This window comes from Marinomonas rhizomae (assembly GCF_003315485.1).
Taxonomy (GTDB): domain Bacteria; phylum Pseudomonadota; class Gammaproteobacteria; order Pseudomonadales; family Marinomonadaceae; genus Marinomonas; species Marinomonas rhizomae.
Genome location: NZ_QNSE01000005.1, coordinates 1 through 57671, shown reverse-complemented (window position 1 = coordinate 57671; position 57671 = coordinate 1). Strand labels below are relative to the sequence as shown.

At 42.7% G+C, this 57671-nt stretch carries 58 protein-coding genes and 1 pseudogene (1 of these 59 running past the window's edge); 36 read left to right on the top strand and 23 right to left on the bottom strand.

The genetic code is table 11. From position 1 onward, the window contains the following. From DFP80_RS07090 to DFP80_RS20980, 9 genes and pseudogenes are all read left to right on the top strand, one after another. Positions 1 to 1535 carry the 3' portion of a TonB-dependent receptor gene (locus DFP80_RS07090; RefSeq protein ID WP_113916109.1) on the top strand. Its footprint begins 478 nt before the window's first position, so only the last 1535 of its 2013 coding nucleotides appear in the window; the start codon falls outside the window, past its left edge; its stop codon occupies positions 1533 to 1535. Between the two features lie 13 nt (positions 1536 to 1548). Further along, on the top strand, positions 1549 to 2577 hold the full coding sequence (locus DFP80_RS07085; RefSeq protein ID WP_113916108.1) for a class I SAM-dependent methyltransferase: 1029 nt from the start codon (positions 1549 to 1551) through the stop codon (positions 2575 to 2577). Continuing rightward, a complete protein-coding gene (locus DFP80_RS07080; RefSeq protein ID WP_113916107.1) occupies positions 2574 to 3821 on the top strand; it encodes an MFS transporter in 1248 nt (415 codons plus the stop codon). Before DFP80_RS07085 ends, DFP80_RS07080 begins: the two co-directional genes overlap by 4 nt. Continuing rightward, positions 3808 to 4080 (top strand): putative antibiotic biosynthesis monooxygenase, encoded by a 273-nt coding sequence (locus DFP80_RS07075; RefSeq protein WP_113916106.1) that lies wholly within the window; start codon positions 3808 to 3810, stop codon positions 4078 to 4080. Before DFP80_RS07080 ends, DFP80_RS07075 begins: the two co-directional genes overlap by 14 nt. Before the next feature lie 172 nt (positions 4081 to 4252). Then, positions 4253 to 5020, top strand: a pseudogene (locus tag DFP80_RS21055) (PAS domain-containing protein); the annotation flags it as partial. A 6-nt stretch (positions 5021 to 5026) separates the two neighbouring features. Further along, positions 5027 to 5566: a methyl-accepting chemotaxis protein gene (locus DFP80_RS21050; protein WP_373962364.1), complete on the top strand. Its 540-nt coding sequence runs from the start codon at positions 5027 to 5029 to the stop codon at positions 5564 to 5566. Between the two features lie 301 nt (positions 5567 to 5867). After that, entirely contained in the window at positions 5868 to 6179 is a 312-nt protein-coding gene (locus DFP80_RS07065) for a helix-turn-helix domain-containing protein (protein ID WP_113916104.1), read from the top strand. A 120-nt stretch (positions 6180 to 6299) separates the two neighbouring features. Continuing rightward, positions 6300 to 8876 (top strand): EAL domain-containing protein, encoded by a 2577-nt coding sequence (locus tag DFP80_RS07060; protein ID WP_113916103.1) that lies wholly within the window; start codon positions 6300 to 6302, stop codon positions 8874 to 8876. Continuing rightward, positions 8866 to 10179, top strand: a complete 1314-nt coding sequence (locus tag DFP80_RS20980) for a methyl-accepting chemotaxis protein (protein ID WP_113916102.1) — start codon at positions 8866 to 8868, stop codon at positions 10177 to 10179. The genes DFP80_RS07060 and DFP80_RS20980 overlap by 11 nt, the downstream gene beginning before the upstream one ends. Before the next feature lie 92 nt (positions 10180 to 10271). Here the strand turns inward: DFP80_RS20980 and DFP80_RS07050 are convergent, their stop codons facing one another. From DFP80_RS07050 to pspF, 5 genes are all read right to left on the bottom strand, one after another. Next, a complete protein-coding gene (locus DFP80_RS07050; RefSeq protein ID WP_113916101.1) occupies positions 10272 to 11390 on the bottom strand; it encodes a PA0069 family radical SAM protein in 1119 nt (372 codons plus the stop codon). Between the two features lie 81 nt (positions 11391 to 11471). Beyond that, positions 11472 to 12467, bottom strand: a complete 996-nt coding sequence (locus tag DFP80_RS07045) for a FecCD family ABC transporter permease (protein WP_258546978.1) — start codon at positions 12465 to 12467, stop codon at positions 11472 to 11474. Positions 12468 to 12526: 59 nt separating this feature from the next. Then, on the bottom strand, positions 12527 to 13510 hold the full coding sequence (locus DFP80_RS07040) for an ABC transporter substrate-binding protein (RefSeq protein WP_113916099.1): 984 nt from the start codon (positions 13508 to 13510) through the stop codon (positions 12527 to 12529). 24 nt (positions 13511 to 13534) lie between these two features. Further along, positions 13535 to 14386 carry an ABC transporter ATP-binding protein gene (locus DFP80_RS07035; protein ID WP_113916098.1) on the bottom strand — a complete coding sequence of 284 codons (852 nt, stop codon included), beginning with the start codon at positions 14384 to 14386 and terminating at the stop codon, positions 13535 to 13537. Positions 14387 to 14578: 192 nt separating this feature from the next. Beyond that, positions 14579 to 15580, bottom strand: a complete 1002-nt coding sequence (pspF, locus tag DFP80_RS07030) for a phage shock protein operon transcriptional activator (protein ID WP_113916097.1) — start codon at positions 15578 to 15580, stop codon at positions 14579 to 14581. Positions 15581 to 15795: 215 nt separating this feature from the next. Here pspF and pspA point away from each other — a divergent pair, with 215 nt between their 5' ends. The 3 genes from pspA to pspC are packed head-to-tail and all read left to right on the top strand — an operon-like array spanning position 15796 to position 17253. Then, a complete protein-coding gene (pspA, locus tag DFP80_RS07025; protein WP_113916096.1) occupies positions 15796 to 16467 on the top strand; it encodes a phage shock protein PspA in 672 nt (223 codons plus the stop codon). A gap of 39 nt (positions 16468 to 16506) precedes the next feature. After that, on the top strand, positions 16507 to 16755 hold the full coding sequence (pspB, locus tag DFP80_RS07020; RefSeq protein ID WP_113916095.1) for an envelope stress response membrane protein PspB: 249 nt from the start codon (positions 16507 to 16509) through the stop codon (positions 16753 to 16755). Between the two features lie 51 nt (positions 16756 to 16806). Further along, positions 16807 to 17253: an envelope stress response membrane protein PspC gene (gene pspC, locus DFP80_RS07015; protein WP_258546976.1), complete on the top strand. Its 447-nt coding sequence runs from the start codon at positions 16807 to 16809 to the stop codon at positions 17251 to 17253. 339 nt (positions 17254 to 17592) lie between these two features. Here the strand turns inward: pspC and DFP80_RS07005 are convergent, their stop codons facing one another. After that, a complete protein-coding gene (locus DFP80_RS07005) occupies positions 17593 to 19209 on the bottom strand; it encodes a methyl-accepting chemotaxis protein (protein WP_113916092.1) in 1617 nt (538 codons plus the stop codon). Positions 19210 to 19916: 707 nt separating this feature from the next. Here DFP80_RS07005 and DFP80_RS07000 point away from each other — a divergent pair. Then, positions 19917 to 20387: a Dps family protein gene (locus DFP80_RS07000; protein ID WP_113916091.1), complete on the top strand. Its 471-nt coding sequence runs from the start codon at positions 19917 to 19919 to the stop codon at positions 20385 to 20387. A gap of 95 nt (positions 20388 to 20482) precedes the next feature. Here DFP80_RS07000 and DFP80_RS06995 read toward each other — a convergent pair whose 3' ends face one another. Next, positions 20483 to 20773 carry a putative quinol monooxygenase gene (locus DFP80_RS06995; RefSeq protein ID WP_113916090.1) on the bottom strand — a complete coding sequence of 97 codons (291 nt, stop codon included), beginning with the start codon at positions 20771 to 20773 and terminating at the stop codon, positions 20483 to 20485. 926 nt (positions 20774 to 21699) lie between these two features. On the opposite strand from DFP80_RS06995, the gene DFP80_RS06990 reads away from it, so the two are divergent. The 3 genes from DFP80_RS06990 (at position 21700) to DFP80_RS06980 (ending at position 23134) form a co-directional block, all read left to right on the top strand. Continuing rightward, positions 21700 to 22134, top strand: coding sequence for a MarR family winged helix-turn-helix transcriptional regulator (locus tag DFP80_RS06990; protein WP_113916089.1), 435 nt, complete (start codon positions 21700 to 21702; stop codon positions 22132 to 22134). 131 nt (positions 22135 to 22265) lie between these two features. Next, a complete protein-coding gene (locus DFP80_RS06985; protein ID WP_113916088.1) occupies positions 22266 to 22688 on the top strand; it encodes an organic hydroperoxide resistance protein in 423 nt (140 codons plus the stop codon). Positions 22689 to 22825: 137 nt separating this feature from the next. After that, positions 22826 to 23134, top strand: coding sequence for a 4a-hydroxytetrahydrobiopterin dehydratase (locus tag DFP80_RS06980; protein ID WP_113916087.1), 309 nt, complete (start codon positions 22826 to 22828; stop codon positions 23132 to 23134). Positions 23135 to 23183: 49 nt separating this feature from the next. On the opposite strand, the gene DFP80_RS06975 is transcribed toward DFP80_RS06980, so the two are convergent. The 7 genes from DFP80_RS06975 to DFP80_RS06945 form a co-directional block, all read right to left on the bottom strand. Further along, complete coding sequence (locus DFP80_RS06975; protein ID WP_113916086.1) at positions 23184 to 23816, bottom strand: helix-turn-helix transcriptional regulator; 633 nt, start codon at positions 23814 to 23816, stop codon at positions 23184 to 23186. Between the two features lie 170 nt (positions 23817 to 23986). Then, positions 23987 to 25264: a TRAP transporter large permease gene (locus DFP80_RS06970; RefSeq protein ID WP_113916085.1), complete on the bottom strand. Its 1278-nt coding sequence runs from the start codon at positions 25262 to 25264 to the stop codon at positions 23987 to 23989. Positions 25265 to 25279: 15 nt separating this feature from the next. Further along, positions 25280 to 25852, bottom strand: coding sequence for a TRAP transporter small permease (locus tag DFP80_RS06965; protein WP_113916084.1), 573 nt, complete (start codon positions 25850 to 25852; stop codon positions 25280 to 25282). 20 nt (positions 25853 to 25872) lie between these two features. Continuing rightward, on the bottom strand, positions 25873 to 26937 hold the full coding sequence (locus DFP80_RS06960) for a sialic acid TRAP transporter substrate-binding protein SiaP (protein ID WP_206610631.1): 1065 nt from the start codon (positions 26935 to 26937) through the stop codon (positions 25873 to 25875). Between the two features lie 84 nt (positions 26938 to 27021). Next, positions 27022 to 28662, bottom strand: a complete 1641-nt coding sequence (locus DFP80_RS06955) for a UxaA family hydrolase (protein ID WP_113916083.1) — start codon at positions 28660 to 28662, stop codon at positions 27022 to 27024. Next, positions 28659 to 29843 (bottom strand): mannitol dehydrogenase family protein, encoded by a 1185-nt coding sequence (locus DFP80_RS06950; protein WP_113916082.1) that lies wholly within the window; start codon positions 29841 to 29843, stop codon positions 28659 to 28661. The genes DFP80_RS06955 and DFP80_RS06950 overlap by 4 nt, the downstream gene beginning before the upstream one ends. Positions 29844 to 29846: 3 nt before the next feature. Further along, on the bottom strand, positions 29847 to 30857 hold the full coding sequence (locus DFP80_RS06945) for a zinc-binding alcohol dehydrogenase family protein (RefSeq protein ID WP_113916081.1): 1011 nt from the start codon (positions 30855 to 30857) through the stop codon (positions 29847 to 29849). Positions 30858 to 31259: 402 nt separating this feature from the next. Here DFP80_RS06945 and DFP80_RS06940 point away from each other — a divergent pair, with 402 nt between their 5' ends. Continuing rightward, a complete protein-coding gene (locus tag DFP80_RS06940; RefSeq protein ID WP_158601385.1) occupies positions 31260 to 32156 on the top strand; it encodes a GntR family transcriptional regulator in 897 nt (298 codons plus the stop codon). Here the strand turns inward: DFP80_RS06940 and DFP80_RS06935 are convergent. From DFP80_RS06935 to DFP80_RS06925, 3 genes are all read right to left on the bottom strand, one after another. Then, positions 32151 to 32972 carry an amidohydrolase family protein gene (locus DFP80_RS06935; RefSeq protein ID WP_113916079.1) on the bottom strand — a complete coding sequence of 274 codons (822 nt, stop codon included), beginning with the start codon at positions 32970 to 32972 and terminating at the stop codon, positions 32151 to 32153. The genes DFP80_RS06940 and DFP80_RS06935 overlap by 6 nt on opposite strands. Further along, a complete protein-coding gene (locus DFP80_RS06930; RefSeq protein WP_113916078.1) occupies positions 32962 to 33399 on the bottom strand; it encodes an RbsD/FucU family protein in 438 nt (145 codons plus the stop codon). Before DFP80_RS06930 ends, DFP80_RS06935 begins: the two co-directional genes overlap by 11 nt. A 67-nt stretch (positions 33400 to 33466) precedes the next feature. Next, a complete protein-coding gene (locus tag DFP80_RS06925) occupies positions 33467 to 34159 on the bottom strand; it encodes a GntR family transcriptional regulator (RefSeq protein WP_113916077.1) in 693 nt (230 codons plus the stop codon). A gap of 110 nt (positions 34160 to 34269) precedes the next feature. On the opposite strand from DFP80_RS06925, the gene DFP80_RS06920 reads away from it, so the two are divergent. From DFP80_RS06920 to DFP80_RS06890, 7 genes are all read left to right on the top strand, one after another. Then, on the top strand, positions 34270 to 35790 hold the full coding sequence (locus DFP80_RS06920) for a UxaA family hydrolase (RefSeq protein WP_113916076.1): 1521 nt from the start codon (positions 34270 to 34272) through the stop codon (positions 35788 to 35790). Positions 35791 to 35822: 32 nt separating this feature from the next. Further along, complete coding sequence (locus DFP80_RS06915) at positions 35823 to 36572, top strand: SDR family oxidoreductase (RefSeq protein WP_113916075.1); 750 nt, start codon at positions 35823 to 35825, stop codon at positions 36570 to 36572. Positions 36573 to 36626: 54 nt separating this feature from the next. Further along, a complete protein-coding gene (locus DFP80_RS06910) occupies positions 36627 to 38120 on the top strand; it encodes a sugar ABC transporter ATP-binding protein (protein ID WP_241560324.1) in 1494 nt (497 codons plus the stop codon). Between the two features lie 22 nt (positions 38121 to 38142). Further along, complete coding sequence (locus DFP80_RS06905) at positions 38143 to 39150, top strand: ABC transporter permease (RefSeq protein ID WP_175020648.1); 1008 nt, start codon at positions 38143 to 38145, stop codon at positions 39148 to 39150. A 91-nt stretch (positions 39151 to 39241) separates the two neighbouring features. Further along, positions 39242 to 40189 (top strand): ABC transporter substrate-binding protein, encoded by a 948-nt coding sequence (locus tag DFP80_RS06900; RefSeq protein WP_113916074.1) that lies wholly within the window; start codon positions 39242 to 39244, stop codon positions 40187 to 40189. 61 nt (positions 40190 to 40250) lie between these two features. After that, positions 40251 to 41105, top strand: a complete 855-nt coding sequence (locus DFP80_RS06895) for a fumarylacetoacetate hydrolase family protein (protein ID WP_113916073.1) — start codon at positions 40251 to 40253, stop codon at positions 41103 to 41105. Positions 41106 to 41188: 83 nt separating this feature from the next. Next, complete coding sequence (locus DFP80_RS06890) at positions 41189 to 42178, top strand: aldo/keto reductase (RefSeq protein ID WP_241560323.1); 990 nt, start codon at positions 41189 to 41191, stop codon at positions 42176 to 42178. Positions 42179 to 42352: 174 nt separating this feature from the next. Here DFP80_RS06890 and DFP80_RS06885 read toward each other — a convergent pair whose 3' ends face one another. Both DFP80_RS06885 and DFP80_RS06880 read right to left on the bottom strand, forming a co-directional pair. Beyond that, positions 42353 to 43159 (bottom strand): amino acid ABC transporter permease, encoded by an 807-nt coding sequence (locus DFP80_RS06885; protein WP_113916072.1) that lies wholly within the window; start codon positions 43157 to 43159, stop codon positions 42353 to 42355. A gap of 91 nt (positions 43160 to 43250) precedes the next feature. Then, the gene (locus DFP80_RS06880; protein WP_113916071.1) at positions 43251 to 44039 is read right to left on the bottom strand and encodes a transporter substrate-binding domain-containing protein; all 789 of its coding nucleotides are present in this window, start codon (positions 44037 to 44039) and stop codon (positions 43251 to 43253) included. A 178-nt stretch (positions 44040 to 44217) separates the two neighbouring features. Here DFP80_RS06880 and DFP80_RS06875 point away from each other — a divergent pair, with 178 nt between their 5' ends. The 7 genes from DFP80_RS06875 (at position 44218) to lplA (ending at position 52432) form a co-directional block, all read left to right on the top strand. After that, entirely contained in the window at positions 44218 to 45063 is an 846-nt protein-coding gene (locus DFP80_RS06875) for a hypothetical protein (protein WP_113916070.1), read from the top strand. Positions 45064 to 45094: 31 nt separating this feature from the next. Continuing rightward, entirely contained in the window at positions 45095 to 45580 is a 486-nt protein-coding gene (gene rimI / locus DFP80_RS06870) for a ribosomal protein S18-alanine N-acetyltransferase (RefSeq protein ID WP_113916069.1), read from the top strand. A 55-nt stretch (positions 45581 to 45635) separates the two neighbouring features. Continuing rightward, entirely contained in the window at positions 45636 to 46187 is a 552-nt protein-coding gene (locus DFP80_RS06865) for a DJ-1 family glyoxalase III (RefSeq protein WP_113916068.1), read from the top strand. A gap of 262 nt (positions 46188 to 46449) precedes the next feature. Next, positions 46450 to 47580 (top strand): glutamine-hydrolyzing carbamoyl-phosphate synthase small subunit, encoded by a 1131-nt coding sequence (gene carA, locus DFP80_RS06860; RefSeq protein WP_113916067.1) that lies wholly within the window; start codon positions 46450 to 46452, stop codon positions 47578 to 47580. Between the two features lie 23 nt (positions 47581 to 47603). Then, positions 47604 to 50819 carry a carbamoyl-phosphate synthase large subunit gene (carB, locus tag DFP80_RS06855; protein ID WP_113916066.1) on the top strand — a complete coding sequence of 1072 codons (3216 nt, stop codon included), beginning with the start codon at positions 47604 to 47606 and terminating at the stop codon, positions 50817 to 50819. Further along, the gene (gene greA, locus DFP80_RS06850; RefSeq protein WP_113916065.1) at positions 50819 to 51295 is read left to right on the top strand and encodes a transcription elongation factor GreA; all 477 of its coding nucleotides are present in this window, start codon (positions 50819 to 50821) and stop codon (positions 51293 to 51295) included. Before carB ends, greA begins: the two co-directional genes overlap by 1 nt. 123 nt (positions 51296 to 51418) lie before the next feature. Then, positions 51419 to 52432, top strand: a complete 1014-nt coding sequence (gene lplA / locus DFP80_RS06845; RefSeq protein WP_113916064.1) for a lipoate--protein ligase — start codon at positions 51419 to 51421, stop codon at positions 52430 to 52432. 105 nt (positions 52433 to 52537) lie between these two features. On the opposite strand, the gene DFP80_RS06840 is transcribed toward lplA, so the two are convergent. Beyond that, complete coding sequence (locus DFP80_RS06840) at positions 52538 to 52804, bottom strand: DUF7709 family protein (protein ID WP_113916063.1); 267 nt, start codon at positions 52802 to 52804, stop codon at positions 52538 to 52540. Positions 52805 to 52902: 98 nt separating this feature from the next. On the opposite strand from DFP80_RS06840, the gene DFP80_RS06835 reads away from it, so the two are divergent. The 3 genes from DFP80_RS06835 to DFP80_RS06825 all read left to right on the top strand — a co-directional run bounded on the left by DFP80_RS06835 (position 52903) and on the right by DFP80_RS06825 (position 54598). Next, positions 52903 to 53697, top strand: coding sequence for an AraC family transcriptional regulator (locus tag DFP80_RS06835; protein ID WP_113916062.1), 795 nt, complete (start codon positions 52903 to 52905; stop codon positions 53695 to 53697). A gap of 398 nt (positions 53698 to 54095) precedes the next feature. Next, positions 54096 to 54347, top strand: coding sequence for a type II toxin-antitoxin system Phd/YefM family antitoxin (locus DFP80_RS06830; protein ID WP_113916061.1), 252 nt, complete (start codon positions 54096 to 54098; stop codon positions 54345 to 54347). Then, positions 54344 to 54598, top strand: coding sequence for a Txe/YoeB family addiction module toxin (locus DFP80_RS06825; protein WP_113916060.1), 255 nt, complete (start codon positions 54344 to 54346; stop codon positions 54596 to 54598). The genes DFP80_RS06830 and DFP80_RS06825 overlap by 4 nt, the downstream gene beginning before the upstream one ends. A 105-nt stretch (positions 54599 to 54703) precedes the next feature. Here the strand turns inward: DFP80_RS06825 and DFP80_RS06820 are convergent, their stop codons facing one another. Continuing rightward, on the bottom strand, positions 54704 to 55000 hold the full coding sequence (locus DFP80_RS06820) for a type II toxin-antitoxin system RelE/ParE family toxin (protein WP_113916059.1): 297 nt from the start codon (positions 54998 to 55000) through the stop codon (positions 54704 to 54706). Further along, positions 54997 to 55212, bottom strand: coding sequence for an addiction module protein (locus DFP80_RS06815; protein ID WP_113916058.1), 216 nt, complete (start codon positions 55210 to 55212; stop codon positions 54997 to 54999). The genes DFP80_RS06820 and DFP80_RS06815 overlap by 4 nt, the downstream gene beginning before the upstream one ends. Positions 55213 to 55381: 169 nt before the next feature. On the opposite strand from DFP80_RS06815, the gene DFP80_RS06810 reads away from it, so the two are divergent. After that, positions 55382 to 56524, top strand: a complete 1143-nt coding sequence (locus DFP80_RS06810; RefSeq protein WP_113916057.1) for a Fic family protein — start codon at positions 55382 to 55384, stop codon at positions 56522 to 56524. Here DFP80_RS06810 and DFP80_RS20790 read toward each other — a convergent pair. Beyond that, a complete protein-coding gene (locus DFP80_RS20790; RefSeq protein ID WP_206610630.1) occupies positions 56519 to 56872 on the bottom strand; it encodes a hypothetical protein in 354 nt (117 codons plus the stop codon). The genes DFP80_RS06810 and DFP80_RS20790 overlap by 6 nt on opposite strands. A 508-nt stretch (positions 56873 to 57380) precedes the next feature. Between DFP80_RS20790 and DFP80_RS20630 the strand changes: the two genes are divergently transcribed. Next, positions 57381 to 57542: a hypothetical protein gene (locus DFP80_RS20630; protein WP_158601384.1), complete on the top strand. Its 162-nt coding sequence runs from the start codon at positions 57381 to 57383 to the stop codon at positions 57540 to 57542. Positions 57543 to 57671: the final 129 nt, after the last annotated feature.

Sequence of the window (57671 nt, the reverse complement as noted above, 5' to 3'; positions counted from 1 at the left end):
TCTTTAGCAAAGATTTGACTGGCGACGACAAAACGATATTGGGAATGGAAGTTGGCAGCAGGGACAAAGAAAGAGCACAGTTTTCCACTAGTCAAACGTTGTTAGAAGATAAAGTTTTTGTCAGCCTGTCGGGCGAGTTATTCGAGCAAGATGGTTTTATTGATAACACAACAACAGGCAATAAGGCCGATGATAAAGAGCGGCAGAATATAAATGCTGGGCTGCGTTGGTTAGTCTCTGATAAAACCGATGTGGTGGCGCGTTATCGCCGACAAACCTATGACGATGGTGCGATGTTATGGGGAGCACCGAATGGAAAAAGAGCCATTGTGGCATCAGGAACGGACAGTTGGAATCATTCGTTAGGGCAAACATTTTCAGTCAATGCGAGCCATGAATTGCCTTCAGGTCTGCGTTTAAATTCGGTGACAGCGTACAATGATTATAAAGACAAAGTGCAGCAGGATACGGATTTCCAGCCAACGGAAAACAGTTATATAGGTCGAGATCACCACCTTCGGACCTTATCCCAAGAGTTTCGTTTAGAAGGGCATCTAGATCAATCGGATTGGTTGCTTGGAGCCTATCTAGAATATCAAGATCATGACTTACGTACACTTTCAAAAACCTTTTTCGGTTTAAGTGATTTACAGGCCGAACAAACAGGTAATTCATACGCGCTTTTCACTAATTGGACTATGCCTATTAGCCACGATTTTTCGATGATTACTGGTATTCGTGCTTCTCGAGATAAAGTGAAACTTAAGCCTTCCACCGAGCCAGAAAAGTCTGAGAGCTGGACAGAGCTGACGCCCCAGTTGACCTTGCAGTACAAGATTAATCCACATCATATGTTATACGCCAGCTACGCCGAAGGGACTCGCACTGGTGGTTTTAACACTGTTTCTCCTTCGGTTAATTATTCGACATATGATCCAGAAAAGAACCAAAGTGTTGAGTTTGGTTTGAAGGGGGATTTATCAAGTAAAGCGCTGCGTTACACCTTGGCCGCTTATCATATGGACGTAAAAAACATGCAAGTGATGCAGATGCCAACCGTTGGTTTGATCTATTTGACGAACGCAGCAGAGGCCACTTCTGATGGCTTGGAAATGTCTCTTGAATATTACTTTAATGAAAATTGGAGTGCAGAAATGGGCATGGCGTGGAATAAAACCCGCTTTGATCATTTTATGGATGGTAGCAAGGATTATTCTGGTAATCGAAATCCTTTTGCTCCTGAAATGAATGGTCACTTCTCGCTGCGCTATGAAAGTATTAACGGTTGGTCTGTCGCGGCGAGTGTTGTTGGCAGTGGTTCCGTTTATTTGGATGCGGCGAATAAGTATCAACAAGATGGATATGAGCTAATTCATGTTTCCGCGAGTTATCCATTAACCGAAAAAGCGTCTTTATCTGCCTATGTGAATAATCTGCAAGATCGACAATTCGATGCGGTGGGTTATCAAAATGGTTATGTGACTGTTTACAGTCCACCAAGAGAATATGGCGTGAAGTTCACGTTGGAGCTTTAGCGGAGATAAGGGTATGACTAAGTTAGATAATCATGAGTTACAAGCATTCTGGGATTTAGCTGGCTCTCAAGTAAAGATGAAAGCGCTTGAGATTGCCTTGTCTCGGTCTTTGTTTGATGTATTACGAGAGCCTTGTTCGGCAGAAGAAGTCGCGGATAAATTGGCGCTCCCATCAACAAATATCAATGGATGGCTAGACCTCTTATGGAGTATAGGCTGTGTCGATAAAGCCACAGAGAACAAATATGTAGCGAGTGCATTAGCAAAACGTTATATGACTAGTACTTCATCACTGGATTGCTCGCAAGCTTTGCAATTTCGCTTTCAAACGTTAAGACATTTTACTGAACAGTTTGAAGCCTTGTTGCATGAGCCAAAGAATGGTGTGGTTTTATCTTCGTCTATGGGGCCATTGTGGGCAAAAGCGGCGAAAGCGCAGATTTTTCAGGAGCAACGCGCGGTGACTGTGCCTGCGCTTAATCGTATTTTTGCTACGCTGCTGAAAGTAACTATTGCTGAAGAAACACCGCTTAATTTTTTAGATCTAGGTGGTGGCCCCGGACTGGTTTCTTTGTCACTTGCACAACGTTTTCCTAATGCGACAGGCGTGCTATTTGATTTCCCTGAAACGGCGCAAGTAGCACGGGAAAATGTCCTGGCAGAGAGCTTGGAGCACCGTATCGACGTGCAGTCGGGAGATCTGAATCAGCAATTACCAAACGGTCAATTCGATTTGATTTGGTGTTCCTCTGTATTACATTTTTTAGACGATGCTAATGCGGTGATACAAGGGCTTGCGACGTTGCTTAAACCGAATGGCATTTTGTTGATTTTGCATGCTGAACAGACGCTAGAAAAGACACAATGTGAAGGCGTTTTACCCTTTTACTTACCCATGATGATGAAGGGGAACTATTTACCAAAGCAGGGTGAGATTATCGAATTATTAACTAAAAATGGGCTAGATATTTTGCAGTCAGAAGAAATAAAAGACTTTCCGATGGCCCCTGTTTGGCTTCACTGTGGGAGAAAGAAAGCATGATAAAAGCTTCCTATTTTTACCTTCATTGTATTATTGGATGGTGTAATTTTACTCTGACAGCCTCGTCGATTTACCTTTATCTTGGGGTGCCCTTGATGATGAGGGAATATGGTTGGAGTGGCACAGAAATTGGCTTGTTTCAAATGTCAGGTTTGCCAGTGGTTGTTAAATTTTTATTGGCATCGCCGATTGACCGCTTTCGTTTTCGACAATCTAATTATCTTATGTGGAGCGCATTGCTTGGTGGTGGTTTTATCTGCTGCTTGGTGGCCTTGTCGCTCGCGAATATTGAAAGCACAAGCTTTAAGGTGTTGTTTGTCATTGCTGTATGTACAAGCTTGATAACATCTTGGCTAGATGTGCCTGTGAATGCCTTTGCTATTCAACGCTTTCCAGAAAATGAACGTCCTAAAACGGGGGCGATACGTTCGGCAGTGACTGCATTGGCTTCGGTTGTCGGAGGCGGTGTGATGCTATTAGTGTATACGAATTTGGGGTGGGCATGGCCTTTTTATATTTTTGGCGTCATGGCGTTGTTGGGGGGGATTTTTTTGTATGCCGCTCAGGGGCATTACCCAGTATTTAAAAGGCAAGGCGCAGATCTAGCATTGCCTTTATCGGGAACAACGAAAATATCTTTTTTTGTAATGTGGAAAGGCTATTTTCAACGATCAGATATGCTGATGTGGAACGTGATTCTCGTGCTCTATTTTCCTTTTATTGGGGCGGCCTGGCTGTATCTTAAACCCGTTATGTTAGACCTTGGGCTGAGCATAGACAGCATTGCATGGATCGCCAGTGGCAGTGGTGTATTAGCTGCATTAGCGAGTTTTGGTTACAGCCTTTTTATTGCAAGAGTATCGCCCTATCGAGCTTTGTTTATTTTTTCTCTGGTGAATGTGATCGCGTTAGGAGGGATGTGTCTTACGGTTGCCATAGCGTACTCTGACTGGCGTCTTATCAGTGCGGTGTTAGGTGTGGCGATTGCCTTGGGGTTGTCATCTGGTGTGTTGTTTGGACTGATTATGGTTTATAGCCGCCCGCATCTATCTGCCAGTGATTATGGCTTACAGAGTAGTTTGTTTTCTTTATCTCGCATTCTGGTGTCTATTTCTGCGGGAATTATTCTCGATAGGACTGGGTATGTTGGTATGTTTTTTGGGCTTATCACGGGGTCATTGGTGGTCTGTGTATTGTCGTTTTTCTGGCTGTGTAAAAAAGAGGTGGCTAATGTCGAATTATAAAAGGGGTCAAGTCGAAACAAGAGGGGAGTTTGAATTGGTAGAGGTAACCAAACTACCGCCGAAAAAATGGAAGATGATGCTTCTCGTTTGGGTATCTATTTACCCACTATTGAATATATTTTTTCCTTTGCTCACTCCTTATATTGGCGATTTTTCTTTGCCTATTCGGTTATTGATTATGACTATTATCATTGTGCCTATTATGAGCTTTGTTTTAGGATGCTTACAAAAGAGGTGCTTTTTTTGGTTGCGTAAATAGCGTGAAGGGTTTGTTAGAAGCTTAGCCAGCAGGCTGACATAATATTTTAATAAAAAAACGCTCAGTGGTTGCTGTGTGTTGTAAAAATATCATCGTTTTTTTGGGAAACATCCGCTACTCTTTTATAAATGCCTCTATAAATGTCGAATTGTGATCCTTAAGGAAGAAGCAAATGCTGTTTGGTAACAACAAATTATTGACCAAAATAACTGAGTTGGAAGCAGAGCTTGCTTCTTTTCAAGAGACCCAAGCCGATCTTAGGCAAGAAATGTTGTATTTATCAATGACGCCAGAGGGAAAAATAGTAGACACAAATACGCTTTTTACAAAGTCTTCTGGCTTTGAGAAAACTGAGTTAATTGGCAAAAACATTAATGAATTGATACTGAGTAAGTCATTAGAGAAAGATCATTGCAAAAAAATGTTGTCAGCTATTCAGGAGAAAAAGCATTGGCATGGCGCTTTGCAAATTGAAGATAGGAATGGCAAAGAAGTCTGGTATAGAGCAACTATTCAGCCGAAAAGCGTCGCAGGAGGTATGGTTTTTTTAGAGGTTTATGCCGCTGAGCTCACCCGAACAATTTCCCAATCTAAAGAAGTTGAAGACATGTTGGCGGCATTGAATCGTTCGTCTGCGGTGATTGAATTTAGCTTAGATGGCATCATCTTAAATGCCAACGACAACTTTCTTAAAGGTATGGGCTATTCGAAAGATCAGATCATTGGCAAGCATCATAAAATGTTCTGTGATCAGAAAGAAGTCGAATCTCAAGACTATCGCGACTTCTGGCAAAGTTTGCGTTCAGGAGCGTTTGTTTCCAATCGATTTAAGCGTTTTGATAGCAATGGCAATGTTGTTTGGTTAGAAGCGTCTTACAACCCTGTCCATGATGACAGCGGCACACTCTACAAGGTGATAAAGCTGGCGACAGTCATCACTGATCAAATGGAGAGAGAGTTTGCAATTTCTGAAACCTCTGAAATTGCCTACGATATCTCAAAGAAAACAGATGAAAATACACTCAAAGGTATTAGTGTTATTGAATCGACTACTCAGACAATGAATGAGCTGTCAGAGCAAATGAGTGACGCAAGTAAGGGAATCATTGAGCTGAATACTCAATCATTGAAAGTGGCAGATTTGGTGGAAAGCATCCGAGGTATTGCAGACCAAACTAACTTACTGGCTCTAAATGCCGCTATAGAAGCAGCACGAGCAGGCGAGCAAGGTCGAGGTTTTGCCGTGGTGGCTGACGAAGTTAGACAGCTGGCTTCTAGAACCAGTTCGGCCACGGAAGAAATCATCAAGGTAGTTGGAGAAAACAAAAACCTTACAGAAAGAGCGGTATCCCTTATTGAAGAAAGTATGGATAAAGCCCATAAAGCACTAGACCTTTCTACTGAAGCTGGCCATGTGATGAATGACATTCAAGTTGGTGCAAGACAAGTGGTTGATGCAGTGAGCCAGTTTAATACTAAGCTGTAAACGGTACTCAATTTAAGCACTTCTACCTCAAGACCTTTTAAGCCTAATGATGTTTAAGAGGTCTTTTTATAAAACGGCCGATTGTTCCTATAAATTTTATTGATGTGTTCTTTGGTCATTCAGTTTATTCAGTAAAGCGCAACCCTCCCTCTTTTCGAGTTATAAAGTGCTAGATCGAAGGCGTTAGCTCTTCTAATAGCGATGTAATAACAATAGAATTCAAGAAGCTTAGGATTGCTAAGTATACAAAAATAAGTAAAACTTAGACAATCTAAGTGTCTGAGGCCTGAAAAATGAGCGAATGTTGCAATATAACCCAATACCAGAGCGACTTAATAAAGCTCGAAAAAAACTCGGTGTATCTCAAAAACAATTAGGGATAAGAATCGGCATGGATGAAAGCTCAGCAAGCGGTCGTATGAATCACTATGAAAAAGGCCGACATGTTCCCGATATTGATACGCTTCGAAAGTTAGCTAAGGAGCTTGATGTCCCGCTAAATTACTTCTTTTGTGAAGATAACTTGAGTGCTGAACTCGCTTGTCTCATATCTAATTTGGACGAAGCTATGAAGAAAAAACTTATTGGTATGATCAAAGATAATGAAAAATAAAAGTAGTAATAGATTATGGTAATAAATTGAAAGAAATCATATAGAACTAGTTCTAATTATTATTTCTATATAATAAAAAATTGTCCTTTTCTAAGGATGTCGTTTGTATAAAGAGGACTTATGCCAGCTAAAAAATTGTTGTCAGATATATTTGTGGAAACACTTGAGCAAGCTATGGATAGTGTTGTAGTTATAGATGCAAAAAACGACATCATTTTTTATAATCGTGCAGCGGAGAATTTGTGGGGTTATACAAAAACAGAGGTCATTGGACAAAATGTCAAAATCCTCGTCCCTGATCATATAAAACCAAATCATGACCGATACGTTAACGCTAACCGTGATACCGGTAAGAATAAAATTGTAGGCACTAATCGTGATGTGGAAATAGTATGTAAAGATGGCTCTACAAAATGGGGTTCCATGTCTATTTCAAAAGTAACCGTAGATGGAGAAAATTTATACACGGCTTTTGTTCAAGATGTGACCGCTGCGGTCATTGAAAGAAAACGCGTAGAGATGCTCTCTTTGGTGACAGACAAAACGGATAATGCCATTCTTATTACAGATGCGTCTTGGCGTGTTGTTTATGTTAATAAAGGCTTCTCGAGTATTTTAGGGTTTGAGAGTGATGATGTTTTAGGTCGTACTCCGATATCGATTATTGCCCCTCATTTTAGCGACAATCAGATAGCTAAAGTACATACCACGTTAAAAAATGGCACGGCAATCAAGGTGGATGAGCTTATTCAAACGAAGAGTGGCCAGAAGCTTTGGTGCTCTGTCATGAGCAATCCCGTTTTTAATGAGATAGGTGAGCTGACTCATACTGTCACTATATTTTCTGAAATAACAAAAACTAAACTACATGAAGTTCTCCATGCCCGAATTCTTGGTGCTATAGCAAGAGATGAGCCACTAGAGATTATTATGGAATCTGCTTGTCATGAAGTAAGCAGGATCATTGGTGATATCACGCCAGCTATACTGAAAGTAGATGATAATAATTGTTTGCAGTTATTATCATCTTCTAATTTACCGAATGAGTATGGAAAGCTTTTACAGGATATTCGAATTGGTGAATCCGTTGCTTCTTCAGGTACCGCCGCATATCGCGGGAAACCTGTGTTGGTTACTGATATTGAAAATGACCCGCTATGGCAAGAATATCGAGAAAAAATTTTACCGTTTGGTTATAAAGGTTGTTGGTCATTCCCTATTCAAGGAAATAAGAAGGACTCGATTGGTGTGATTGCTTTTTATCGGAAAGACAATAAACCACCTTCATTGTTAGAAATCCAGTTGGTTAATATTCTTGCACCCTTATGTGCTTTAGCGATAGAAAGAGATAAGCAGCAAGAAAATATTAGACATCTTGCTTACTACGATAGTTTAACAACATTACCGAATCGTAGCATGCTTCATGCTAAGGCCGAGCAGGCTTTGAGGGAGGCTAATCAGAATAAAGAGCATTTGGCTGTTCTTTTTTTAGATTTAGACCGTTTCAAGCAAGTTAATGACTCTTTGGGGCATCCTGCTGGAGATAAGTTACTAATAGAGGTTGCCGGAAGAATAAAGCAAAAATGCGTAAATTTAGATATTTGTGGCCGTTTGTCTGGTGATGAATTTCTTCTGATTATTTTAGGTAAAGGAGCAGATGAACTTAATCATTTCATTGAAGAGCTAAGGCTTTTTATTTCTCAACCCATAGATGTAGATGAAACCAAATTGACACCTTCTGCGAGTATCGGTGTCAGTATTTTTCCTGAAGATGGTCACGATATAGGTACTCTTATTCATCGGGCTGATATGGCAATGTATCAAGCAAAAATAGCTGGTAAAGGACGCTTTTCATTTTTTAGCCATGAATTAAACCAATTAGCTCTGGAACGACAGGAGCTGGAAGTTGAGCTTCAGAAAGCTATTTTGAATGAGGAATTGGAGTTAAATTATCAGCCTCAAATTCATATGAAATCAGGCAAATTGTATGGTGTTGAGGCATTGGCTAGATGGAATCACCCTAAGTTTGGTGCTGTCTCGCCTGGTAAATTTATACCTTTGGCCGAAGAGTGTGGCCTTATTGGTGACCTAAGCAGATGGGCTCTAAAAACAGCCTGTAGACAAATGTCTGTTTGGCGCAATAAAGGGATAGCTATTCCTACGATATCAGTGAATTTATCACCTCTTAATTTCCATAACATTGATCTTTGTAATCTTATTGTGAGTGAGTTAGAACATTATAATCTTCAGTCATCAGACCTTACATTAGAGTTAACAGAAAGTGTTTTACTTGATACGAACCCAAGCACCATGCAAGTTCTTCATGATATTCATAGTCAAGGGATTGGCTTTTCCATTGATGATTTTGGAACCGGCTATTCAAGCTTGAGTTATCTAAGAAAAATCCCTATTAAAGAACTCAAATTAGATAGCAGCTTTGTATCAGAAATTGAGGTGGATGGCACTAGTCAGGCATTAAGCCGAGCGGTTTTGCAAATAGGTGAAAGCCTGAAGCTTGATGTTGTCGCAGAAGGTATTGAAAGTAATGGACAGTTTAATATTTTAAAAGGTCAAGGCTATCACGTTGCGCAAGGCTTTTTATTTTCTAAGCCACTCAATTCTATCGAGATAGAGGCTTGGTTGAAAAACTCTCAGACAGAAATTATGACTCCCAAGGAAGAAGAATATGTTGTTTAGCAATAAAAAGTTCTTAACTCAAATTGATGAATTGGAAAAAGAGCTTTTCTCTTTCCAAGAGACTCAGGATGATCTGAGAAAAGAAATGCTATATTTCTCTATCGACTCGGATGGAAAAATAGTCGACGCAAATACGCTTTTCATAAAGTCCTGTGGTTTTGAAAAAACTGAATTAACAGGTAGAAACATTAAAGACTTCATTCTTGGCAAGTCTTTAAACAAAGATCATTGCCAAAAGATGTTGTCTGCTATTAGTGGAAAAAAACACTGGCATGGTGCGTTACAGCTTGAGACTAAGCAGGGTAAGGAAGCGTGGTATCGTTCGATAATTCAGCCGAGAAAGCAAGTGGAGGGTAAGATTCTGTTAGAGGTTTATTCTGCGGAACTTACACGAACAATCTCTCGATCTAAAGAAGATGAAGACATGCTGGCGGCATTGAATCGTTCTACTGCCGTGATAGAGTTTAATTTAGATGGCATCATTTTAAATGCCAATGATAACTTTCTTAAAAGTATGGGCTATACAAAAAGTCAGATCATTGGAAAACATCACAAAATGTTTTGTGATAGCAAAGAAGTTGAGTCGCAAGAATATCAAGATTTTTGGTGTCAACTTCGATCAGGCCAGTTTGTTTCTGAACGTTTTAAACGTTTCGATAGCTATGGGAATGCAGTGTGGTTAGAAGCATCTTATAATCCAATACACGATGAGAGTGGCGAGTTATATAAAGTCGCTAAGTTTGCTACGGTTATCACAGAGCAGATGAATCGTGAATTTGCAGTGTCTGAAACCTCTGAAATCGCTTATGACATTTCTAAGAAAAGTGATGCAGATGCAGTTACAGGTAAGCAAGTCATCGAATCTACGATTCAAACAATGGATGAGTTGTCTAAGCAAATGGGCGATGCGAGTAAAGGTATTATTGAGCTGAATACTCAATCATTGAAAGTGGCAAATTTGGTGGAAAGTATTCGAGGTATTGCAGACCAAACTAACTTACTGGCTCTAAATGCCGCTATAGAAGCAGCAAGAGCAGGCGAGCAAGGTCGAGGTTTTGCCGTGGTGGCTGACGAAGTTAGACAGCTTGCTTCTAGAACCAGTTCGGCCACGGAAGAAATCATCAAGGTAGTTGGAGAAAACAAAAACCTTACAGAAAAAGCGGTATCCCTTATTGAAGAAAGCATGGATAAAGCCCATAAAGCACTAGACCTTTCTACTGAAGCTGGCCATGTGATGAATGACATTCAAGTTGGCGCAAGACGAGTTGTTGATGCTGTAGGCCAATTTAATAACAATTTATAGTTATTCAATAAGTACTCTTTAATATCTGTCCCACCCCTATAAGTATTTGTTTTTATAGGGTTTTCCTTGTTATTATATCGTTTTTTTAACAACTAAAACAACGCCATCTGATCACCTTCTTTTGGCGGAACGGCGAAATGGCGACAATCGAGATAGCTTGGGCGGTTGTCATCCAATCCATATTTGCGTCGCGCTACGTGAAAGCGTTGGTTAATTAAATCCGCAAAAATACCTTCCCCTGTCATGCGTTTTCCAAATTGGCCGTTGTAGAATTTGCCACCGTGCATGTCCATGATGCGCTGCAGAACATGCTCGGCTCGATCTGGGTAATGCTGGTGGAGCCAATCACTAAACAAAGGCGCAACTTCGTGAGGTAAACGCAACATTATGTAGTTGATGGATTGCGCGCCAACTTCTGCACAAGCAGCGACGATTTCTTCTAATTCATTATCGTTGATAAAAGGAATCACCGGTGCGACCAAAACGGATACAGGAACTCCAGCTTCGCGTAAGGTTTTAATCACTTGTAAACGCGTTTTCCCCGATGCTGTTCTAGGTTCCAAAATACGCTTTAAATCGTTATTCAGTGTTGTCACGCTGATCGCCACATGAATGAGCTTTTTTGCTGCCATTTGAGTGAGCAAGTCTATGTCTCTGAGTATCAAGGTGCTTTTAGTGATCAGGGAAATGGGTTGATTGTGCGCCAAGGCGATTTCCAATAATTTCCGCGTGATCTTGAGCTGTTTTTCAATAGGCTGATAGGCATCGGTATTGATGCCTAATGCAATGGGTTCGCATCGGTAGTTTGGGTGAGCCAGTTCTTCTTCAAACAAAAATGCCGCATTAGTTTTGGCAACCAGCTTGGTTTCAAAATCTAGCCCAGGTGACAAATCCAAATACGCATGGGTAGGGCGAGCAAAGCAATACACGCAGCCATGTTCACAGCCTTTATAAGGGTTTACTGACAGGCGAAAAGGAATATCAGGAGATGAATTGCGACTGATGATGCTTTTCGCTCGTTCGTAGCGAACTTCTGTCTTGGGCGACGAGGTTTCCAGCAAAGCAATCGCTTCGTCGTTTTCATCGACTTCAATCAGTGTGATCGCAAAGCGTCCAGCCATATTATTGGCTGTACCGCGCCCCTTGATTGGATTATTTAGAGGGGATTTCTCACCTTTTTGATCGCTGTTATCGGTAAAAGAAGTAGACATAAAAACACCCAATGCACTGTATATATAACCAGTATTTTGGGCGCTGGATTTTAATAAAGCAAGTTTTCTTTTGCTTGTAACCTACAAAGAGGCATTACGTTTTTGTCGCATCAAAAAGACAAAAGCAATACCGCCGACAAGACCAGTGAGAATACCGATAGGCATGTCTTCAGGTGGCATGATGATTCTGGAAGCAATGTCCGCTGCGACGAGGAACAGAGCGCCGAATAGCGCCGATAAAGGTAAGACTTTGCGATAATCGCCGCCAACTAACAGGCGAACGATATGCGGCACCATCAAGCCGACAAAGCCGATGACACCAGAAAAAGCCACTGCCGCGCCAGTCAGCAGCGCGCAGACAACAATCACGATCAGGCGGAAGCGTTCGACTGGAACGCCCAAGGTGCTGGCGCTTTCATCGCCAAGTGTCATGGCGTTTAGATAACGGGCGTTGTAAATCAGATAGCCGGAACCTAATAAAAGCGTGACCAGTGGAAACCAAAGTTGTCCCCACTGAGCCAGCCCTAAGCCGCCGAGCATCCAGAATATCACCGTATGAGATGAGCGATGATCGCCCATAAAAATGAACAGATTTCCCAAGGCTGTCAGTACAAAGGCGACGGCGACACCGGCGAGAATCAAACGTCCCGCGCTGTGTGCCGAGGAAAAGTTCGCGACGGCCAAGACTAAAAACATCGCGCCTAAGGCGCCAAGAAAAGCAAACACGGGAACCGTAACCACGCCTAGAATCATGCCAGTGTGGAGCAAGGCGATAATCGCGCCTAACGCCGCACCAGAAGACACACCCAATAAATGCGGATCAGCCAAAGGATTGCGAGTCACGGATTGCAGTGCTGCACCGACAATCGCCAAGGCGGCCCCGACCATGGCGGCAAGCAGTGTGCGCGGCAAGCGAACGGCCCAGATGATGTTCTCGCGCCCCATCGACCAGTTAGGAAGCGTGTTGGTGATCGACAGTTTATGGCCGATCACGCTCCACACAGTGGACTGGCTAATGGACACGGAACCCACACCAATTGCCACTCCCATTAACAGCAGTAGTAAGATGCTCAGCATGATTAGCAAAGTAGGCAAGGGAACGCGTCCCATGATGGTTAGCTTTTTCTGGCCTGCTTTCATAACGCGGTTCTAAAAGCCTCAGCTAAGCGTTTAATTGCATTAATATTACGCGGCCCAGGCGTTGCCTCGACGTACTCCAGTACCACAAAGTGGTTGTTTTTTACTGCCGGAATATTTTCAAAGGCAGGGTTGCTGCGTAAGAAATTGATCTTTTGCTCTGCGGTCACGTCACCATAGTTAACGATGACAATTACTTCTGGAGATCGGTCAATAACCGCTTCCCAACCAATTTGTGTCCAGCTCTTCTGTACGTCATCGACGATGTTTCTGCCCCCCGCCGCTTCGATTAAAGCGGTTGGCATGCCGAAGCGACCAGAGGTAAAAGGCTGTTCTTCACCGGAGTCGTAAACAAAGACTTTCGGTGCTGTTTTTAGTGGCTTGAGATTGTCTTGGAAATTCGCAAGGTCTTGTTGATAACCTTTTACTAAGGCTTGGGCTTTTTCTTCTTTGTCAAAAATACGACCTAGGTTGAGTAAATCCACATAAAGGTCATCCATGGAAACTTTTGGTTTGTCCATGATGTGAATGCAGCTTTCGGTTAGCTCGTAAACCTTGATGCCAAGCGGTGCCAAGGTGTCAGGTGTGACGCCACCGCCGACACGCATGCCGTAGTTCCAACCCGCAAAATAAAAGTCCGCATCGGCGCTTAATAGGACTTCTTTGCTTGGGTATTTGGGGGATAATTCTTTTAATTCACCTATGCCATTTCGTAGCGTTGGGTCTAGGGTTTTCCAGCCAGAAACACCGGTAAAGCCGACCATGTGATCCTGTAGACCAAGGGCCAACATCATCTCGGTTAGATTCACATCATTTGATACCGCGGCTTTTGGCGCTTGCTCAAACGTGACCTCTCGGTCGCAGCTTTGTACCGTAACAGGGTAGCCAGAAGCATTGGCCAAACCTGTCTGTAAAGGCATGAGTAATGCTCCGCCAACGAATAGCAATGTGCGTTTGGTGCGTGTATTGACGTTCGTTGTCATGTGTTTGTCCTGTTAATCATTTCGTTAATCGTTAATAAAAAAAGAAAATCTGGGTCGTTGCGTGATGGGATGTTCATCAATAATGGTGTCCACATCAAATACTTGTTTTATACGTTGCTTGGTAAAGACATCATTGGGTGGCGCGCAATCCTGCATTTCACCGTTTTGCATTACTAAAACACGATCAGCGTAAGCGGAGGCGAGGGCCAAATCGTGCAATGACACAATAAGCGTACAAGGCAGTTTTGCTAATAAGGCCAACACATCAAGCTGGTGGCGAATGTCGAGATGATTGGTTGGTTCATCGAGAATAAGTACATCAGGGCGCTGCGCCAACGCTCTGGCGATCATCACTCGTTGGCGTTCGCCGCCAGACAAAGAGTCAAAAGAGCGATCGGCTAAATGTGCCACATCAAGTAAGGCGAGTGCACTATCGACGATTTGGGAGTCTTCGTCGGAGCGTCCCCAAACAAGGGATTTTGGCGTCAGACCGATTTCTACCATTTCAAAAACGCTTAGGCCAAATTCACTGCCAGTGTCTTGTAACACGGTAGCGATGCGTTGGGCGCATTGGCGCGGTGACAAGGACCATAAATCTTGGCCATCAAGTAAAACCGTGCCCTTAGTTGGTTTATTGGTACGATAAAGACAGCGTAATAAGCTGGTTTTTCCGGAACCGTTCGGCCCAACAATCGCCAGAAACTCGCCAGGGTGAATCGTGACGGTTATTGGCTTGAGCAAGGTTTTGTCACGATAAGGCGACCAAGCGACGTCGTTTAACTGTATGCCTGCGGGCTGGCAGCCAGAAAAAAACGCGTAAGAAGTATCGTCTTGTTGGCCGTTATTGGTCGGAGTATTAATGGTTTGGTTGGTCAAGGCGATAGGGTTCCGTAATACTTAAGTGTTATAATATAACACAAATGGGTATGGACACAATCTGCCCTTAAAAAAGCTGACTATACGGAAGGACGTTTGGCGTAACAAGGCTTGTTGACTGGTGAATTTTCATCTTCACATGTGAAAATTCAATGTGATGGAATAAGAAGGTTTGCTCAAATAGCTAAAAAATTATTTGAGCTTCTTGAGCAAACCTCTAAATTGATCGTAAGTGAGCCCCAAAGATTGAGCGGCGAGTCGTTGGTTATGTTGATTTTCATTAAGAGCTTGCTGAATTAAATGTTGTTGTAGTTGAAAAACCTGTTCTTTCAAGTTCAAAGATGAATTAAGGGAAAAGCCAGACGGTTTTGATTCTATTGTGTCTGCTTGTGTATTGATGAGGTTGTTGCTTGCTTCTTCATTTGCTCGAGTAAAAGGGTTGATTACGATTTTTTCAACGGGTTCGTCTTGGAAACCACAGCGATAAACCGAGCGTTCAATAACGTTTTTAAGCTCTCGAATGTTGCCAGGCCAATCATAATTTTTTAATGATGTTAGAGCTTTAGGGGTAAACCCTTGGAAATACTCCCAGCCTAGCTCAGTGCTAAGTTTTACGGCAAAGAAACTCGCTAATTCTTCAATGTCTTCTTTTCTCTCTCGCAAGGGGGGGACTTGAATGACATCAAAGGCAAGGCGGTCGAGTAAGTCTGCACGAAAGGCGCCTTGTTTACTAAGGCTCGGTAAATTTTCGTTGGTGGCTGCGACAATTCTAACGTCAACTCGTTGGGTTTTTGCGCTGCCGAGCCGTTCGAACTCACCATATTCAATGAGTCGTAATAGCTTTTCTTGGACTTTTAATGACATGGTTCCAAGTTCGTCGAGGAATAAGGTGCCACCATCAGCACGTTCGAATCGACCTTGATATACCTTGGTTGCGCCAGTAAAAGCACCTGCTTCATGACCAAATAATTCACTTTCCATCAAGCTGTCACTAATGGCTGCGCAGTTGATGCTAATAAAAGGCTTATCCCATCGCGGTGATAGATAATGCAATCGCTCTGCGATGAGTTCTTTGCCACTGCCTCGTTCACCACAGATCAAAATAGGCCGATTAATCTCAGCTAGAATCGAAGCATGATCAAGTGCATCTGCCAGAGCTTGAGAGCTGCCAATGACTCTTTGATTATTTTTCATAAGATTATCGGTTGTTTTTAATATGGTTGGTTTAATTTGCCAAATTTATATGGTTAAAGATACTAAATAGTGGTTTTTTCAACCATTAAAAATTAAGAAAATAGCACTGTTAAAAAATAAATTCATAATAATCATAGGGTTAATGATTTTGGCATGGATGCTGTAACAGTAAGAGAAGATGTTTACTAATTGCATATGAAATAGGAGATAAAACCATGGGTATTTTTTCAAGAATGACGGACATTATTAATAGCAACTTAACCTCGTTGCTGGATAAAGCCGAAGACCCCAAAAAAATGATCCGAATGATGATTCAAGAGATGGAAGAAACATTGGTCGAAGTGCGCTCTAGTTCTGCTCGTGTGATTGCCGATCGTAAAACCACAGGGCGTCGTTTGGAACGTATGCGTAGCGAAGCCGCAGAGTGGGAAAGCAAAGCTATGCTGGCAATCCATAAAGGGCGTGAAGATCTAGCCCGAGCAGCACTATCAGAAAAGCAACAGATAGAAAAAGAAATAGAAGTCATAGATCAAGAGTTATCAGCTTTGGATGAACATCTTGAGCACTTGAATGAAGAAGTCGGGCAGTTACAAATTAAATTGAATGATGCCAAAGCGAAGCAAAAAGCCATGTTGTTGCGTCAATCGAGTGTAGAAAGCCGTATGCGTGTGAAGCGCCAGAATCATAAAGAAGCATTGGATGATGCTTTTGAGAAATTTGAACGCTTTGAACGTCGTGTTGATAGCTTAGAAGGCCAACTTGAATCTATGGATATCGGCATGCAACCAAAAGCAGACTTAAAATCACAAATTGACGCTTTGGCGGAAGATGACGGTATCAATGATGAGTTGGCTCGTTTGAAAGAGAAAATGACTAAGACCAACTAAGCTGAATCTGTATCCGTTGATAGGAAAAGGAATTGCACTATGAGTATGGCTGTATTTTTGTTTGTTCCCACCATCATTTTTATGTCGGTAGTAGCGCCTATTTGGTTGATATTGCATTACCGAAGTAAGAACCGTGCTGTGAAAGGGTTAGATGATGGTGATAAGCGCGAATTAGAGTCTCTATTAATGCAGGCTGATAAATTGACTGACCGCGTGCAAGCATTAGAGAAAATCTTAGATGTGGAGAGCCCAGACTGGCGAAGTCGAGATAATGATGAGTTTCGATAATCTTCGGGTAGCTGAGTGATAGAAGATTAGCCAGTTAAGAGGAGTAAAATGATGAATGATAAAATAAAAGAAAGTATCAAAGCCAAAAAGTCTCATGGGTGGAATTTGAACTTATATCGTAATAAGAAAAAAGGTTACTTGGGTGGAGTATGTGCGGGCTTAGCAGACCATTTTGATGTTGATACATGGGTTGTGAGGCTTTTCACCTTTGGTGGCTTTTTGTTCCTTGGCAGTTTTGTAGTTATTGCATACATGGCGCTTTGGTGGTTTTTGGATGTTCGCCCAAAAGGAGAAGATGGGTACGAATACGAATACGATGAACGTCAACAAAGCTATCGACCAAAGAAGATGTTCAAGTACGCTGATAGTGCAAATTCCAGATTACGTCGCGCGAAAGAAAAGTTGGATGATGTGGCGGGGCGCGTTACTGAGATGGAGCGTCATGTTACATCCAAAAAATTTGATCTAGACCGTGAATTCTCAAAAATTAGGGACTAATCTTTAGTAGATGAAAATAAGGAGGGTTGGTAAATGCAGATGAGAACGTCTTTTTTCCTTTTATTGCTGGGAAACACTTGCCTATATCTGGATGCCGTATTCGCCTTTATTTTGGCCGTGACGATGGATTGTTTACTGGTATTGTTATTGAATATTCCCATTGCCTTTATTTTATACAGCCTAGGACGTTTACTTTCAAAACGGTTTTATATTTGAAATAAAAGGTTTTATGGTTGAAAGGTGCCAATTGATTGCTTTTTTTGAATATAAAAAACCATCGAAACAGTGACTTTTATTGTTATATTTCGATGATCTTTATGGCCTCAATAGAAGCAAATACTACACCGTAAAGCGTTTAACCTGATTGGCGAGCTCATCAGAATTACTTAAGGTTTGATGAACCGAATGGCTAATACGCTTGGATATTTCCATGACATCTTTCGACATGTTAGCAAGATTCGATAGATTTTCATTTATCTCGTCAGTAACCTTGCTTTGCTCTTCGGTGGCGCTGGCGGTTTGCGCGGTAAAGTCATAGATTCGCCCTGCGGATGTTTTTACTACGGCAATAGATTCCATGGTTTTACGGGAAAGAGAAACGCTGGAACCGGCCATATCGACACTTTGTGTGATCGAACTTACCGCATTACTGACACCAGACTGTAAATCATTGATCATCTCCTGGATGTCTTCGGTAGAGGCTTGGGTTTTGCTGGCCAGTTCACGTACTTCGTCAGCAACCACCGCAAAACCTCGACCTTGCTCCCCTGCTCGTGCGGCTTCTATTGCAGCGTTCAAAGCAAGTAAATTGGTTTGCTCAGAAATACCAAGAATGACATCCAGAACGGAAGCGATCTTATCGGATCGTTCAGATAGCTGATGGATGACGCCTGCAGCACCTTGTATTTGCTCAGCAAGACCATCTAATTGAGAAATAGCATTGTCTAATTGTTTAACACCATCATCTGCAGAGCTACTTAATGCTTCCACTTCTGCCACGGTATCGGCGGCATTTTGTGCGACCTCACGAGTTGCGCCGCCCATTTCTTCTACTGCAGTCACCACAAACTCCAGTGATTGATTTTGTCGCTCACTTAAGTCTGCCGATTCTGAGGCTGATTCGCCTAAATTAAACATTTCTTGGCGAATATGCTCGCAGCCATTACGCACTTGTCCAATTAAGCTGCCTAGACGCGCGACAAAGCTGTCTAATTCTCGACTTAATACACCCGTTTCATCTGGTTTTGTGCTGTTTATACGACGTGTTAAATCGCCATCACCAGAACTAATTTGTCGAACACCAAAGGTGACTTGTTTGATTGCTTTTGAAATGTTTCGTGGGGCAAACCAAGCGAGTATGACACTCAAAAATAAGGTGAAAACTGCGAAGATGCCGACAGTCAGTTTGAATATGTCGGTGAACTTATTTATGGCTTTGTTCTCAAGCGCAGAATATTTGCTGATCAGTTCTTCTGAATGATCATATAAACGACGAAGTTTGATGAAGTTTGTTTGGTTTTTTCCAATAAAAAGTATCATTGCAGCATCAGGGTTGCTTTTCATTGATTGAATAATATCGAGGTTGTTGGCTGACCAATCTTTATAGAGGCTATCAAAGTTTGCTAACAGGCTAGATATTTCATCTATATCTTCTGTGAGCCTCCGAAATTCCTGCATGCGATCTAGTGCTTGCGTAGCATTAGATCGCGTGGTTTCTTCTAATTCGTGAGTATTTTTGGAGTTGCGTTCGAACACTAACGTGGCTAATGCGAGACGAGACTGATACAAGTCTCTGTCTGCGTTTTGAATGAGTGAAGTGCCAGAAGCATACTTGCCGATACTATTTTGTAAGTAACTGATCAATGTCTCGGTGGAGATTATAACCAGTAGAAAAGCTAACGCTAAACCGCCAAAGATTAACGTATAGCGACCTCTTATCGTCTGTAGTTTCTTCATGAGTTTATCCCTGTGTTTGAAGTCTTCAGAAAATCAATGAATGATTAACTCTTCCTTGCTATACAGCTGCCTTTTTCCAAGAAACTACAGTAATGAGACAATAGCGCTATATTAAAAATGGCACTTGAGAGGAATGTTAGCAAGTAGTGGATAGGTTGTTTTTTGAACATTTTGTAATTTTTTGCAAAGAGCTGTGTTGTTGCAAAAAATTGGTTTTTTATTCGATTTAATCAGGTGATGTGGCTGAAAATCCGTGTTCAGAGGCATTAAAAGAATGCCATCACTCATCTGTTTTGTTGCTAGCTCGGAATTAACCGAAGTTCCAGTGGATGAGGTTCTTTGTGTTTTATCTATGAGTCAAGATTCTGATGAATGATCTAAACTATCTTGTGACTGCCAATCTTACATAGATTGAAAGTCTTCCGGTATCTGATCAAGTCATTTTCGCCATTGTCAGTGGAATGACTCACCGGAAGCCACTTAGAGCGGTTGGAGGTGAGTATGAATGCTAAAGGCTTTAACATGCTATTTTACTTTTCCCCACATTAGCTCCATATTTCTTGAATGCATTGTGGTTTCAGTCCACCTTATTTTATTGTAATAATATAAATAGAGAAAACGCAATACGACTGTTGCTTTTGGTTTGCAGACTTTTACAAAGTATTTGCTAAAAAAGCGTTATCACAATCTAACTATGAGGTAATAACATGACAGATATTGATATTGGTATAAACAAAGAAAATAGATCCGAAATTTCGGAGGGCCTAAAACATCTTTTGGCCGATACCTATACTTTATATTTACAGACGCACAATTTTCATTGGAATGTGACAGGCCCTCAATTTCGTGAATTGCATTTAATGTTTGAGGAGCAATATCAAGAGTTAGCACTGGCGGTAGATGATGTCGCAGAGCGTATTCGTACTTTGGACGTAGCCGCTCCAGGAACATATAAGGCTTTTGCGGAACTGAGCTCGGTGAAAGAAGTAGATGGAGTACCAAGTTCGACTGACATGGTTAAGTACTTAACCAAGGGGCACGAACAGGTTGTAAAAACGGCACGTAAAGTATTAAAAGTAGCGCAAGAGGCCGACGATGAGTCTTCTGCTTCCCTAGTATCGGATCGTATGCGAGTTCACGAAAAAACCGCATGGATGCTAAGAGCGACTCAAGCTTAGTCGCAATTATGTGATTGAGCTGGCATCGCACAGCTCAATGGAATTGGATCATTGATTACTTCTAAAACCAGCTATCGTTATCGGTCGCTGGTTTTTTATTGAGTACATGAATGGTCTGTAATCGTATAAAATCGTTCAACATTTTTCGTTACTTCACCCCAATGAGACGCTTTCACTCTGGCTTGATGCTTCTCAAATGTCGCTTGGTTGGTGAACTCTTCATACACTTCAAAGTATTGTGGTTTTTCTGGATTTCTTGTCACTGTAAAGGTAATACAACCTGCTTCTTGCTGAGTCAGTGCTATGTGGTTTGGTAATTCTGCCAATACTGCGCCTAGATCTTCTGCTGGTACTTCAATATGACCGCTTAGGGTGACTTTTGACATGCTAAAGCCTTCTCTTTTAGTTCAGAAGATCAATAGCATACATCATAAGGGTGACGGCATTGGAATTATTTCAGGGAAGTCAAAGCCTCCATAAAACGTTATCTTAACCATTTATTTAGAAGGATAAGACATCATGACTCGAGCTATTTTTATATAGCGTATTGAAAATATATAAATGGTAGATGCACCCTACATTTATAGGATTGTGCTAAGAATGAACAATATATAATATTCATTTTTAAAAATGTTGTTAATGTGTTTTTTTTGATTTTAATGAGATGAGTTTATTAGATAGACTGGTTAAATTTGAATTTTCTAGTGTTGTTTTTAATAAGAAAATTGATTTTTTAACCTCTATTTTTCTGCCTTTTTCATTTTTTACTATTTTCCTTGATATTGAAAATAAAGATGCAATTTTATACTTTCTGGGATGCTTTTATTTTTGGAAAGATGTTTGTTAAAGAAAATAAAGAATTTAACAGATTGATTTTTAATCTTGAGGTGATCGTGAGAATTTTAGATATAAAACAACTTGAATTAGTTTATGGTGGTATTTATGAAAATGTTAGTAATGAATGTCTTGTTGCATCCGTTTTTTTAGCTGTACTCCTTTGGGAGGGCCTTGGACTGTAGCCGGTGCTGCAATTTCAGCAGTCAGTGCTTGCTCTGATGGAAGTGATTATTGTAGTCGAAATTAATTTTTTGCTTTTACCCTTCTTTAGAACACCCAGCTTAACTCTATAGATTGAGCTAGAAACTGGCCACACTGGAGTACTATCGAAACCCATGCAGAGTAAGAGCTCAGAAGAATATTATAGTAGCTAAGGCATTAAAGCAGACCGCTATTTTGATGTTGTAGAGAGAGTTAATGTGTAAAATACTCAATCATTATCGCTATAACAGTTTGTGCCACATTTTGAGAGCCCATGAAATCAAATAATCCCTTATTACTCGACAACCAATTGTGTTTTGCCTTGTACTCGACTTCGCTTGCGATGACGCAGTTCTACAAAGAACCACTTTCTGCCATAGGTCTGACGTATCCGCAATATACGGTGATGTTGATTTTATGGGAGCAAGATGGCGTCAGTTTGAAGCATATTAGTGATGCGCTTGGACAAAAATCTGGAGCGCTTACACCAGTGATAAAGCGAATGGAAGCCGATGGTTTAGTTCAGCGTTTACGGGGTGTGGACGATGATCGTAGTTTAAGTATCTCCTTGACTGAAAAAGGTAAAAAGCTGCGCGAACAAGGTCTAGAAGTAAACCGTTGTGTTGCTGAAGCGTGCGGCATTAATATGGATGACGTCGTGGCTCTACGTGAGCAATTAGTCTCCCTTAGGAAAAAACTCGTAAAATAGGGCTTGTGTAGTAATAGTTATTGCAATAACATAATATCATCAGCTCAGGTAACTGAGCTTTTATTTACCACGATAGTTATCGCAATAACTATCGTTTAAGTAACTTAATTTCTCATTTTAGGAGCAATATTATGGAAGCCGTTTACAGCGCAACAGCAACCTCTACAGGTGGCCGCGATGGTCGTTCTATTACCTCTGACAACAAATTGGATCTTGCTCTAAGCACGCCAAAAGAATTGGGTGGCGCTGGCGGTGAAGGGACTAACCCAGAGCAGCTTTTCGCAGCTGGTTATTCTGCTTGTTTCATCGGTGCATTGAAGTTGGTTGCCTCTCAACAGAAAGTTAAAGTGCCTAATGACGTTAATGTTACGGCGACTATAGGTATCGGTCCTAATACTAAAGGTGAAGGTTTCACTATTTGCGCAGATTTAGAAGTAGATGTTCCAGGCGTTGAAAAAGACGTTGTTGAGCAATTGGTTGAAGCAGCCCATAAAGTTTGCCCATATTCAAATGCAACTCGCGGCAACATTGATGTGAATTTTACGATTAAGTAATGATTTTCCATTAAATTGTTAGTCCCAATAATCCCTTTTGCGCTAGATTGCACGAGGGATTTTTTGTTGGGTGTTAACTGGTGTCTTAACCCATTACACTGGAACCTCGTAGGCTATTTAAATAGAGGTGAAACAGCATGACATATCGAAAGCTTGAACAGCATGAGATAGAGCAAGCACTTAACCAATTAAATACAGAAACGTCAGAAGACTGGGCGATAGAGGACGGAAAACTCAGTAAAGCCTTTATATTCACAGACTTTCAGCACGCATTCGGTTTTATGACTATGTGTGCGATTTATGCGGAAAAACAGGATCATCATCCTGAATGGTTTAATGTTTACAACAAGGTGAAAATCCAGCTAACAACTCACGATGTACTGGGGATTTCTCATAAAGACTTTGACCTTGCTAAGAAAATGGAAGCCCTTGCATCGTCTTTGTAACTAATATTGACACGATAATGCGAAGGCTTATTGTTTTATTATTAGTCAATTAAGTTGTCAAAATGGCGGCCATTAGCTGACTGGAGGTCGGTACTAGGCCGACTTTTATTTCGAAAGGTTTGAACACTTTATTGATGATTTCTGCTGTGTAATTGCCTTTGTCGTTTTCGATCTCGGATAAGGTTTTACGAGAGACGCCACACAGTTTTGTGTAGGCGTCTTGTCTAATCCCTAGAACGCCAACGCGTAATTCGCGCAGTGCTGCGCCTTGTGTCATTTCGTTCAACAATAGACGCTTGATGATTTGGTTAATCGCGATCAATTGCTCTTCTTTTGACATTGGCTCCAAGCTTTTTGATGCACGCTGACGAGGAGTATTTGATAATTCTGCTACTTTCGACTCAATTACAATAGGGCTTTCAGGAGTACTTTTACTTGAGTCGTTAAGGTCAATTTCTACTGCTTTTTGAGTGTTGTCTATTTTTGGCGCCTGAGGCTCAGTAGTCGAAATTTCCAATACTTCTGTAGGTGCTATCATTTCCGGCTGAGAAACTTTTTTCTCTTTAGTGTGTTTTTTATTTTCCTGCTTGGCCTGCTTCTTTTTTTTCAACTCACTTTTTTTTGATTTTGCTTTATGTTTTTTTAGAGGTTGTGCGCTGTCTAATTGTCCTTTCATCTTCATTTTGTCGTCTCCGTAGGCCTTAAAAAAGTGAAATTGAGTACCGCGAATAAAATGAGAGTACAGGGTTAATATGACAGATAAGTAACAATATAAGACAGCAGAAATTTTTTTAAATAAACAGAGTACCTAGTTGTGTTCTAGGTACTCTGTTGTGGTTCGTAATTACTATGTTAACGGTACAGAAGGGTGGGTAACCACATTGAAATAGCCGGAATGAAGGTTAATAACAGTAGTACCGAAACGAGAGGAATTAAGAATGGTGCAGTAGCCATTACGCATCGCTCAAAGGGAGTTTCAGACACTTTTGCAAGAACGTATAGCACCATTCCTACTGGTGGAGTGAGCAATCCGAGCATTAAATTTAGAATCAAAATAATACCAAAATGGACTGGGTCGATGCCTATTTGTACTGCTACTGGCAAAAGTACGGGGACTAAAATAGTGATGGCTGCAATCGTCTCCATGAAACAACCAATTATTAATACCATGACGGTGATAATGAGCAGTATCATGACTTTATTTTCGGTGAAAGTAAGCAGCTGCTCTGCAAAAAAAGTGGCGAATTGGTTCGCGGTCAGAATCCACGCAAAAATCGTTGATGTTGCGACTATCATTAAGATTGAAGCGGTTGTTTCAATGGTTTCTTGCGACACTCGAATAAGGCTTTTAAAGGAAAGTGTGCGATAAACATACATTCCTAGGAACATGGAGTAAGCAACAGCCGCGACAGCTGCTTCAGTTGGTGTAAATATTCCGGTTGCTATCCCTCCTACGATAATCACAGGTGTCATTAGTGGAAGGCATGCACGTTTAAAAGTAGCCCATAATATACGGACACTAAAATGGTCATCTTTCGGATAGTTACGTATTTTTGCGAACCAAGACACCATAATCATCAGTGCAAAAGCCATCAGTAAACCAGGCACAAGACCAGCAGCAAAGAGCTGGCCAATTGAGGTATCTGCCATCACACCGTATATCACTAAAGGTAGAGATGGGGGAATAATCGGACCGATAGTGGAAGAGGCCGCCGTAATACCAACGGAAAAATCCGTATCGTACCCTGCGTCTTTCATTGCCTTAATTTCTACGTTCCCAAGGCCTCCGGCATCCGCTACCGCTGCGCCAGACATGCCGGCAAAGATAACGCTGGCACCTACGTTTACATGACCTAATCCGCCGGGCATCCACCCAACGAGAGATCGGGCAAAGGCAAAAATACGATTGGTAATTCCCCCCGTATTCATTAAGTGTCCTGCCAGTATAAAGAAAGGAATGGCGATTAATGTGAAGCTATTAACACCATTTACCATGTTATGCAGTACCACAATGCTGGGCATACCTTCCATTATGATGAAAATTAAAGAAGCAACACCGAGTGACACAGCAACAGGTACGCCAATGACTAACAGCGCAAATAAAATAAGAAACATGAAAAGAATAGACATAAAAATCCTTAGTCTTCAATCAGGTACGATCTGATCATTAATATGACTAACCAATTCATCACTGCTTTGTCTACAGTGTTTTATCAGCCACAGTAAAGAGTGACAGGCCATCAAAATGAAGCAAACGCCAATAGTCCAATAGATATACGATTTTGGTACTGGTATTGAAACGAGTGTTTGATGTAGGCGCATTGCCACTTGAAAAGACAAATGTGCACAATACGCATAAAAAATCACACACGTAACATCAGCAAACATTACTAGACCTTTTGTTAGTCCTGCTGGTAAGTAGCGATATATGAACTCTAAAAATATATGGCTACCTTTTCTAACGGCTGTAATTGACCCAATAAAGCCGACCATAATAAGTAAGTAGCGAGCAATCTCTTCTGTCCAGCCGGGCGAATCATTTAACACATAACGAGTGAAAAATTGCCAAAATACAACGATGATCAACATCCAGAAAAAGAGCATCACCGGTAAATCGGCTAGGTTAAATTTGAATGAATCCTCGACCTGATTTTCATCAATCAGATCGAGGGGAAGCGAGCTTTCTTTAGCTCGCTTTTGTGTCTGTTGATTATCCATCAAGCAGCCCCTCTATGTATTTATAGCGCTTCCAATTCAGCTAATTGTTCAGCAGTGAATCCATTATCTTGGGAGTTAAGCAAAGGCTGAATCGCATCGACAAATGGTTGCTTATTCACTTCCTGTACTATGACTCCCTGGTCTTTGAACCAGCTGACAAGATTTTGTTCTGACTCATTAATTGCCTCAGAAGCTTTACTCGCAGCTTGCTTGGTAATAGAGACAATTGTTTTGTAGTCATCGCTACTGACTTTGTTCTTTGTGTAACTCGAGATCATAGTGAAAACAGAGTTAGTCATGTGTCCGGTTAGATTTATATATTTTTGGACTTCATAAAACTTTTTAAATTTGATTGTTGGTAATGGGTTTTCCTGGCCATCAACAACGCCCATTTGAAGAGCTAGGTATACTTCCGAAAATGGGATTGGTGTTGGGTTTGCCCCAACGGCTTGTGGAAACATCAAATAGAGGGGAGCATTCGGTACTCGAATTTTCATTCCTTCCATATCTTGAGGTTTAGTGATTGGGAAATTAGATGTGACATGACGCGAACCATAGTAAGTAAAACCTGCTACATCGTGACCTGTTTGTTTCTCATATTCGGATGTAATATTTTTATATAAGCTGCTGTCACGATAATGCTTCCAGTGGTCAAAATCGCGTATTGCAAATGGGAAAGAGGATATACGCATAGGAGGGTAGGTCTGACCTGCAAAAATGTCGCCAGTATAAATAATATCAACTGCCCCAAAATCTAATGCTTCACTAAGCTCGGCTTCTTTACCTAGAGATGAAGCAGGGTAGGCGTTAATTTTTACTCTTCCTTCCGTCTGTTTTTCTATTTCATCGGCAGCCCATAAGAGTGCTTCATGATAAGCTGATCCGGTTTCATAGACGTGTGCCCATTTTAGAGTGGTTGCCGCATTGGCTGAGCCAGCAAAACCAAAGCCAACAGCAATGGTTGAAGCCGCGACAAGGAAAGTACGGCGAGTTAATTTATTTAAAAAAGTGGCAGGACTAGTTGCGTTTATTTTACTAGTGATTTTCATCATGATTTTACCTATTTTATTTTTATAAAAAATCAAAGTGTTTACCTAGGAGTAGACAATTAATACTTCCCAAGTCGTTTTGTGGCTACTGCGTAAACAGAAACCAAGTATTAAATTTCGTTATAAAGAGACACCTCGCTTCCATGGAATAAAGTCATCTTGGCCAAGCCGCTTTGCTTTTGTTGCATAAGTGCCGGACACGGTTTCAAGACACAACTCAAATAAGTCATTGCTTAATACGTCTAAGGTATTCTCACCCGTTACGATTGAACCAGCATCAAAATCAATAATATCTGGCATACGCTCAGCGATGGTTGAGTTGCTAGAAATTTTGAGCACAGGAACAATAGGGTTACCTGTTGGGGTGCCAAGCCCTGTTGAAAATAAAATAAGGTTTGCTCCCGATGCGGCTAATGCCGTCGTAGATTCGACATCATTTCCAGGGGTACACAGCAAATTTAACCCCGCTTGAGTCACGACTTCGGTGTAATCAAGTACATCCGAAACTGGCGCGGCTCCACCTTTCAATGCCGCCCCAGCGGATTTCATTGCATCGGTTATTAAGCCATCACGAATATTTCCCGGAGAGGGGTTCATATCAAAAGAGGCGCCAGCCGCCAGAGCATGAGCTTCATAAGCTTTCATTAATCCAGAAAAGCGGCTTTTCAATTCAGGGCGGGTACAACGATCTAGCATATTCTGTTCTACGCCACATAACTCAGGAAACTCGCCTAATATCGATGCGCCACCCAGTGCTACCGCTTTGTCAACGACACGGCCAATGAGAGGGTTGGCAGATAAACCAGAAAAACCATCAGAGCCACCGCATTCAACGCCGATTTTTAATGCTGACAGAGGCACAGCTTCGCGCTGATAGGTGTTTGCTTTCGTTAATCCCTTGAAGGTTTCTTTTATCGCCGCGTCCATCATGGAGCGCTCTTCTCCATAAGCCTGCTGTTCGAACCATAAAACGGGAGTCTTGGTATTTGGCTCAAGCTTTGCTAATTCTTCTTTTAATAATGACATTTGTGCATTTTGACAACCTAAGCTGAATACGGTTGCACCTGCTACATTTGGGTGATGAATATAGCCAGCTAATAACTTACATAACGCCAGAGCATCCTCTCTTGTCCCACCGCAGCCTGCGGAATGAGTTAAAAACTTAACGCCATCAACGTTAGGAAATACAAGCGATTTTGGCATGGATATACTATTAGCCAAGGAGTTTAAGCCTCCATTTGAGCCTGCTTGATAGTTGTTTACTAGAGTTCTCGCAAGGTCGATATAATGGGTTTCATTACTGTAACCAAGCGCATCTTGCAGTGCGGTTTTCATTTGCTCTACATTACGGTTTTGGCAAAACACTAAGGGGACTACAAGCCAGTAATTTGCGGTTCCTACTTGACCGTTTTCGCGCCGGATTCCTTGGAAACTTGCCCCTTGCCATTTGGACACATCCGGCTTTTTCCATTCATAAGCTTGACTATCTTCGCCATAGGTTTGACTACTATGGCGGGTGTTATCTGTTGTGATGGCTGTCCCTCGCGTAATGGCATTAATGGCTTTACCGACCGTGATGCCATACTGAATGAGGGTGTCTCCTTCAGCAAAATCAAGCGTAGCAAATTTGTGCTTGGCTTTAATATTTTCTTTTATAGGGTAATAAATGCCATCTAACTCGATGGTTTCACCCATTTGTAAGTTGTCGAGAGCCACAATCAAATTATCATCAGGGTGTATTTTTAATACTCGGCGCTTCATAAAAACGTCTCCTCAACGGATTGATGAAATCCATTGGCTGATAAACATGCTGCTAATTTAGGAAAGCTTTTAGCAGGTAAAACGTCTAAGCCTTTCTGATAAATAGGCAAAATACGGCGTTCAACTTTTGCTTGATGATTCTGGGCGATGTCGCTCAATTTGTGTTGTAAGAATGGGTTCAAAAAACGCTCTCTAACGCTTTCCACATAAGACTCAACGTCTTCTGACAAGTTCGCTGCCAACAAAATAGGGATGACTTCTTCTGCTAAAATGGATTCTAATGCCGCGCGTAAATCTTTATGTTCCATTGCTTCTCGAACCGTCATTACCTCTTTCAGAGAGTGACCGTTAAGTTCGCCTAATGTCCATAAATCGACTAAATATGTATGAGACAGATTTAGTACACCAAGCTTTAGAAACTCGATGTCTTTTAGACTATCCACTAACTTGATGGAAGTATGCTGGCAAGGCAGTGTCAGGTTTTCCTGTTTTTCAATTGCCCATAATGCGTAGGGTTCTGCCACCGCACCAATGGGTTCAATGGCATCTGAAACAATACGATCCACTAAGGAGTTGGCCCAACAGCAGGACTCTTGCAACCAAGCTACAAACTGCTCTGATAGTTGCCATTTTTTGGCTAACCCAATAACCAATTCTTTTAATACATCGCCGTTATCCACAACCAACTCACAAGGCATGATAACCAGCCCTTGTTGGTTAAAATCAAAGCGTGCTTTTAGTAAGACCAAAAGCTTTGCAGGAAAGCTTTTGGGTGCCACATTTGAGTTGAGTAAATCTGCGTGATCGTCAGCATTTAGCTGAAATCCTTGGTCGGCAGTATTAGACACCACATGCGAAACGCGTTGGCAAAACAACGTTTTGATGGTTTGCCAATCCTCATCCGCTTGCAGTGCCACTTCAATGGCCTTAATTTTATGGACGCAGTCAATCACATCGCCATTTTGAATGCCTTGTACTTTTACCGGGTAAGTCGAATGCGAGTTAAACGCCGCCATACGGTGTTTACCTGCTGGGCTACTAGACGATTGCACAATGGCAATTTTGCTTGATGACAGACCTTGAGCAACGGACTCACCGACAAAAAAATCAACGTGAGCCTGCAGAAAGCGGCTGGTACCAAACTGCATTATTAAATTTTGGTTCAGCAAATCCTTCTGCATGGCTTATACCTCAACCAAAGCTTTAATAACGCCTGTTTCACTCTTACTCCATAGCGGTAGTAAGGTAGGTAAATCCACTAAAGAGCCACGGTGAGTAATCATAGAAGAAACAACCGCACGTCCTTCGCGTAGGCACTTTATAACGTGTTCGAAATCTTCTTTGGTTGCGTTACGGCTGCCCATTAACGTCATTTCACGTTTATGGAATTCAGGGTCTGAAAATTGAATATCGGCTTTAACAACACTGACTAGAACCAAGGTACCACCATGAGAGACCCAGCCGAAACAAGACTGCATAGCCTTAGGATTTCCTGTTGCATCAAATACAGTCATTGGAAATTCATTATTTGTTAACGCTGCCAGCTCTTCTGTTGCCTTGTCCCCAGCCAATACCGTAGCGTCGACCTTTAACGAGTTTTTACAATAATCTAAACGGTCTTGATTCATGTCCATCATAATGACACGAGCACCGCGCTCTTTAGCAAACTGCGCAACGCCCATACCAATAGGACCCGCACCAACAACCAAGACATCTGTATTCGCTTCCAATCGAGAGCGACGAACGGCATGGGCGCCAATCGCTAAGCACTCAACAACCGCCATGTGATCTAATGGCATGTCATTAGTTTCAACAACATAATCGACAGGAACTTGTAAGTATTCGGTCATTCCACCATCAATATGCACACCAATGACTTGAATGTCTGTACAACAGTTGGGTTTGTTATTTCGACAAGCTATGCATTTTCCGCATGCCATGTAAGGCACAACATACACATTTTTTCCTATAGCAAGGTCAACACCATCACCAACAGAATCAACAGTGCCAGACAGTTCATGACCTAATACTCGCGGGTATTCGAAATAAGGTTGCTGTCCGCCAAAGGCATGAATATCCGTACCGCAGATACCTATGTGCTTAATTTTAATAATAACGTGTCCAGGTTTATCAACGGGACGCGCAACGTTTTGAATTTCAATAACACCAGGCTGAGTACAGATTGCAGATTTCATAATTATCGACTTTCCAATAAAGAGAATTTTAAAAATTGACAAAAATACAAGCGATGCTTGGGCCTAAAAAAAGCGCATTAACGAGATAGGAGTGACAGTGGCTGAACCAAGTGAATTGGCAGAAAGTGTCAAAAGGAAAGATGGTTTTTTTGCAGAGTTCATAAGGTTACCTAACATGCTTTATTTTTATATTTCGCCCAGAATAAAAATTTCAAATACAAAGTTCAACTGTTTTTTATTTATAAAATACAGCAAATAAAAATCACTATTCGCTATTTGGGTGGTATTATGTGTTTTTTAGCTTATAAAAGACTTAATCTCTGTGGGTTGAAAAAATGAAAATATTTTGGATAAAGACTATCATTAGGGTAGTTATGAAGAAGAAAAAAGGTTGGAATGCTTGTGAGTCGTAAAAATTTTGTATTTCAAAAACTAGTTAATACATTGTTAGAACACATCATCAAAAACTACAAAGTAGACGATAGCTTACCGTCTGATGTTGTCTTAGCGAACCAATTTAGTGTGAGTCGGACAACGGTTCGTAAAGCCGTTGAGTACCTAGAAGAGCTCGACATTCTTGTTAAGTCTGGTGCAACTAAAACACTAATAGCTATGCCTAATTCGGAGCATTTTTTTGATGTTAGTAAGCAAAGCAAACCAAAAGAAAAGTTGGTCGAAGAGTATTTTCTAACCTTGATCCAGCATGGCAAGCTTAAGCCAGGAGACAAATTCTCAGAGCTTGAGTTAGCTCGTCAATCAGATACAAGTACCGTTGCGGTGAGAGAGTTTTTAATTCGTTTTTCTCGCTTTGGTTTGATTGAGAAAAACCCTCGCTCACAGTGGAAAATGAAAAAGTTTGATGAAGCTTTTGTCGATCAGCTTTATGAAATTCGCCATCTTTTTGAGATGCATTCCTTATCTAACTTTATTCAATTGCCCGAAGATAGTGAATACTGGCAACAACTTAATGATCTTTTTATTGAACATAAGAATTTGTCTCTCAAGATGGAGACTTGCTATGATGATTTCCCAAGATTAGATCAAAAATTGCATGGGCTACTTCAACGAGCTCACCCAAATCAGTTCGTGAATGAATTTTACGACATCATCAGTTTTGTTTTTCATTATCACTACCAATGGGATAGAAGTGCGGAGCGCGAACGTAATACGCTTGCTGTACAAGAGCACCTAGATTTTATCGGTAAAATGCTAATGAAAGACTACCGCGGGGCAGCCGTTGCTCTTGAAAGACACTTAAACACTGCCAAACAATCTTTGAAAGACACGGCGATGCTATAAGTTGTAAATACGCATGGCGTTGTTACCAAATACAGACTCTTTAGAGATATTGTTGTGGGTCAAATATAGATTCACAGTATCGACCCATTTTGTATAAGACGATGCTAAAAGACTGACTGGCCAGTCGCTTCCCCAGAGGACTCTTTGCTCCCCGAAGACGTCAAAAATGGTATCGATATAAGGAAACAAATCCTTCGCTTGCCAATCACTATTGGCTTCTGTAACGAGGCCAGAAAGTTTACAGCTGACGTTTGGTAAGTCTTGAAATTCTTTGAGATCTAAGCGCCACTGGTGTAATTCATTCTCTCTAATATTGGGTTTCGCTCCGTGATTGATCACAACCTTTAGGTTAGGGTGTTGGTCTACTAGCCGTTTCAAATTTTTTAAATGTTGAGGTTTAACGAGAGCATCGAACACAAGCTGACACTGACTTAGGCTACTTAATGTTCTAGCGACAGCGGGACTTAGCATCCAGTTTACATTTTCAATGTCTTGGATCATGGGGCGAATCCCCACTAATTTTGGGTGTTTTGAACATTCAGTTATGCGTTTCGAGGCATTTTTATCATCGAAATTAACCCAGCCAACGACGCCTTTTATGCATTCGTATTGCTCGCTAAGTTTTAACAAAAACCATGTTTCTGCTTCTGTGGGAGCGGCTTGTACCAGTACAGTGCCATCAATATTGTGCTTGTTTAGCAAGGGAAGTAAGTCTTCTGGCTCAAAGTCTTTATACAGTTCAGTCAGCTCTGGCGTTAACCAAGCATAATCGTTTCGCTCTAGCCGCCAAAAGTGTTGATGAGCATCAATTTGCATGATTTATAACTCCTTTTTTGACTATGATGTTTGCGTATGGGCGAATATCAGACGTTTGAATGATCACAAAGGCTTTTTTAGCTCGCTCGTAAAATTCGAAACGCTCAAGTCCTTTTGGCGAAGAGAGAAAGGGGGTTTTTTGCTGAATGATTTGAGTGAAATCCTCCACCGTCGGTGGAATGGTTTCAGGGTGGTCGACTATTTCCATCGTGATAAAAGGATTTTCCACAAAGGTATCGATGGGCAAGAGCGTTAATATGGCTGATAAGGCTTCAGAGCTGTCTACGCCAGCGAGTCTGATGCATTCTTGACCATGACTAGTGGCCGGAAAATTTGCATCGGTGATGAGTAATTCATCACCGTGTCCCATCGCTCTCATCGCATAAAGCAGTTCTGGTGTAATGATATTGGGTACGTGGTAAAGCATGTTATTCCTCTTTGTTTTTATTATGGAAAGATGACTTTAAAAACTGGAACTTCTTATACTTGGCTAATTATATTTTGAAATATTCAGCGTGAGATTCTTCCAGTGGTAGGATTCTGGGTATCAATTGTCCAATGTGATACTTCATTGCTTCTCTTGCTGCGTCTACATCTTGATTTTTGATTGCCGCAAGAATGGCTTGGTGTTCTTTTACGGCTTCGCCCGGCCTTCCTTCTTCAGGTAAAACCAACATGCGTGCTCTAACTAAATGCAGTGAAACGCTTTCAAGTACCTGCGAAACACCATTAAAACCAGTGAAGTTCATTAGTAACGTATGGAACTCTTCATCGGCTTGGTAAAACCCTACAAAGTCTTTGTCTTCTACCAATAACGCTTGCATTCGTACATTTCGTGTTAATGCCGCCAATTGTTCATCACTGCGCTCGAGCGTTACTTTTTCGACGGCGGCGATTTCTAATGCTTGCCGTAAAAAACTTGCCTCACGTATTTCATCCATAGAAAAACACGACACTTTGGTTGCCGATTGTGGAATGACATCCACCAAACCTTCTGCAGAGAGACGCGCTAACGCTTCTGCAACCGGAGAGCGTGAAACGCCCAGCTGTTCACATATTGCGCCTTTTCGAATCACGGTTCCGGGCGGGTATTGCATAGAGAGGATGGCTTCTCGTAATGATTGATAGACCCGCTGAGACAGTGAGCCGCTCAAGTTTTGAATTTTATTAAGCGATGACTCTGTCATAGAAAATATTTCCTTAATACTAACATGTTAGTTGACGGTTGAAATTGTTGGTGCTAGTTTGAATATACAACAACAATAATTAAATGTGAATTTAGAACAGGGGATTGCCCATGATCATTGGGTCAAAACAAACCATTCGTTTACACACTAACGATAACGTCGTTATCGCCTTAAGCGATCTTGCTCAAGGCAGTCAATTAAACGAATTTGACGTTACGCTACTTAGCTATGTCCCAAGAGGTCATAAGGTCGCTGTTAAGAATATAGCGCAAGGCGATAATGTTATTCGCTATGGCCAAATCATTGGACAAGCGACACAAGCTATAGCGCTCGGAGAACATGTACACGTTCAAAACATGGGCATGGGCGAGCATCTTCAAGACTATGCATTTTCTCAAAGCAGCCATTCATTACCTCCCATTTTAACACCTCGTACTTTTAACGGTTATCACCGTGAAAATGGCAGAGTCGGTACTCGTAACTATCTTGGTATTTTAACTTCGGTTAATTGTGCTGGTTCTGTTGCGCGTTTTATCGAAGAGGCGGCTACTAAAACTGATTTCCTAAAAGATTATCCGAATATAGACGGCATTGTGCCGATTGTTCATAGCACTGGCTGTGGCATGTCGGGTCAAGGCGAAGGCTATCAAACTCTTCACCGTACGCTGACGGGTTATGCCAATAATCCAAATTTCGGTGGCATTTTGTTGGTCGGTCTTGGCTGTGAAGTACTGCAAGTGTCTAGCCTTGTGGACAGCCAAGAACCGAGCGCTGCCTTTCGTTATATGACGATTCAGTCTGAAGGTGGCACGCGAAAAACAATCGAAAAAGGCTTACAGGAACTGCACTTATTAGCGCAAGCAGCAAATAAAGCAACACGAGAACCCGCACCTGTCTCCGAAATTATGGTCGGTATGCAATGTGGTGGCTCCGATGGCTATTCAGGCATTACCGCCAATCCAGCCTTAGGTTACGCCTCCGATTTATTAGTGCGCCACGGAGGCACCACCATTCTTTCCGAAACCTCTGAAGTGTATGGCGCCGAGCATTTATTGACACGCCGAGCCGTGACTAAAGACGTTGGGCAAAAACTGATTGAGCGCATCCTTTGGTGGGAAGATTACTGTGCTCGTAATGGCGGAGAAATGGACAATAACCCAAGCCCCGGCAATAAAAATGGTGGTTTAACTACCATTCTTGAAAAGTCCTTAGGAGCCGTGGCGAAAAGCGGCAGCGCGCCATTAACCGATGTTTATCTGTTTGGTGAATCAATCGATAAAAAAGGTTTCGTGTTTATGGATAGCCCTGGTTTCGACCCTTGCTCGGTCACCGGTCAGGTCGCATCGGGGGCGAATATGATTATTTTTACGACAGGACGAGGTTCAGTTTCTGGTTATAAGCCTACGCCTTGTATCAAGTTGGCGACGAACACTGAGATGTATCGCCGGCTCCAAGAAGATATGGATCTAAATTGTGGCGATATCGTCACCAGTGGTGTGTCTATAGAAGAGAAAGGTCAGGAGTTATTCGAACTGATTATTCGAATTGCTTCTGGAGAAGAAACAAAAAGTGAAGCGCTTGGGTTTGGTGGGGCAGAGTTTGTGCCTTGGCAAATTGGCGCTGTGATGTAGCTATTATCATCTAGTTAAATGGAGAAACGATTGTGAGACTTAAAGGCAAAACAATATTAATAACAGCCGCTGGTCAAGGTATGGGGCGTGCAAGTGCTGAAGCCTGTATGCGTGAAGGCGCTCATGTTATTGCGACTGATATCAATGAAAGTGCGCTACAAACTTTAAAAAAAGATTGTCCAAGTATCCAGACGCACCTATTGGATGTGATGGACGCTAAAGCCATTAAATCATTTGCTGAACAGATGCCGAACCTTGATGGTTTGTTTAACTGTGCTGGTTTTGTTCATCATGGCAGTGTATTAGACATCAGTGACGAAGACTGGGAGTTTAGCGTGAATTTGAACGTCACATCTATGATGCGTATGTGTCGGGCTTTTTTGCCGGGGATGATGGAACAAGCCAAAATCACAGGCTCTTCTTCTGTAGTGAATATGGCTTCTATGGCGTCATCTATTAAAGGTTTCCCAATGCGCACCGCGTATGGTGCAACTAAAGCCGCTGTTATCGGTTTATCAAAAGGTATTGCTGCAGATTTTGTGACGCAAGGTATACGTTGTAATTCGATTTGTCCGGGAACGGTTAATACGCCTTCTCTACAAGGCCGAATTTCTTCTGCTGCGGACCCTGTTCAAGCACAGAAAGATTTTATTGCTCGTCAGCCGATGGGGCGTCTTGCTGAGGTAGCGGATATTACCCCTCTCATTGTGTATTTATTGTCTGATGAAAGTGTATATGTGACGGGGCAGTCGTTACTCGTCGATGGTGGTGTGACTATTTAACTGGGTTACTTAGAGGAAAACTCTAATCAACCTAGTGTTTGTTACGGAGTGAGAATGATGCCGTTATTGGTTGAAATGATCGGAATTGAGAAACGATTCCCCGGCGTATATTCCCTTAGAGGTGTGGACTTTAATCTTGAAAAAGGTGAAGTGCATGCCCTAATGGGAGAGAACGGTGCTGGTAAATCTACTTTGATGAAAATACTGTCGGGCGTTTATCAAAAAGACGGCGGCACAGTAAAAGTCAGTGACCAGCTCACTGACTTTGATGGTCCTAAAGCGGCGCAGAAGGCAGGAGTGGGCATTATTCATCAGGAACTGAGTTTGATGAATGATCTGACCGTGGCACAGAATGTTTTTATTGGTCGAGAGCCTCGTTCATCTTGGGGGGTGATTGATGAAAAACGCTTAAATAGCCAAGCCAGTGACATCTTTAAAAAGATGAACTTTGATATTGAACCGATGACAGAAATTGGCAGCCTAACGGTTGCCAAGCAGCAGATGGTCGAAATTGCCAAAGCGTTGTCATTTCAATCTCGTGTTCTCATTATGGATGAGCCGACGGCAGCCTTAAATGATGCCGAAATTGCAGAGCTGTTTGTCATAATTCGACGTCTTAAATCAGAAGGTGTCGGCATTATCTACATCAGTCACAAAATGGATGAAATCAAGCAAATTGCAGACCGAGTAACAGTGTTACGTGATGGTGAATACATAGGTACGGTAGAAGCGAAAGAAACGCCACTTTCTAAGATCATTTCCATGATGGTTGGGCGAGAAGTGAAAGACGAGGCCGTGTATATCCCTGATTTATCCACACAACCTGAACTGCTGGCGGTGAAAGGGCTGAATCGAGGTAAAGAGATTAAAGATGTGAACTTTTCTCTTAAGAAAGGGGAGATTTTAGGTTTCGCTGGCTTGATGGGAGCAGGAAGAACGGAAGTCGCTCGGGCTATTTTTGGCGCTGACCCAATTGATTCTGGCGAGGTTTGGGTGAATGGCAAACTGTGCCAGATTGAGTCTCCAAGTGATGCGGTCGCGGCTGGTATTGGTTATTTGTCGGAAGACCGAAAGCATTTTGGTTTGGCCCTAGGCATGGATGTCAGAGCCAATATTGCTATGGCGACTTTAAACCGTTTTACGCGTTCTTTAGGCGCATTAAACGAAGCTGAAATGAGCAGCATTGCGAATGGCTATATTAAGCAGCTAGGAATAAGAACGCCTTCAGATACTCAAGAAGTTGGCTTTTTATCTGGCGGTAATCAGCAGAAAGTGGTCATTGCCAAATGGCTATTAAAAGACTGCGATATTTTGATATTTGATGAGCCGACGCGTGGCATTGATGTGGGGGCCAAGTCAGAGATTTATAAACTACTTGAGTCTCTAGCGAAGCAAGGCAAAGCCATTATTGTCATTTCTTCGGAGCTACCGGAAGTTATGCGTTTAAGTCATCGAATTGCCGTTATGTGTCAAGGAAAGCTCACAGGAATATTACCCGGCGGAAAAGAAACAACACAAGAACAAATCATGGCATTAGCCACTCAGTAAAGGCTAGCAGGAGAAAAAAATAATGATAACCGAAAGCCAAAAAACGCCACCAAGTTTAGTTAGCAAATTGATAAAAATGACGGCGCATCAACGAGTGCTCGCGTTTGCGAGTTTAATCGTGTTGTTGATTGTATTTTCTATCGCCTCCCCAAATTTTATGCAGACGTCTAATATGCTAGCCATTCTGCAGGCTACCTCTGTTAATGGCGTTCTAGCCGTTGCAGCAACCCTAGTTATTATTTCCGGCGGCATTGATTTGTCGGTAGGGACTCTGATGACATTCACTGCGGTGATTGCTGGGGTTTTGTTGACCAATATGAATTTACCGCTGCCAATTGGTGTGCTGGGTGCGATTTTAGCAGGGGCATTCTGTGGGTTTTGTTCTGGATCTTTTGTCGCCAAGATGAAGATACCTCCTTTCATCGCAACGTTAGGCATGATGCTGATTTTAAAAGGTTTATCTCTAGTTGTAAGTGGTGCTCGTCCGATTTACTTCAATAATACAGAAGGCTTTGATGAGATCTCGCGGGGCTCTTTGATTGGCGAAGTACTGCCTTTTCTGCCTATTCCAAATGGCGTATTGATTCTCTTCATTGTTGCAGGTGTAGCGAGTTATGTATTGAGCAAAACTATTTTGGGACGTTACTGTTTCGGAATTGGCTCAAATGAAGAGGCCGTGCGTTTGTCTGGTGTGAACACTGATCGTTGGAAAATTGCTATTTACGCCGTCGCTGGTGGCATTTGTGGCATTGCCGGTATCTTGATTTCTTCTCGTTTGAACTCAGCTCAACCTGCGCTTGGTCTTGGTTATGAATTAGAAGCTATCGCCGCAGTGGTGATCGGCGGTACGTCTCTATCAGGTGGGCGCGGCACGATTATTGGTACGTTAATCGGTGCCTTAATTATGGCGGTATTAACGAACGGATTACGAGTTCTGTCGGTTGCACAAGAATGGCAGACCGTCGTAACAGGCATCATTATTATTTTGGCTGTTTATGCCGACATGATGCGCCGTCAAAAATCAAAATAATGCAAAGTAACCATTGTTAGAAAAACCGGTGGCATATCGCCACCACAAGAAAGTGAACCTCGAAAATAACAACATTAACGGAGGAACGGACATGTTGTCACGTCGCAAACTAGTAGGTCTTATCAGTGCTGTCACTATTATGGCAACGTCATCTCTTGTGAAAGCAGATGATCAGCTATACATCCCATTAATCTCAAAAGGTTTTCAGCATCAGTTTTGGCAAGCTGTGAAGCAAGGCGCTGATCAAGCTGCAGAAGAATTTAACGTTCGAGTTACATTTGAAGGACCGGATACAGAAGCGCAAGTGGATCGACAGATCGACATGTTAGCGGCTGCCTTAGCGAATAAACCTGATGCTATTGGTTTTGCCGCTCTAGACAGCCAAGCGGCCATTCCGTTGCTACGCAAAGCGCAAAAAGCCGGTATCCCTGTTGTAGCGTTTGATAGTGGTGTTGAAAGTGATATTCCAGTTACAACGGCAACGACTGATAACTTAGCCGCGTCGGCTCTTGCCGCAGATAAAATGGCTGAGTTAATAGGTAATAAAGGCCAAGTTGCAGTTGTGGCACACAGTCAAACCGGTACGACAGGTATTGATCGCCGTGATGGTTTTCTAAAACGCATGAAAGATGCTCACCCTAATATTGATGTGGTAACGGTTCAATACGGCGATGGCGATCAATTGAAATCGACAGAAGTTGCCCGCGCAATTTTGACTTCTTATCCGAATTTAGTCGGCATGTTTGGGACTAATGAGGGATCAGCCGTCGGCGTCGTAAATGCCGCTCGTGAATCTAAAGCAACAGACTTGGTTATTATCGGGTTTGACTCTGGCACGGCTCAGATGAATGCGATTCGCAGTGGGTTGATGGCGGGGGCTATTACACAGAACCCAATCGGAATTGGTTATGAAACGGTGAAAGCAGCGGTTCAAACAATCAAAGGTGAAACCGTGCCAAAAGTAATCGACACCGGTTTCTACTATTACACAGCTAAGAACATTGACGATCCAAAAATCGCCGCTGTTCTATATAAATAACAACCCTAAGCTATGGTGAAGTATCTACTTACCATAGCTTTTTTATACATAGGAGAAAGCAATGAAATTAGTTCGCTTCGGACCATTAGGGAAAGAAAAGCCAGGTTTACTTGATGATAGTGGCCGAGTTCGTGATTTGTCGTCGATCATTCCTGATTTGTCTGATGAGCATTTGAGTTTAGCCACCATGGCCAAATTGAATGAACTAGATATGAACAGTTTGCCGTTGGTCGATGGCGTACCACAAGAAGATTTACGCCTTGGTGCCTGTGTGGCAAATGTGGGTAAGTTTGTTTGTATTGGCTTGAATTACGCCGATCACGCGGCGGAATCCGGAATGCCGGTCCCAGCAGAGCCAGTTATCTTTAATAAATGGACGTCTGCGATTGTTGGTCCAAACGATGATGTAAAGATTCCTAAAGGCTCTGAAAAAACAGATTGGGAAGTCGAACTAGGCATCGTTATTGGCGAAGGCGGTAGTGATATATCTGAAGCCGATGCGATGCAGCATGTTGCTGGTTTTTGCGTGATCAATGATGTTTCCGAACGAGCTTTCCAACTTGAGGGAACAGGTACTTGGGATAAAGGTAAAGGTTGTGACACCTTTGGACCCACTGGCCCTTGGTTAGTAACTCCTGATGAAGTGGGTGATTTTAATGATCTTGGTATTTGGTTAGAAGTTGATGGTAAGCGTTATCAGAATGGTTCGACATCAACCATGGTGTTTAAAGTGCCTCACTTGATCGCTTATTGCAGTCGCTATATGAGCCTGCAACCGGGCGATATTATTTCAACGGGCACTCCGCCAGGTGTTGGCTTAGGTTTCAATCCGCCAATCTATCTAAAAGGTGGCGAAGAAATGAAGCTGGGTATTGATAAGCTAGGTGTGCAATGCCAGAAAGTCGTTAAGGCTTAGACTAAATATCACCAATATTCATATGGTTACTCAACTCCTTGCGATTCTTTAGGTGCAAGGAGTTGTGAATAAGTGAGTAGGCAATGAAAACAAGAATAATAAACCGCAGTGGTTCCTCAATGTCAGAAATAGGGTTTGGTTGTGCTGGCGCGGGTAACTTGTATCGCCCTGTTTCTTATGAAGATTTCAGCGCAGCGGCGTGTAAAGCAAGTGAATTAGGTATTGAATATTTTGATACGGCTCCTCACTATGGTGGAGGCCTTTCAGAGCGTCGTTTGGGGGTAGCTTTAGGTGATATACCTCATCAACAGGTGTTCGTTTCCACCAAAGTTGGAAGATTGCTGCATCCCGATCATTTTGTTGAGCAAAAAGATGCAGAGGGTTTTGTCAGCGCTAGCCCTTTTGATCGCGAGTATAATTACACTTACGATGGTGTTATGCGTTCTTTCGAAGACTCCCTTCAGCGTCTTGGCGTGAGTCATGTTGATATGTTGTTGATGCATGATATTGGCGAGCTGACTCACAAAGAACAACACGCCATGTATTTTCAACAGGCCATTAATGGCGGCTTTAAAGCTATGATGGAATTACGCGAGCAAGGTTTGGTAAGCAATATTGGTTTAGGGGTAAATGAGTGGCAAATATGTGATCAAGCCATGAACTATGCACAGTTTGATTGTTTTATGGTGGCCAACTGTTTTACTTTATTAAACAACAATATTACGCATACTTTTACCGATAAATGTAGCGATAATAATGTCTCTCTTATAGCCGCTGCGCCATTCAATTCTGGCATTTTAGCCAAAGGCTCTAAAAATTTAGGCCATTACTTATATGGTGAAGCACCGAAAGACATTGTTGATAAAGTCATCGCCATAGAATCCATATGTAAACAATTTAATGTTTCGTTACAAGCAGCCGCAATTCAATACGCATTGCGATATGACTGTGTTAAATCGGTTTTAATTGGCATGACCAATGAAAATCGGGTTAAGCAAAATATCGTTTGGTATGAAGAGCCGATCCCAGAAGCATTTTGGCAAGCCTTGGCCCCCGTCATTTATTCTTCCTAACGTCCTAAATCCTGTTTTAGGACGCTTTGCTACTGGTTTCCTTTCAAAGTGACTTCCTTCTAAAGTACTTTGAAAGGAAACATTATGATGAAAGGATGTGCGTTTTTTACTTTACTGATTGCCTGTTTAGGTTCTGAATTATGACGTAACTATTATTCTTTGTAATATCTCTAGTCAATGATGATCGTTGCGTCTTAAATGCGCTTCAAAGGCGCGTATCATGAGCGATAAGCTGAGTGTGAGTACGAGGTACATGAAGGCGACGACGTTGTAGGTTTCGAAGAATTGGAAGGTGGAGGAGCTGAATACTTTGCCGAGTTGAGTGATGTCTTGCACGCCTAATACCGAGACGAGTGCGGAGTCTTTGATCATGGCGACGAGGTCGTTACCAAGAGGTGGTAAGATTTTACGCATGGCTTGGGGGAGGGTGATTAGGCGAAAGCGATGCCAGTTGGATAAGCCTAATGCTTTTGCGGCTTCTATTTGGCCTTTACCAACTTCTTGGATGCCTGCGCGGAAGACTTCGGCAATGAAGGCGCTGTAGCTGATGGCTAGGGCGATGATGGCGCGCCACAGTAGGGTGAAGTCCCGTGTGCGAGCTTTTTCTATCCAGCCTGCTTCAATGGGCATTTGCAATGCCCAGTTATAGAGTTTTACCATTTCCGGTGCGCCAACAAAGGCGATATAAAACAAGAGAACCAGAACGGGGACGCCACGGAAGATTTCGACATAAAAACGGGCGAATTCACGCAGGATACGATGACGAGAAAATCCTGCTAGTGCAATGAGTAACCCAAGTAAACTTGCCAGTATGAAGGCGGCGAATGTCACGCCGATTGTCGTCAGTAATCCTTCGCTTAGTGCGCCTGCGATGCGTTGGTAACTTTGCTCCGAAACCATGTTCCATAACAAAACTAGAGCGATAATGATGATGGTGACAAGCCACCAAGGCGTGCGTTCTAAGGATTTTTTAAAGGGCATAATCAATTCATATTAGAACCATTCCTTGGTCGTCTTAAATTTAAAACGGAAAGCCTCTAAGAGACGTTCCGTTACTGTGCGGTGTTTCTACTTATTGGTTATAGTCAAAGAACCATTTTTTGTTCAGTTCTTCTAACGTGCCATCTTGTTTCATGCTTTCGATTGCGGCATTGATTGGTTCAACAAGGTCTGAATCCGGCGCTAAAATGAATCCAAAATCTTCAGAACCTAGTGGTCCTCCAATGATTTTAAATGCGCCCGGATTGGCACCGATGTAACCACGAGCTGATGCCGCGTCCATTAACACGCTGTCCACGTCGCTAGATTTTAAGGCTTGGACTGACGCGCCAAACGTTTCCAATAAAGTGATGCGTGGATTATTTTCATCACCATCAAGCACGTCATAGACGGCGACATAAAAGTTAGTAGTGCCTGCTTGTGCACCAAACTGTAGATCTGGGTTTGCCGCAAAAGATTGGGCATCGGTAAAGCGATCCTCGTCGGCGCGAACCAACATAAATTGCTGAGACGTCATATAAGGAATAGTGAAATCTATTTGCTGTGCGCGTTCTTCATTAATGGTAATGCCGTCCATGCCAATATCGTATTGGCCTTGTTTGACGGCTTGAATCATGGTGTCCCAGCTGCTGAGGTGCCATTCGATGTTGGCGTTTAGGCGTTTGCCTATTTCGTTCATGGCGTCGTATTCCCAACCAATTCCCTCGCCAGTTGCTGGGTCGACAAAGTTAAGTGGTGTGTAGGCATTTTCGGTGACGGCTAAAATAGTGCGACCTTTAAGGTCTGGCAAGCTGTCGGCGAAGCTGAAGCTGCTAATCGAAATAGCAGCGATAACCATCAAACGAGATAACAAAGACACCATATTTTCATACCTTTTGGGAATGTGAGCAAAATTGGCTGCGATTATACACAGCCACAGTGTAAAGATCTCTAGCAAGCTTTAAGCCATCAAGTGGCATCTCTTGGCGTAAGCGAGTATATTTGCTTACCCATATTCAATTCGACTAATGTGCACTTTTACGACTGAGATTAAGGTTATTATGTCCCGCGAATTACCACCTCAACAGGCTTTTCAAACCCATTGCTTAGCGCAAATGGGTGTGGTGTCTTGGTTGTCTATTGATAAAAGTGGGTCTGCTTCAGATAATGTAACTGGGACGGTTTTTATGCCGCCTCAGCCTTGGCCAATTGATGTGGCGGCTTCGTCAACACCTTCCTTTGCGGATTCTTATGAAGATCCGTCTGCTGCTGGATTTAAATCTGCCGAGCCTGCGCCGGTTCCAATGCCTAAATTATCGCCAGAAGAGAAAGAGCCTTTGGTTCATCATCTTCGTGAGCAGTTAAATGCAGGGCCAGAAATTATTGTCGAAGATTTACAGCCAATCGAAGAGTTGGCGGTCGATATCGTGGTTGAGCCAGATCCAATGCTCAATACTCAAATCACACGACTGAATATTCACGCATACGCCTTATCTAATAAGCTTTTGATTCTAAGTGATGTGCCGCAGGTATTTTCCCAAGCAGAGGATATTGAGCGTTTGGCGTTAAAAATGGGGCAAGCCTTGTTGAAGCAACCGATTGATGAGTGGCAGGGCAGTGCGTTTACTTGGCCGGGAGAGTTACGAAATCCGTATTTTTTGAATCGGACTGATTGGCTATTCGGTGCGTTAGAAAGTTATGTGGGGCGCTTGCTCAAAGACTTTCCTAGCACGCCATGGCTGGTGTTGGCTGGTGCACAAATTACTCAGCTGGTGGAAGATTTGCCGACCGAAAGCCTGTTAAAACAATACCCTACTGCGCACATCGTAAGTTTGTCTGAATTGCATCGTATTCCTGAATTGCGTAAAGAAGCATGGCAGGTGATGCAATCAAGCTTTTTCCGTTAATTTTATTGCCTTTAATGAGGCGTGCAATTTTATGATTCCTTCTGTTTCTTTTCGTCTGGCAAGCCTGTCAGATTTAACCGCTATTATTCAACTGGATGCCTTGTCTAACCCTCATCCTTGGGGCGAAAACTTGATTTCTGACGCTTTACAGACGCGAAAAAATTGGGTTGTTGAATTGGGGGATGTGACGCAAAAATCCATTGTTGGTTGGTTGACTGCATCGGTTGTGCTTGATCAATCCGAATTAGAATTAATTGTGATTGATCCCTCTGTCCGTAGACAGGGCCTAGCCAGACAGTTGATGATAGCTTGGTCAGAGGCGGTTGCGCAGCAAGATGTCAGTGAGTTGTTGCTGGAAGTACGCGAATCGAATCTAGGGGCTATTTCCTTGTACAAATCTTTGGGATTTGAGCAAGTTGGTCGCCGCAAAAATTATTATCAAATAGAAAAGAAAGGACAAGCAGAACAAGGCCGTGAAGCGGCTTGTTTGTTTACACTGAAAATAGAAAGGCTTTAAACGAATCGATCGGATAAAGACCTTGATGAATTAATGTATTTGAAAGAGGTAAAGTATGAGCAAGGTATTGGTTCCTATTGCCAATGGCAATGAAGATATTGAAGCCATTACGATTATCGATGTGTTGCGACGCGGTGGCGTGGACGTTACGGTAGCGAGTATTCATGAATCAAAGCAAATTGTGATGGCGCATGGCATTAAACTAGAAGCCGATGTTTTATTAACCGATGTGGCAGATCAAATTTTTGATGCGGTTGTATTAGCCGGTGGCATGCCGGGTGCGGAGCATTTACGCGACTGTAAATTACTGATTGATATGCTGGAAAAACATGATATTCAAGATGCTTTACTAGCGGCTATTTGTGCGTCACCAGCTGTGGTATTCGGCACTCATGGTTTTGTCGTGGATAAACAAGCGACGTGTTATCCTGGTTTTGAAGACGGGTTGACGGGGGCAGAGTATATTGCCAACGAGCCTGTCGTGATGGACGGTAATGTTCTGACAGGTAATGGGCCTGCTGCGGCTACTGTTTTTTCATTGACGGTTTTGGGTAACTTGAAAGGCTACGATGCAGCCAAAAGTGTTGCCGATGGATTGCTGTGCTAATAGACGATTTAGCGTCTTGCTTATTCTTGACTAAGAAGTCAAGAAAAAATGCGTTCAAATCCTGTATTTTTGACCGTTTTCTCGGCAATTCGGTGGACGCAAAAGCTGTATCAGAGTAGAATTAGGCAGATTTTTTGAACGCGAGATCCATTGGTTATCCATCAATGGATAAACGGCAAAAACGCAATTTCTTAAAAGCGAGATGAGCCGCCGGTTTATCTCGCTTTTTTGCAACCTGATAGTCTCTAAATGGGAGGTTCCTTTGGCAACATCAGCGATTCTGGCTCTGGAAGACGGCACTATTTTTAAAGGGGTGTCGATCGGAGCGGATGGCTCCTCAACGGCCGAGGTAGTATTCAACACCTCGATGACCGGTTATCAAGAAATTCTTACTGATCCTTCCTATGCTCGACAAATGGTCACTTTGACTTATCCCCACATTGGGAATACAGGCGTTAACTCTGAAGATGAAGAATCCGATAAAGTGTGGTGTGAAGGTTTGATCATTCGTGATCTTCCTTTGGTTGCTAGCAGCTGGCGTTCACAAGAGTCTCTAGATTCTTATTTGAAACGTAAAGGCGTGGTTGGGATTGCCGATATTGATACCCGTAAGCTGACACGTATTCTTCGTGAAAAAGGCGCTCAGGCTGGTTGCATCATGGCGGGTGATAACCTAGATGAGGCGGCGGCTGTTGCTGCTGCGAAAGCGTTTCCTGGCTTGAAAGGCATGGACCTAGCAAAAGAAGTCACTGTTGAGAAAGCCTATGAGTGGACTGAGTCTACTTGGGACCTTGTTAAAGGTCATACCACGCCAGAATCTTCTGATTTCCACGTGGTTGCTTATGACTTTGGTGTGAAGCGTAATATTCTTCGCATGTTGGTTGAACGTGGCTGCCGTATCACGGTTGTACCAGCGAAGACACCAGCCAGTGACGTTTTAGCAATGAATCCAGATGGTGTATTTCTTTCTAATGGACCTGGTGATCCAGAGCCATGTGACTACGCGATTCAAGCCATTAAAGAGATCTTAGAAACAGAGATTCCAGTATTCGGTATCTGTTTAGGCCATCAGCTTTTGGCTTTGGCTTCTGGTGCGAAAACGAAGAAAATGAAGTTTGGTCACCATGGTGCAAACCATCCTGTACAAGCTATCGAAAAAGGCACTGTGATGATCACCAGCCAAAACCACGGTTTTGCGGTAGACGAGGACACCTTGCCTGCTAACCTTGTGATGACTCACAAATCTTTGTTCGATGGCTCTTTGCAGGGTATTTCCCGTACTGATAAGAGCGCGTTCAGCTTCCAAGGTCACCCAGAAGCGAGCCCAGGGCCACACGATGTTGCGCCCTTGTTCGATCAGTTTATTGAAAACATCAAAGCCACTAAAGCCTAAAAGCAGGAGCGGAGCGAAATATTATGCCAAAACGTACTGACATAAAAAGCGTCTTAATTTTAGGTGCAGGCCCTATTGTTATCGGTCAGGCTTGTGAGTTTGACTATTCTGGCGCGCAAGCGTGTAAAGCGCTGCGTGAAGAAGGTTTTCGCGTAATTCTGGTGAACTCTAACCCAGCAACCATCATGACAGATCCAGTGATGGCTGATGCGACTTACATTGAGCCAATTGAATGGCAAACTGTAGAGAAAATCATTGAGAAAGAACGTCCAGATGCGGTATTGCCGACCATGGGCGGTCAAACAGCACTGAATTGTGCGTTGGATCTTGAGCGTCACGGCGTACTAGAAAAATACAATGTTGAAATGATTGGTGCGACGGCCGACGCCATCGACAAAGCAGAAGACCGTAATCGTTTTGACCAAGCAATGAAAGCCATTGGTCTTGAATGTCCTCGTGCCGGTATCGCGCACAGCATGGAAGAAGCCCTACAAGTACAATCTGAGTTAGGTTTCCCTTGTATCATTCGACCTTCTTTCACCATGGGCGGCACCGGTGGCGGTATCGCATACAACATGGAAGAGTTTGAAGAAATTTGTACTCGTGGTTTGGATCTATCTCCTACCAACGAATTGCTGATCGATGAGTCCTTGATCGGCTGGAAAGAGTACGAGATGGAAGTTGTCCGTGACAAAAAAGACAACTGCATCATCGTTTGTGCGATTGAAAACTTTGACGCCATGGGTGTTCACACAGGTGATTCCATTACAGTTGCGCCAGCACAAACACTAACTGATAAAGAATACCAAATTATGCGTAACGCCTCTTTGGCGGTATTACGTGAGATTGGTGTTGAAACAGGCGGTTCGAACGTACAGTTTGGTATGGATCCAAAAACGGGCCGTTTGGTTGTCATCGAGATGAACCCTCGTGTGTCTCGTTCTTCCGCTCTTGCTTCTAAAGCGACCGGTTTCCCAATTGCGAAAATCGCGGCGAAGTTGGCCATCGGTTACACTCTAGACGAATTGCAAAACGACATCACTGGCGGTCAAACTCCAGCGAGCTTCGAGCCTGCAATCGACTACGTTGTAACTAAGATTCCACGTTTCACTTTTGAAAAATTCCCGACTGCCAATGACCGTCTAACGACGCAAATGAAGTCCGTTGGTGAAGTGATGGCGATTGGCCGTACTTTCCAAGAGTCTTTGCAAAAAGCGCTGCGCGGGTTGGAAGTGGGATCTGACGGTTTCAATCCACAATTGGATTTTGCTGAAGAAAACAGTAAAGAAAAGCTCGCTTACGAATTACAAAACCCAGGTGCAGATCGCATTTGGTACATTGGTGATGCTTTCCGTTCTGGTATGACAATCGATGAAATTTACGCGGTAACAGGCGTCGATCATTGGTTCCTTGTACAGATCGAAGACTTGATCAAAGAAGAAGCAGGTCTGGCCGACAAAGGCCTAGTCGACATGACTTACGACGTAATGCGTCGTTTGAAACGCAAAGGCTTCTCTGATTCGCGTCTAGCAAGCTTGTTGCAAGTGACTGAGAAGTCATTGCGTGAGCGCCGTTACTTGGTAGATGTACACCCTGTTTACAAGCGGGTTGATACTTGTTCTGCGGAATTCGCAACGGATACGGCGTACATGTACTCCACATACGAAGAAGAATGTGAAGCCGCGCCAACGGACAAAGACAAAATCATCATTTTAGGTGGTGGTCCAAACCGTATCGGTCAAGGTATCGAGTTTGACTATTGCTGTGTTCATGCAGCGCTTGGTCTTCGTGAAGACGGTTATGAAACTATCATGGTGAACTGCAACCCAGAAACCGTTTCTACCGATTACGATACGTCAGATCGTTTGTACTTCGAACCAGTAACACTAGAAGATGTACTTGAAATCGTTCGTAAAGAAAAACCAAAAGGCGTTATTGTTCAGTTTGGTGGTCAAACACCGCTGAAAATTGCCCGCGCTTTGCAGAACGAAGGCGTGCCTATTATTGGTACTACGCCAGAAGCGATTGACCGTGCAGAAGACCGTGAGCGTTTCCAAAGCATGATTCAGCGTTTGGGCTACAAACAGCCGCATAATGCGACGGTGCGTAGCGTTGACCAAGCGGCAATGAAAGCAGCAGAAATCGGTTATCCGCTTGTTGTTCGCCCATCTTATGTACTAGGTGGACGCGCAATGGAAATCGTTTATAACGAAAAAGAATTGATGCGTTACATGACGACTGCGGTAAAAGTGTCTAACGACAGCCCAGTATTGTTGGATCACTTCTTGAACGCAGCGATCGAGATCGACATTGACTGTATCAGTGATGGTCAGCAAGTTGTAATCGGCGGAATCATGCAGCATATCGAACAAGCGGGTGTTCACTCTGGTGACTCTGCGTGTTCTTTGCCTCCTTACTCATTACCAGCGAATGTCCAAGATGATATCCGCGAAATGATTAAAAACATGGCGCTTGAGCTTGGTGTTGTCGGTTTGATGAACACTCAGCTTGCGGTGCAAGATGGTGAAATCTACGTGATCGAGGTTAACCCTCGCGCCTCACGTACGGTACCGTTTGTTTCTAAGTGCATTGGCCGCTCTTTGGCACAAGTCGCTGCATTGGTTATGTCTGGTAAGACATTGGAAGAGCTTGGTTTCACTAGCGAAATCATTCCTTCTTACTACAGTGTGAAAGAAGCTGTCTTTCCATTCAACAAGTTCCAAGGTGTTGACCCGATTCTTGGCCCTGAAATGAAATCGACTGGTGAAGTCATGGGTGTTGGCGATACATTCGCTGAAGCCTTTGGCAAAGCGGTTCTTGGTGGTGGTACTGTATTGCCGACCTCGGGCCGAGCTTTTATCAGTGTTCGTGACATGGACAAGGAAGGCGCGGTTGATGTAGCGCGTCGACTTTCTGAAATCGGTTTTGATATTGTGGGTACTGAAGGTACTGCCAAATACTTAACTGAGCACGGTGTGTCCGTTAAGAAAGTTAACAAGGTGAACGAAGGTCGTCCACATATTGTCGATATGCTGAAAAATGGTGAAATTGACTATATTATCAACACGACTTCCGGTACTCAGGCAATTGCTGACTCTTCGGTCATCCGTCGCACAGCATTACAGCGCAAGGTTTGTTACACTACGACATTGGCTGGTGCTGAAGCAACGAGTATGGCGATTAGCCTAACAGGTGAAACGAAAGTTAGAAGACTGCAAGATTTGCACTTGGGGAAATAATGAAAAAAGTACCAATGACAGTAGAAGGTGAGACTCGTCTTAGAGAAGAGCTTAATCACTTGAAAACTGTCGTCCGTCCTCGCGTAATTGCGGATATCGCAACTGCGCGTGAGCATGGCGACTTAAAAGAAAATGCAGAGTATCACGCCGCTCGTGAGGAGCAGGGATTTGCTGAAGGTCGTATTAAAGAGATCGAAGGTAAGCTTGCTGACTCACAAGTGATTGACGTTACATCTTTGCCCGCTTCGTCTAAAGTGATTTTCGGTACCACAGTCACATTGTTTAATGTTGATACTGAAGATACTGTCACTTATAAGATTGTTGGTGACGATGAAGCAGACGTGAAAGAGAAGAAGATTTCTTATGCTTCTCCTATCGCGAAAGCCATTATAGGGAAAGAAGAAGGCGACGAAGTTGTCGTTAAAATTCCTAGTGGTGAAGCAACCTATGAAGTAGAGAAAGTCGAATACATTTAATGTGTTAGGTATTTTCTTAAAAAACCACGATGTGAAAGCATCGTGGTTTTTTTATGGCTGAGAAAACGTTATAAAAGAGAGCTGTTTTTTTAGCTTATTCCTTTTGTAACAAGAGAAAATACCATGGCTAGTCGAATTCTATTGTCTCATTCCAATGATCCTCATTTTAACCTTGCGGTGGAAGATTGTATTTTTCGATCTATGTCTGCTGATCAGCGGGTGCTGTTTCTATGGCGTAATGCTGACACGGTAGTGATTGGTCGCTCTCAGAATCCTTGGAAGGAATGCAATATCAATAAGATGGAGCAAGATAAAATCCATCTTGCTCGTCGTCAAAGTGGTGGCGGTGCGGTTTTCCATGATTTAGGCAATACCAATTTTACCTTCATGGCGGGCAAGCCGGAATACAGTAAAGAAGTATCGACTGAGATTGTTCTGCAAGGCTTGAAGAAGCTTGGTATCGAAGGCTACGCCAATGGTCGAAATGACTTGGTGGTGGGGGAAGGCGAAGCAATGCGCAAATTCTCTGGCTCGGCCTACAAGGAAACCAAAGACCGAGGTTTTCACCATGGCACCTTATTACTGCATGCAGATTTGAGTCGTCTGGCCAATTACTTAAACCCAGATGTAAAAAAGCTTCAGTCAAAAGGCATTACTTCTGTACGATCTCGTGTGACCAATCTTGATTCACTTTATCCACAAATTAACCACCAATTGGTGTGTGACGCCATTGTGGAGTCTTTCTGTGAATACTTTGGCGAAATGCCAACAATAGAAGAAATCTCCCCTGAAGCTTTACCAGATTTGCCAGGTTTTGTAGAAAAGTTTGCTCAGCAGCAAAGCTGGGATTGGAACTTTGGTAAATCGCCACAATTTACTCACGCGCTAGACGAACGATTCAAATGGGGTGGCGTAGAGATTCACCTTGACCTGAGTAGCGCGAAAATTACCGCCGCGCAAACCTTCACCGACAGCTTGTTCCCCGATCCAATCGAGCAACTGGCAGAAAAACTCGTTGGCGTGACTTATAAACCAGACTCCATCGCTGTGTGTGTCGATTCGCTTATAGAAAACTTTCCAGACCATAAAAACGACTTAGAAGAGATGAGGGATTGGTTGGTTAAGGCGGTTTCTTAGCTAATTATTCGATTGGCCAGTCGTTAGGTCTTTGATGATTAGAGGCGATAGCAACGATTAGTAACAAGGTCGCCTCTAATTTGATAATTAAGCTAAATCGATAAACTATAGTTCTTCACTTAAAGTTTGAAGCGTCTTATCTTGAAACTGGAATACTTCAAACATCCCCAATACTCGCAATATCGGAAGTGCTTTTTGAATGGCATCAAATAGTTCTTCTTTTTCCTCTCTGCTAGTGGTTGGGTTTTGCCAGCGTTTAGTATTTTGCAAAAACGCTGCAACCGTTCCTTTACGAATATTAATGCCCTCAAGATTCGTTTGGTTGATGCCTTCGGGCAAAATATCTTCCGGTTTAGTCGTGGTTGATGTCATTAGTTGTCTCCCTTATCGATGAATGAGGGTTCAGTATAATCTCTGACTTTTGGCTATACTCCAGTGAATAAGACATTCGATACTGAGAAACTGCCAAAATGAAAAGCGTCCTTTTGCCTTTGAACATGATTAACCAATCTGATGCTGAATTAATCATGTCTGTAGAACTGATAGAAAGCCAAATAAGAGAAACCGAACCGCATCGACACGCATTTGGTCAATTGATTGGCAGTTTAGAAGGGCTATTGTCGATTCAAACGGAATCAGTTTGGTGGGTTGTGCCAGCCACTCATGCAGTGTGGGTTCCATCGAATACTCTTCATGGGGTGAAATCTTATGGTCCTTTTAAGGGCTGGAGTGTGTATCTTGATCCAGCGAAAAGTCAGTTGCTGGCGAACTCAGTAAAAAGCCTTCAGACAACACGTTTACTAAAAGAGCTTGTGCATCGTGCGGCCAGCTGGAAAGGCGATACTCCTCAGGCTGTGAAAAGTCGTTTATCGGATGTTCTGTTCGATGAAATCGCGAGTTTAGAAGAGACGTCTCTAGGTTTGGTGCAACCTAGGTTGCCGTTATTAAAGCAGATGACCGATGGCTTACTGGCGAACCTTGCGGATAATCGTGGCTTGGAGGAGTGGGCAAAGGTAATTGGCTTGTCTTCAAGAACACTAGCGCGCCGTTTTAACGAGCAAACAGGTTTAGGGTTTTCGGAATGGCGACAACGAGCGAGAGTATTAAGAGCCATCGAAATGTTAGCCGATAATGTACCTGTGACCAATATTGCATTTGCCTTGGGTTATGAAAATGTCAGTGCCTTTATTGCTATGTTTCGCCGTGTGATGGGTGTAACACCGGGTCAATATATTCAAGGGTACAAAAAGGAGTCGGTCTCTTGAACCTAGTTAGTGCAGCAAGAAGCGTCCCCGAGAGTCGACGTTGTATTGAAGAAAACGAAATTCTGGGAAAGCATTTTATGTCCTCCTCAATTAGATAAAAGAATAGTACTGAAAAGAGTGGAGTTGTATCTAACCTAATACTGAATAAACAAGATTGAGCCGAATAATTAGCGTAATCGGCTCAAAGCATATTTAACAGCTCCAAGGCCATCTGAGACCTTGGCGATTTGGTTGAGAAAAAATGTTTGTACCGCCTAGAAGGCGGCAGGAACGCGAAGTATGGATTGGTGTTACCTGATTAAAAGGTTTCACTGATCACGGCTGAGTGTGAGTTGTTGATTTGCTTTAGGTGTTTACTTTATACTCAGTGGTACAGAATTAAGTACAGGAAATGAATAATGGATGCTATCAGTTATACAACAGCTCGAGCTAATTTGGCTAAGACAATGGCTAAGGTTTGTGATGATCATTCGCCAGTGATCATTACGCGCAAAAGCGAGAGCCCAGTTGTGATGATGTCGTTAGAAGATTATGAGGCCATGCAAGAAACGACCTACTTGCTACGTTCGCCAGCGAATGCCAGAGTCTTGTTGGAGTCTATTGCTGAACTGGAAGCGGGTAAGGGTGTTGAAAGAGAGTTAATCGAGTGAAGCTGACGTTTTCAACCGCGGCTTGGGATCAATACCTTTACTGGCAGAGCACAGATAAGAAAGTATTAAATCGGATAAACTTACTAATCAAAGATATTCAACGAGAGCCTTATGAAGGAATTGGCAAACCAGAACCTTTAAAGCATGGTCTTGCTGGTTATTGGTCTCGCCGCATTAACGACGAACACCGAATTGTTTATAAATATCAAGACGATACCATCTTGATAGCACAGCTAAGATATCACTATTAGGGCTTTATTTTGGTTCGTTGCAGGTTATCGTCTTTCTTGTGTGAATCGCTTAGATTGCGGCGGCAGGAACGCGAGGTAGGGATTGAAATGGTATGAAGGGGCGTTCTAGCCACTAGTTCGATTAGCCCAGTAGTTAGGTCTTTGGTGGCTAGAGGCAATAGCAACGACCAGTAACAAGTCGCCTTTAATTTGATAAATAATTGAATATGGAAATCGGTTAAGTAAGCACTTGTGCGTAACTGCACTGGCTTTTTGCCAAGCATCTGGGTGTAATTTAATTCGTTCTATCGACGACTCTAGTTCAGCAATGAACCTCAACCCTAGGCCTTTATAAATACCGTCATAGTATTTGAAGGCATCATCGAGTTCCCTTTCTGCGATGTCTAAAAATTCTACATTCATTTATATTTTCTTAGCACATCAGACAAGGGCTTAGAGGTAAGTTGCTTTTTTTCATACGCTTCAATGCGAGCATCTGACTCCTGAGCCCAAATAGCGTTTAGCTCAGTATTCGGTGTATCTAAGCTTTCAAGTAGTTTTTCGACAAGCTCTACACGTTCGTTCATTGAGAGTGATAACGCATCTTCAACGATGTTTCTGTTTACTTGAGTCATTGTATGTCCTCCTCGATTACGTGAAAGAATAGCACTGAAAAGAGGGGAGTTGTATCTTGATAATTTCCGCTGGCGACTAAATAAAAAACCATGAGCCGAATAAATGATTTATTCAGCTCATGAAACAATGCTATTCTGAGCCGAATAATTCACTTAATCGGCTCATACTATGAAATACAGCTGGCAACATCCTGATTGGCCAAACTTTACCTTTGACGAAACTCAGTGCCGAGACGCTTTGTATCAGTATGCGTTAGAGGCTGGTCGTTTGTCCGGCGGAATGAGTCAGCTTGAAAATACGTTGCAGTACGATGCCTATATCGACCTCATGGTTAGCGAAGCCATCAACACCAGCCAGATAGAAGGCGAGCGTTTGGATCGAGAAGAGGTGCGTTCCTCCATCAAAAATTTTTTAGGCTTGAGTAATCCACCAACACGAGTCGCTGATCCACGTGCAGAAGGTATGGCCGCTTTGATGGTCGACGTGCGAGATAGCTTCGCTGGCGAGCTCACAAAAACTACTTTGTTTCATTGGCATCAATTAGTCCTTCCGCAGCAAGAAACTAGCTTATTGCCCCGTAACCTCAAAGTTGGCCAATGGCGAGATTCCGAAGAGCCTATGCAAATTGTCTCAGGCCCAATTGGCTATGAGAAAGTGCATTACGAAGCGCCGCCAGCGCATCAAGTCGATACAGAAATAAACCGATTTCTAGATTGGTTTAACTGCTCGAACCCATTAAAAGCAGAGAGAGATATCGTTCTCTCTGGTCCTGTTCGCTCAGCGATTGCGCACTTGTGGTTTGAAACCATCCACCCATTTGATGATGGCAACGGTCGAGTAGGGCGAGCGATTGCCGAAATGGCATTAGCTCAAGACCTTAACCGACCGCCATTACTTAGCTTGTCGACGATTATCGAGAAAGACAAAAACACCTATTACGATGGACTAAACAAAGCCAGCCAACTCAATTTAGATATTACCGACTGGGTAAAATGGTTTGTTGACTCGGTTCTGTTGGCGCAGCAAGATGCTGCTCAGAAAGTTGATTTTGTATTGAAGAAAGCTAAATTCTGGGAAAAACATCAACACACCGAACTGAACGAACGCCAAAAGAAAGTGCTTAATAAACTCTTTAATGCAGGATCTGACGGCTTCGAAGGCGGACTAAGCGCTAAAAAATACATCAGCATTACCAGCAGCTCCAAAGCCACCGCCACCCGCGACCTCAGCGACTTGGTGGAGAAAGGTTGCTTGTATCGCCTAAAAGGCGGCGGCAGGAACGCGAGGTATGGCATAAACCTAGTTCTATAGTCGTGCTTTATTCTCCATTTGTAAGTCAGCAATTGGTTTTGCTCTTCGATACATAGCCATCAACATTTTTAATTCAACTAGTTGATCACCTTTGGATATTTTTGTAAGACTCATTACTTGGCGAGGGGATAAATTTAATTTTTCATGTAATTCAATAACCGAATCTCTAACAAAGTTTTTATCTTCTTCATTGTCTAGCTGAGCCATTTTCTTTTGAGCCATCTGCCTTGAAATATATTGCTTATGAATGACGTAGTAAGTAGTCGATATTGATGTTAATGATGCGCAGATAGAGACAACCAGCTCTTTAATATCACCAGTAACTTCAATTATTGCTGACAGCTCCATAACTCCGGGAGATGCATATTGAATTCTATGTACATTGGGTAGTGCCTTCGGATGGATGTGATTTTTCATCGACGAGAAAAAGTTTACGACAGAGCCCCCACCTATAACCATGGCATTCTTTCATACTCTAGAGTGGAGTTATTTTCTTCAACTAATCTCAATCCATAGAAAAAACCGTAAATTTGTATGTATTGTTTTGAGAATACAGAGAAATCTTCCAAACTCCATTGCTCATCTAGATAAATGCTCACTATGCCTTGTTCCACTGTATTCTCCTGAGTTTGGAATAATTTAATAGTGCGGATTATATTGTTGATCCGCAGCAGATTACTTCCTTTTGAGTGTAATGTTGTTTATTGATATTAAAGCGATTTTTTATTTTTACTAGTATAGACGAGCAAAGCACTTTATTAGGAAGGTAAAAATAGACTGAATTCTGAAAAAGCCAAGCGGTGTTTTGATGAGGTAGGCGATAGTTTCGAAGAGAAACGCCGCTTGGCTTGGTGTCATGTACAAAAGTCTGTGTCGGGCTGGTTGTGGCGACATGTGGAGAGGTTGTCGGGCTGAAGGCGCGACTTACATGAAAGCTGCGCTTTCTTCGGCACATTACGCTGCGCTTATGATGCCCTACGATTTGGTGTCATGTGATGTAGGGAAGTTGTCGGGCTGAAGCCGCGACCTACAGTTCAATAACCCCTCCCTAACCCTTGTATCTTTCTAAGTGAATTGCTTAGCTAGTAATTCACTCTAGTCTGGTAAGTATGTTCCTAGCCCAAGCACTTTGATGCTGTAGGGGAGA

Bases quoted from the DNA above. Each gene is read 5' to 3' on its own strand.
- DFP80_RS06880 (WP_113916071.1), bottom strand. From the start codon at position 44,039: ATGGTGTCTTTGTTATCTCGTTTGATGGTTATCGCTGCTATTTCGATT.
- DFP80_RS06975 (WP_113916086.1), bottom strand. From the start codon at position 23,816: ATGAAGATGAAAGGACAATTAGACAGCGCACAACCTCTAAAAAAACAT.
- carB (WP_113916066.1), top strand. From the start codon at position 47,604: ATGCCAAAACGTACTGACATAAAAAGCGTCTTAATTTTAGGTGCAGGC.
- DFP80_RS07005 (WP_113916092.1), bottom strand. From the start codon at position 19,209: ATGAAGAAACTACAGACGATAAGAGGTCGCTATACGTTAATCTTTGGC.
- DFP80_RS06980 (WP_113916087.1), top strand. From the start codon at position 22,826: ATGACATATCGAAAGCTTGAACAGCATGAGATAGAGCAAGCACTTAAC.
- DFP80_RS06815 (WP_113916058.1), bottom strand. From the start codon at position 55,212: ATGACTCAAGTAAACAGAAACATCGTTGAAGATGCGTTATCACTCTCA.
- rimI (WP_113916069.1), top strand. From the start codon at position 45,095: ATGATTCCTTCTGTTTCTTTTCGTCTGGCAAGCCTGTCAGATTTAACC.
- pspA (WP_113916096.1), top strand. From the start codon at position 15,796: ATGGGTATTTTTTCAAGAATGACGGACATTATTAATAGCAACTTAACC.
- DFP80_RS21050 (WP_373962364.1), top strand. From the start codon at position 5,027: ATGGAGAGAGAGTTTGCAATTTCTGAAACCTCTGAAATTGCCTACGAT.
- pspF (WP_113916097.1), bottom strand. From the start codon at position 15,580: ATGAAAAATAATCAAAGAGTCATTGGCAGCTCTCAAGCTCTGGCAGAT.
- greA (WP_113916065.1), top strand. From the start codon at position 50,819: ATGAAAAAAGTACCAATGACAGTAGAAGGTGAGACTCGTCTTAGAGAA.
- DFP80_RS06970 (WP_113916085.1), bottom strand. From the start codon at position 25,264: ATGTCTATTCTTTTCATGTTTCTTATTTTATTTGCGCTGTTAGTCATT.
- DFP80_RS06865 (WP_113916068.1), top strand. From the start codon at position 45,636: ATGAGCAAGGTATTGGTTCCTATTGCCAATGGCAATGAAGATATTGAA.
- DFP80_RS06920 (WP_113916076.1), top strand. From the start codon at position 34,270: ATGATCATTGGGTCAAAACAAACCATTCGTTTACACACTAACGATAAC.
- DFP80_RS06930 (WP_113916078.1), bottom strand. From the start codon at position 33,399: ATGCTTTACCACGTACCCAATATCATTACACCAGAACTGCTTTATGCG.
- DFP80_RS06820 (WP_113916059.1), bottom strand. From the start codon at position 55,000: ATGAATGTAGAATTTTTAGACATCGCAGAAAGGGAACTCGATGATGCC.
- DFP80_RS06890 (WP_241560323.1), top strand. From the start codon at position 41,189: ATGAAAACAAGAATAATAAACCGCAGTGGTTCCTCAATGTCAGAAATA.
- DFP80_RS06830 (WP_113916061.1), top strand. From the start codon at position 54,096: ATGGATGCTATCAGTTATACAACAGCTCGAGCTAATTTGGCTAAGACA.
- DFP80_RS06900 (WP_113916074.1), top strand. From the start codon at position 39,242: ATGTTGTCACGTCGCAAACTAGTAGGTCTTATCAGTGCTGTCACTATT.
- pspC (WP_258546976.1), top strand. From the start codon at position 16,807: ATGAATGATAAAATAAAAGAAAGTATCAAAGCCAAAAAGTCTCATGGG.
- DFP80_RS06990 (WP_113916089.1), top strand. From the start codon at position 21,700: ATGAAATCAAATAATCCCTTATTACTCGACAACCAATTGTGTTTTGCC.
- DFP80_RS07000 (WP_113916091.1), top strand. From the start codon at position 19,917: ATGACAGATATTGATATTGGTATAAACAAAGAAAATAGATCCGAAATT.
- DFP80_RS06965 (WP_113916084.1), bottom strand. From the start codon at position 25,852: ATGGATAATCAACAGACACAAAAGCGAGCTAAAGAAAGCTCGCTTCCC.
- pspB (WP_113916095.1), top strand. From the start codon at position 16,507: ATGAGTATGGCTGTATTTTTGTTTGTTCCCACCATCATTTTTATGTCG.
- DFP80_RS06935 (WP_113916079.1), bottom strand. From the start codon at position 32,972: ATGCAAATTGATGCTCATCAACACTTTTGGCGGCTAGAGCGAAACGAT.
- DFP80_RS07075 (WP_113916106.1), top strand. From the start codon at position 3,808: ATGTCGAATTATAAAAGGGGTCAAGTCGAAACAAGAGGGGAGTTTGAA.
- DFP80_RS06985 (WP_113916088.1), top strand. From the start codon at position 22,266: ATGGAAGCCGTTTACAGCGCAACAGCAACCTCTACAGGTGGCCGCGAT.
- DFP80_RS06950 (WP_113916082.1), bottom strand. From the start codon at position 29,843: ATGCAGAAGGATTTGCTGAACCAAAATTTAATAATGCAGTTTGGTACC.
- DFP80_RS06955 (WP_113916083.1), bottom strand. From the start codon at position 28,662: ATGAAGCGCCGAGTATTAAAAATACACCCTGATGATAATTTGATTGTG.
- DFP80_RS07065 (WP_113916104.1), top strand. From the start codon at position 5,868: ATGTTGCAATATAACCCAATACCAGAGCGACTTAATAAAGCTCGAAAA.
- DFP80_RS06810 (WP_113916057.1), top strand. From the start codon at position 55,382: ATGAAATACAGCTGGCAACATCCTGATTGGCCAAACTTTACCTTTGAC.
- DFP80_RS06925 (WP_113916077.1), bottom strand. From the start codon at position 34,159: ATGACAGAGTCATCGCTTAATAAAATTCAAAACTTGAGCGGCTCACTG.
- DFP80_RS06945 (WP_113916081.1), bottom strand. From the start codon at position 30,857: ATGAAATCTGCAATCTGTACTCAGCCTGGTGTTATTGAAATTCAAAAC.
- DFP80_RS07045 (WP_258546978.1), bottom strand. From the start codon at position 12,467: ATGCTGAGCATCTTACTACTGCTGTTAATGGGAGTGGCAATTGGTGTG.
- DFP80_RS07060 (WP_113916103.1), top strand. From the start codon at position 6,300: ATGCCAGCTAAAAAATTGTTGTCAGATATATTTGTGGAAACACTTGAG.
- DFP80_RS06910 (WP_241560324.1), top strand. From the start codon at position 36,627: ATGATGCCGTTATTGGTTGAAATGATCGGAATTGAGAAACGATTCCCC.
- DFP80_RS07040 (WP_113916099.1), bottom strand. From the start codon at position 13,510: ATGACAACGAACGTCAATACACGCACCAAACGCACATTGCTATTCGTT.
- DFP80_RS06840 (WP_113916063.1), bottom strand. From the start codon at position 52,804: ATGACATCAACCACGACTAAACCGGAAGATATTTTGCCCGAAGGCATC.
- DFP80_RS06895 (WP_113916073.1), top strand. From the start codon at position 40,251: ATGAAATTAGTTCGCTTCGGACCATTAGGGAAAGAAAAGCCAGGTTTA.
- DFP80_RS20980 (WP_113916102.1), top strand. From the start codon at position 8,866: ATGTTGTTTAGCAATAAAAAGTTCTTAACTCAAATTGATGAATTGGAA.
- DFP80_RS06885 (WP_113916072.1), bottom strand. From the start codon at position 43,159: ATGCCCTTTAAAAAATCCTTAGAACGCACGCCTTGGTGGCTTGTCACC.
- DFP80_RS07050 (WP_113916101.1), bottom strand. From the start codon at position 11,390: ATGTCTACTTCTTTTACCGATAACAGCGATCAAAAAGGTGAGAAATCC.
- DFP80_RS07085 (WP_113916108.1), top strand. From the start codon at position 1,549: ATGACTAAGTTAGATAATCATGAGTTACAAGCATTCTGGGATTTAGCT.
- DFP80_RS06875 (WP_113916070.1), top strand. From the start codon at position 44,218: ATGTCCCGCGAATTACCACCTCAACAGGCTTTTCAAACCCATTGCTTA.
- DFP80_RS07080 (WP_113916107.1), top strand. From the start codon at position 2,574: ATGATAAAAGCTTCCTATTTTTACCTTCATTGTATTATTGGATGGTGT.
- DFP80_RS06905 (WP_175020648.1), top strand. From the start codon at position 38,143: ATGATAACCGAAAGCCAAAAAACGCCACCAAGTTTAGTTAGCAAATTG.
- DFP80_RS20630 (WP_158601384.1), top strand. From the start codon at position 57,381: ATGTACAAAAGTCTGTGTCGGGCTGGTTGTGGCGACATGTGGAGAGGT.
- DFP80_RS06835 (WP_113916062.1), top strand. From the start codon at position 52,903: ATGAAAAGCGTCCTTTTGCCTTTGAACATGATTAACCAATCTGATGCT.
- lplA (WP_113916064.1), top strand. From the start codon at position 51,419: ATGGCTAGTCGAATTCTATTGTCTCATTCCAATGATCCTCATTTTAAC.
- DFP80_RS20790 (WP_206610630.1), bottom strand. From the start codon at position 56,872: ATGGAGCTGTCAGCAATAATTGAAGTTACTGGTGATATTAAAGAGCTG.
- DFP80_RS06995 (WP_113916090.1), bottom strand. From the start codon at position 20,773: ATGTCAAAAGTCACCCTAAGCGGTCATATTGAAGTACCAGCAGAAGAT.